Origin of the sequence: Streptomyces sp. NPDC052721 (assembly GCF_040678315.1) — a bacterium.
In the GTDB taxonomy this organism is placed as follows: domain Bacteria; phylum Actinomycetota; class Actinomycetes; order Streptomycetales; family Streptomycetaceae; genus Streptomyces.
In genome coordinates this window covers 56,770-103,138 of the sequence record NZ_JBFATL010000032.1, presented here as the reverse complement: position 1 = coordinate 103,138, position 46,369 = coordinate 56,770, and the positions used below count along the sequence as shown (strand labels likewise).

Below are 46,369 nucleotides of genomic sequence, written 5' to 3'. Positions count from 1 at the left end.
TTCAGCCGGCGCGCGGCCGTGCGGAACGTACCGTGCGGCTCCTCGGCGGTGCCCTCCGAGCGGGGGAAGAACTCGTACCACGAGCCGTACAGGGCGCGTTCACGCTCCACCAGCAACGGCATCGGATCGGACGCGGTGACCAACTCCCGCAGCGGATACCGGGCCAGCAACGCCTCGACCTCCGGGGACAGCGCCGCCTTCAGACGGTCGTGCACCGACAGGGAGTCGTCGCCGAGGGCCTGCGCGGCGGCCAGGACCAGAGCGCGCTCGGGGCCCTTGGGCACTCCGGCGGCGGCCCGCTCGTACAGCTCGGCGCCCTCCTCCAGGACCAGGCCGGTGTCGATCCCGGCCGGCACCTTCACGGACGCGGTGTGCCGCCACGTCGCCAGCGGATGGCTCCAGGCCTCCACCCGGAAGGTCCAACGGCCCGTCGTGTCCGGGGTGATCTCCGCACCCCAGCGGTCGCTGCCCGGGGACAGCTCCCGCATCGGTGTCCAGGGGCCCCTGCGGCCCCTGGGATCGCGCAGGACCACGTTCGCCCCCACGGCATCGTGCCCTTCGCGGAACACGGTGGCCGTGACCTCGAAGGTCTCCCCGGCCACCGCTTTCGCCGGGCGCCTGCCGCACTCCACGGCCGGCCGGACGTCACGTACCGGTACACGGCCGATGGCCGGGGTCCTGCGCATGTATCTCACCTCCGCCGTGCGCGGAGCCGGGCACCCGGCCCGGCTCCGCGATCCGAGAGTCGGGCCGGCGCGCGCCGGGCCCGAGGGGAACGCCTTGTACGGTGCCAGGTCAGGGGCTTGGCGCCGTGGAACGCCGCTCCGGTGGCGGCGCTCTTCTGGCCGCCCGGCGTGGCTGCGGCCGACCGTCCTGCTCGCGCAGGTAGGTGACCAGGTTCGTGCGGAGATAGCGTTCGGCGGCGTCCGCGGCCTCGCGGGCGCAGCGTTTGCCCATCAGCACGCACAGCGTGTACCCCGAGTCCTCGAAGGTGGCCCGGACCGTGCGGTCGTGGGGCGAGGCGAGCATCACGCGCTCCCACGCCCGGTAACGCCGCAACTGCCGGGCCACTTCGGCCTTGGCGGGTAGCAGCATGGCCCTCATTCACCTTCCACGCTCTCGACTGGGCGCGTTCCCGACGGTCGGGTGGCGTCCGCGCACGGGAAGGCGCGGCACCGTTACGGCGATCGAGGCTTTCACTTATGGTGCACGCGCGACGACGCAGCGTCTTGTTGGAGGTTCAACGATGGGGAGTGTCGGGTGCTCGTGTTGCACGAATGGCGTAGTGGCCTCACCGTGGAGGTGACTCAGAAGCGATCAGCGCTCACGCTATGTGTCCGGGATCCCTCCCGGACAGGGCGAGGGGAGCGAGAGCTTCGCCGGTGAGGAGCAAGCGACGATGAAGACCGCAGTGCCCTGCTACTACCACCTCGACGTGGAAGTCAGCCCGGAACGGGTGGGACAGGTCAGCCGCATCCTGGCCGCCCATCTCCGCTACTGGGACCTCGAGAACCTCGTGGACCCCGTCTGCCGCGGCGCCGAACTGCTGCTGCGGGCGATCGACGAGCACGCGACGGACAAGCACACCTCGATCGAGATGTGGTGGAACGGCCAGCACCTCATCACCGCCTTCGGTGACGACGACCCGGATCTGCGCCCCGACCAGGACCTGCGGTCCTGCCTCGCGGACATCGCAGCGATGAGCGACGGCTGGGGCTGCTGCGCCTCGGACACCGGCAGCAAGATCATCTGGTTCTCACAGCGCGCCCGCGCCGGCCAGCGGGTCCCGCTGGTGCCCACCGCCCCCGCGCCCACCCTGCGGGAAGGCCTCATGGTGCCGCGCGAGGAACCGGTGACCGTGCTGGCCGCGCCGGCGCCGGCCGGTGACGACGCCCTGGAGGGCAGCCGGTGACCGCCCGGAAGAACCGCAAAGGGGTGCCCGTGTGGAGCGGGCACCCCTACCCGTTGGGTGCCGCGTTCGACGGACAGGGCACCAACTTCGCCCTGTTCAGCGAGGTCGCCGAGCGCGTGGAGCTGATCCTGGTCGACGACGCCGGCACCGCCGCCTCCGTCCCGCTGCAGGAGGTCGACGGCTTCGTGTGGCACGCCTATCTGCCCGGCGTCGGACCCGGCCAGCGCTACGGCTACCGGGTGCACGGCCCCTGGCAGCCGTCGCTCGGCCACCGCTGCAACCCGGCCAAGCTGCTGCTCGACCCGTACGCCCGCGCCGTGGACGGCCAGATCGACAACCACGCCTCCCTGTACGAGCGCGCCCCGGACGGACCGGCCCCGGCCGACAGCGCCGGCCACTCCATGCTGGGCGTGGTCACCGACCCGTTCTTCGACTGGGGCGACGACCGCCCGCCCCGGACGCCGTACGCGGACTCGGTGATCTACGAGGCCCATGTCCGCGGCCTGACCATGACCCACCCGGACGTCCCGGAACGGCTGCGCGGCACCTACGCGGGCCTCGCCCACCCCGCCGTGACCGAGCACCTCACCTCGCTCGGCGTGACCGCGGTCGAGCTGATGCCGGTGCACCAGTTCGTCCAGGACGGCGTGCTCCAGGACCGCGGCCTGTCCAACTACTGGGGCTACAACACCATCGGCTTCTTCGCCCCGCACAACGCCTACGCCGCCTTCGGCACCCGCGGCCAGCAGGTCAACGAGTTCAAGGCCATGGTGAAGGCGCTGCACGCGGCCGGCCTCGAAGTCATCCTCGACGTGGTCTACAACCACACCGCCGAGGGCAACGAACGGGGTCCCACGCTGTCCTTCCGGGGCATCGACAACGCCTCCTACTACCGCCTGGTCGACGGCGACTGGGCGCACTACTACGACACCACCGGCACCGGCAACAGCCTGCTGATGCGGCACCCCTACGTGCTCCAGCTGATCATGGACTCGCTGCGGTACTGGGTCACCGAGATGCACGTCGACGGCTTCCGCTTCGACCTCGCGGCCACGCTGGCCCGGCAGTTCCACGAGGTGGACCGGCTCTCCGCGTTCTTCGACCTGATCCAGCAGGACCCCGTCATCAGCCGGGTCAAGCTCATCGCCGAGCCCTGGGACGTCGGCGAGGGCGGCTACCAGGTGGGGAACTTCCCGCCGCTGTGGTCGGAGTGGAACGGCAAGTACCGGGACGCCGTACGGGACTTCTGGCGGGCCGAGCCCGGCTCGCTCGGCGAGTTCGCCTCCCGGCTCACCGGCTCCTCCGACCTCTACCAGCACAGCCGGCGCCGGCCGCGCGCGAGCGTCAACTTCGTCACCGCGCACGACGGTTTCACCCTGCGCGACCTGGTGTCGTACAACGACAAGCGCAACGAGGCGAACGGCGAGGACAACCGGGACGGCGAGAGCCACAACCGGTCCTGGAACTGCGGCGTGGAGGGCGAGACCGACGACCCGGCCGTGCTCGAACTGCGGGCCCGCCAGCAGCGCAACCTGCTGGCCACGCTGCTGCTCTCGCAGGGCATCCCGATGCTCTGCCACGGCGACGAACTCGGCCGCACCCAGCGGGGCAACAACAACGCCTACTGCCAGGACAACGAGATCTCCTGGGTGGACTGGGACCTCACCGGCGAGCAGCGCGCCCTCGCCGAGTTCACCCGGCGTCTGATCGCGCTGCGCGCCGCGCACCCGGTGCTGCGCCGGCGCCGCTTCTTCCGCGGCGAGACCGCGACCCACGCCAAGCAGCCGCTGCCCGACCTGATGTGGCTGCGGCCGGACGCGCGGGAGATGACCGACCGCGACTGGCAGCGGGGGGACGCGCACACGGTCGGGGTGTTCCTCAACGGGGACGCCATCGCCGAACGCGACCCCTACGGCCGCCGCATGGTCGACGACTCCTTCCTGCTGCTCGTCAACGGCTACTGGGAGCCGGTCGTCTTCCGCCTGCCCGACGGCTCCTTCGGCGAGCGCTGGACCACCCTGATCGACACCGCCGACCCCGAGGGCGTTCCCGACGAACGCGAACGCAAGGCGGGCACGAAGGTGCGCGTGGAGGCACGCAGCCTGGTCCTGCTGTCGCGCCCGTCGGGTGCGGCCGGCTAGTGGACCGAGCCGACGGCGCCGCCCCCGGCGGGGTGCGGCGCCGTCGGCTCGTCGGACTCAACGGCTCCGGCGGGACGTCACCGTGAACTGGGCACCGTCCGGGTCGCGCAGAATCGCCTCGGTGTCCTCCTCGCGCAGCACGCTGCCGCCGTGCTTCTCCGCCGCGCGGGCGCAGCCGGGCACGTCGCCCACTGCGAAGTGGATCTGCCAGTGCGGCCGTACCGAGGGGTCCGGGGCCGCCTCCACCGCGCCCGAGTCGATGCGCGCCACGATGTCACCCTGGCTGCGCAGCACCACCTCACCGCCCTCGTACTCGACCTCGCAGCAGCCCGGCAGCCCGCTCGCCCAGTCCAGGACCTCGCCGTAGAAGATCGCGGCGTCGAAGGCGTCCCGGGTGTGCAGCCGGACGAAGGTCGGTGCCGCCTGTCGCCACACCTCCCAGTTGGTGACGAGTTCGCCCTGCCAGATCCCGAACGTGGCCCCGTCCCGGTCGGCGAGCAGCGCCGCCCGGCCCGGCGGGAAGGACAGCGGCCCGACCGCCGACGTGCCGCCGCGTTCCCGGACCCGGGACACGGCCACGTCCGCGTCGGGCACGGCGAAGTACGGCGTCCAGGCCACCGCCATCTGCCACATGGAGGCGACGGCGGCTATCCCGGCCACCGGGACCCCGTTGGCCAGGGCGATCCGGAAGTGCTCGCCGAGCTTGGCGCCGCGCCAGCGCCAGCCGAGGACGGCCGCGTAGAAGTCCTGGGTGGCCTTGAGATCGCGGCTGGTCAGGCTCACCCAGCACGGTGCGCCGAAGACGGAGTGGGTGGAGACGACTTCTTTTCTGCGCGGCTCGCCGCCGGTACGGGTGTCGTGGTTCATGGCAGTCGCGTCCTGCTCTCGGGGCCGGGCGGCCACCGGTCTGACACCAGTGTCCGACCGGAAGCGGGTGGGCTGCCTGTCGAGTACCCCGGGTGGCGGGGGTGCAGGCCCCTGCGCACGATGGAGGGATGGGAGAGATCGAGCCGGACCGGATCGCCGCGCTGCAGGCGGAGGTCGACCAGCTGAAGGAGGCCATGACCTCCCACGCGGTGATCGACCAGGCGATCGGAATGGTCGTGGCCCTCGGCCGGGTGACCCCGGACCAGGGATGGCAGGTGCTGAAGGAGGTCTCCCAGCACACCAACATCAAGCTGCGCAACATCGCGGAGCTGATCCTGATCTGGGGGCGGCGCGGCGACATCCCGGCCGAGATCAGGGCCGAGCTGGAGGACGCGCTGGACCGGTACGGCCCCACTCAGGTGCCGGGGTCCGAGGGACAGTAGCCTCCGGGAGCCGAGGAACAAGGGCTCCCGGGGTCCGGGGAACGGGGAAAACGGGGTCCGGGGAACCGTCGGGCTCAGCGGGCGCGGGCCTCCGCGAGCAGTTCGTCGCGCAGCCGGTCGAAGCAGCCGCTGAGCAGCCGGGAGACGTGCATCTGCGAGATGCCGAGCTGCTGGGCGATCCGGCTCTGTGTCATCCCGCCGAAGAACCGCAGGTAGAGGATGGTGCGTTCACGCTCCGGCAGCGCCGCGAGGCACGGCTTGACCGCGGCCCGGTCCACGACGAGGTCGTACCCCGGATCCGGTTCGCCCAGGGAGTCACCGAGGGCGTAGCCGTCCGTGCCGGCCACCTCGGCGTCCAGGGACAGCGCGGAGAAGCACTCCAGCGCCTCCATCCCGGTGCGCACCTCGTCCTCGCTGAGCCGCGTGAACGCGGCGATCTCGGCGACGGTGGGCGCACGGCCCGGCGTGGTCTGCGCCAGCTCCTTGGTGGCGGCGCGGACGCGGTTGCGCAGGTCCTGCACCCGGCGCGGCACATGCAGGGTCCACATGTGGTCGCGGAAGTGGCGCTTGATCTCCCCGGTGATGGTGGGCACCGCATACGCCTCGAACGCCCGGCCGCGGCCGGGATCGTAGTGGTCGACGGCCTTGACCAGGCCCAGCGCGGCCACCTGGTACAGGTCCTCCAGGGCCTCGCCACGGCCGCGGAACCGTACGGCGATCCGCTCGGCCATGGGCAGCCACAACCGGACGAGCTCGTCCCGCAGCGCCTGGCGCTCGGGACCGTCGGGCAGCTCGGCGAGCCGCTCGAAAGCGCCGCCGGTGTCCGGGGCGTCGTCGTGTGGATGGGGTTTCGTGCTGCCAGTGACACGCATCGCGCGCACCTCTCTCAGCAGGTGCTGGATGACAGACACCGTGGGAGGTGCGCTCGGACCATGGATAGGACACCGGGGCGTCCGGCGAGGGCCGGCTCCCACGGACGTGCCTCCTGTCCGAAGCACTGATGTGCCCATTCCCGCTGACGGACATCCCAAAACAAACAAGTACATACGGGAAGAGTCGGGCTGCTGATCCTGGACGAGCCCACGATCGGCCTGGACCCGATCGCCCGCACCGGCGTCCGGGAGCACATCAGCGCCGTACGCGCCGCCACCGGCATGACCGTCCTGGTCACCACCCACTCCATGGACGAAGCCGACCGGTACCGCGACCGGGTCGGCCTCATGCACCGCGGCCGGATCCGCGCCCTCGGCACCCGGCGGCGCTGCGCCGGAGCCTCGCCGAGCCGCAGGGCGGCGACCGCCTGCCCACCCTGGAGGACGTCTTCCGCGACGTCGCCGGCAGTGGCCTCGACGACCACTCCAGAGGAGTTTCCGCGATGTCCGAAGCACCCGCCGCACCGCGCGCCGCGCCGGCTGACGGCATGCCCGCGGACGGCACCGCCCTGCTGCTCACCCCGCCCGTGCCGGGCGCGGGCCGGCGGCCGCTGCCCGCCCGGGTGGCCGCCGTGCGTGCCGTCGAGCTCCAGAAGCTGCGCCACGACCGACCGGACCGAGCTGTACACCCGCGCGGTGCAGCCCGCCCTGTGGCTGCTGATCTTCGGCCAGACCTCACCCGGCGATACCCACCGGCGGGATCCCGTACATCGACTGTCTGGCGCCCGGCATCATCGCCCAGTCGGCGATGTTCATCGCGATCTTCTACGGCATCCAGATCATCTGGGAGCGGGACGCGGGCATCCTGAACAAGCTGCTCGTCACCCCGGCCCCGCGCTCGGCCCTGATCACCGGCAAGGCCTGAGGGCGACGCCGGGCAGCGCGGCGATCACGATCACGACGAGCGCCTGGACCAGCGACTTCACCCCGGCGGCGAAGCCTGTCGATGACCATCGCGGGGATCGTGCTCAGCCGCGACCGGCTGATGGGCTTCGGGCAGGCGATCACCATGCCGCTGTTCATCAAGTGGACGCCCTGCGGGGTCCGCTGCTCGGTACGCCCGCGCCTCTCGCCGCCGGCTTCGGGGTGCTGGCGGTGGCCGCCGCGGCGGGCATCACCGCGGCCTCCGCGCTGCTCGGCCGGCCGGCCCGCTGATCTTGCCGCGGACGTGATGTGCGGCACGCGCGCGTACCCCGCCGCGAGGCGCCGCGAACGGATTCTTCCTGCGCAGCGCTTGATCACCGATCAAAGCGGGCGAATCCCCTGGCCACAGCGCATTCCGCTCATTTGACAGTGCGCTGAGCGCACAGATAGACAGCACCTCTCGAAGGTCGAGAGGGGCACTGTGTACGAGCCGAACGTGGTCGGGGACTGGCAGGAGTACGAGGAGCATGCCGGTCTGCGGGTCCGCGTCCACCGCCTGGAGGCGGCCGAGCCGCCGCGCGGACGGGACGACGCCGCCGCCGGGCTGACGTACTTCAGCGTCCGGGTGACCGTGGAGAACCGCGGCGCGCGGCACTACGGCATCCATCTGGAGGACGGTCAGATCGACGTCCGCGTCGGCCCGGACGGCGAGGGCGCCTTCATCGACTGGCGCAACTCCCAGTTCATCGAGGGCTTCGACGTCTACCCGCTGCGCCGGGCCACCGCCGTCCTGTACGCCGCCGCGCCCGAGGCCGCCCTCACGCATGTGGACGTGCAGGTGCAACTGCGGGTGGAGGACGAGTGGACCGACCGCCGGCTGTGGGCGGGCGGCATCGGCATCGTGGAGTCGGCCGCGCCGGCCGCACCCGCCGGCACCGGACAAGGCAGCCTGGCCCACCAGGTCAGCGCGTTCCTGAGGGACCAGGCCGAGCCCGGTTCCGCCTGACGAGCGCCCCGCGCGGGCGTCGTACGACGCTCAGTGCGGAATGCCGTCGATGATCTCGCGCGCGCCCTGCCGCAGCAGCGCCACCGCGACCGAGGTGCCGAGGGTGGCCGGATCGAGCCGGCCCGCCCACTCGTGGGCGTTCAGCCGGGTCTTGCCGTCCGGCGTGAAGACACAGGCCCGCAGGGAGAGTTCGCCGCTCCGGTCCACGCGCGCGTACCCGGCGATGGGGCTGTTGCAGTGTCCCTGCAGTACGTGCAGGAACATCCGCTCGGCCGTCGCCTCCCGGTGGGTGGCCGGGTCGCTGAGCCCGCTGACCGCGTCGATCAGCTCGGTGTCGTCCTCCCGGCACTGCAGCGCGAGGATGCCCGCGCCGATCGGCGGCATCATCGTCTCCGGGGACAGCACCTCGCTGATCACGTCCGTCCGGCCGATGCGTTCCAGGCCGGACACCGCCAGCAGCAGCGCGTCCGCCTCGCCGGCGGCCAGCTTCTCCAGCCGGCGGTTGGCGTTGCCCCGGAAGGGCACGCACTCCAGATGCGGGTGGGTGGCGGCCAGTTGGGCGATGCGGCGGACCGCGGAGGTGCCGATCCGGGTACCGGCCGGCAGCTCGTCCAGGGTGAGGCCACCCGGGTGTACCAGCGCGTCCCGGATGTCGTCCCGCTTCAGGAACGCGGCGAACACCGTCCCGGCCGGCAGCGGCCGGTCGGCGGGCACGTCCTTGACGCAGTGCACCGCGAGATCCGCCTCCCCGGCCAGCAGGGCGGCGTCCACCTCCTTGGTGAACGCCCCCTTGCCCTCGACCAGGGACAGATCGCCGAGCCACTTGTCACCGGTGGTCTTCACCGGTACGACCGAGGTGGGCACGCCCGGGTGCAGCACCGCCAACTCGGCGCGGACCCGCTCCACCTGGGCCAGGGCCATGGGCGAGTCGCGGGAGACGATGCGGATCAGTTCGGGAACCGGCATGCGCACACGATAGACCCACCGGCCTCAGCCGAATTCCCCGGGCAGGTCCGCCGCCGACTCCTCCGATGTGAGATCCGGGCGCAGCCGCAGCCAGGAGGGCTGGCGCAGCATGCCGTTCCGGGTGCGGGTGCTGTAGCTGACCTCACCCACCAGCCGGGGCAGCACCCAGCGCGCGCCGGGGACGCGCGGCACGGGCTCGAAGGGGCACCGGTCGCTCGCCGTGTCCCGCAGCAGCTCCGCCAGCCCGGTGCGCTCGGCCTCGCTCCAGCCGGTGCCCACCCCGCCGACGTACCGCAGCCGGCCCTCCGGGTCGCGCTGGCCGACCAGCACCGCGCCGGGCAGTCCGGTCAGCCGCCCCTTGCCGGGCAGCCAGCCGCCGACGATCACGTCCTCGGCCCGCATGTTCCGGATCTTGATCCAGGCGCGGGAGCGCACGCCGGGTTCGTACACCGAGTCCAGCCGCTTGCACACCAGGCCCTCCAGGCCGTGTTCCCTGGTCGCCGCGAGGGCCTCGGCGCCGTGCCCGGTCACCGCTCCCGGCGTCGACCAGTACGGCCCGGCGAGCCCCAGCTCCTCCAGCCGCGCCCGCCGCCGGACGTACGGCAGCCGCACCAGGGATCCCTCCAGATACGGCACGTCGAACAGCACCAGGTGCACCGGGACCTGCGCGGCCCGGCGCGCCGCCCGCGCGGGGGCGTGCGCGAGACCCATCCGGCTCTGCAGCAGCTGGAAGTCGGCCCGGCCCCGCTCGTCCAGGGCCAGCACCTCGCCGTCCAGCACGGCGGGGGCCGTGCCGAGCGCCCCGCCGAGCGGACGGAGCTCCGGGTAGGCCCCGGTGATGTCCTCGCCCGAGCGGGCGCGCAGCAGCACACTGCCGTCACCGGGCAGGTACACCATCACCCGCTGGCCGTCCTGCTTGGTCTCGTACGCCCACCGCGCGTCCTGCGCGGCCGGCGGCAGGCTGCCGGGCGTCGCGAGCATCGGCGGAATGAGCGGCAGGGTCACGACGGTCACGGCAGAGATCTCGACCACCCCCGACGCCGTCACGCTCCTTTCCCCCCGGGTTCCCCTGAACGGTCCCGCGGCGGGGGTGGGCACGGGCGGGGCCACCGCGGGCCCGACGGCCGGTAGGGAGGGGTGGGGCGCACCGGCCGGGACGGGCCCGTGCGGGCTCGGAAGGGAGGGGGTGCTGGGGCGGCGCGGTGGGGGCGTGCCTGCCGGGAGGAACCGGTGTGCCGTACCGGGCCCGCGTGAGGCGGGCGCGGTCCCGGCTGGGGCGGGCGGTTACGGCACTGGGCCGGCCCGGTGCGGCGGGAGGGCCGTCGACGGGCGTCCCGGACAGGGGCGGCCGGGCGGGACGACGCATCCCGCTCAGCTGACCCGCTGCGGCGGCAGGGGTCCGCTGAGTCGGCCGGTTCAGCGGGCGGGCCGGCCCGTTCGGGTGGCAGGGGTCCGCTCGATCGGCCCGCTCGGACGGCGAAGGCCTGGTCAGGCGACTCGTTCGGTCGTCGGTGGAGATCACGGTCGAGGAGTCCTTGACCTCACCGGTGCTGCGCGAGGCGGTCGAGGGCCTGAACCGGACCCTGCCGGAGCTGCCGCCCGAGGTGCGCGCCGAACGCGGTCGGATGGTCCGGCTGCTGATCCTGCACACCTGCGCCGAGCGGGAGCGGGCCCTGGCCGAGGGCACCCCGTCCCCGCGCGCCACCTGGGACGAGGCGGCGACGGGCCTCGCGGACGCGATCGTGGGCCTGTGGCCGGCCCCCGTAGGCACCGCCCGCCGGATCACGAGCGGCTGGACCCGGTGGCGGGCCCGAGGCACGCCTCGCGTCAGGAGGGCCGTGGTGGTCTGACCCAGCCCAGGGAGCGTTCGACGGCCCGCTGCCAGTTGTCGTACTCCGCCTCCCGCCGCTCGGGGTCCATGGCGGGCAGCCACTGGGCGGCCTTGTGCCAGTTGCGGCGCAGCACTTCCAGGTCCGACCAGTAGCCGGCGGCGAGCCCGGCCGCGTAGGCGGCGCCGAGAGAGACCGTCTCGGCGACCATCGGCCGTACCACGGGTACGTCGAGCACGTCGGCCACGAACTGCATGAGCAGGTTGTCGGAGGTCATGCCCCCGTCCACCTTGAGCTGCTGGAGGGCGACCGAGGAGTCGGCGTTCATGGCGTCGACGACTTCCCGGGTCTGCCATCCGGTGGCCTCCAGGACGGCCCGCGCCAGGTGTCCCTTGGTGATGTACGAGGTGAGCCCGACGATCACCCCGCGCGCGTCGCTGCGCCAGCGCGGCGCGAACAGTCCCGAGAAGGCGGGGACGATGTAGCAGCCGCCGTTGTCCTCGACCGTCCGGGCGAGGGTCTCGATCTCCGGCGCGCTGCTGATCAGCCCCAGGCGGTCACGGAACCACTGGACGAGCGCGCCCGTGACGGCGATCGACCCTTCCAGGGCGTAGGCCGGCTGCTGCTCCCCGATCTTGTAGGCGACCGTCGTGAGGAGCCCGTGCCGGGACCGCACCAGGTCCGCCCCGGTGTTGAGCAGCAGGAAACTGCCCGTTCCGTAGGTGCACTTGGCCTCGCCCGGGGAGAAGCAGGTCTGGCCGAAGAGGGCGGCCTGCTGGTCGCCGAGCGCGGCCGTGATGGAGACGCCCGGCAGCAGCGAGCGGGCCTCGCCGTACGGCTCGGCGGACGACCTGATCTCGGGCAGCATCGAGCGGGGCACCCCGAAGAAGTCCAGCAGCTCGTCGTCCCAGGCGAGCTTGCGGATGTTCATCAGCATCGTGCGGCTGGCGTTGGTGGCGTCGGTGATGTGCAGACCGCCGTCGGTGCCGCCGGTGAGATTCCAGATCAGCCAGCTCTCGATCGTGCCGAACAGCACCTCGCCGTCCCGGGCACGCTGTTCGACCCCTTTGACGTGGTCGAACAGCCACCGGATGCGCAGCGCGGAGAAGTAGGTCGACGGCGGCAGGCCGCACCGGTCGAGGAAGAACGCCTCCCCGGGGTCTTCCGCGAGGGCGTCGACGAGCGGCGCCGTGCGGGTGTCCTGCCAGACGATCGCCCGGCCGAGCGGCGCGCCGGTCCGCCGGTCCCAGAGCACCGTCGTCTCCCGCTGGTTGGCCAGGCCGATCGCCGCGACCTGCCCTTGGTCGACACCGGTGTCCGACAGGGCGTCGGGCACCACGCGACGCAGGTTCTGCCAGATCTCGACGGCGTCGTGCTCGACCCATCCGGGCTTCGGGAAGTGCTGCTGATGCTCCTTCTGCGCGACCGCGACCAGCCGCCCACGGTGGTCGAACAGGATGCAGCGGGTCGAGTTGGTGCCCTGATCGATGGACATTACGTACCGTTCAGGCATGATCGGGTCTGCCTTCCGACGGATCGAGGGGCGGCTGTCCTGGCCTACCAGCGGGCGGCTCCGAGGTCCCTGGAGATCGCCCGCGCGGCTTCCCGGATGAGGCTGACCAGGTGCGGGCGGGGCCGGCCCTGGCTGTCGCAGATCCGCTCGACCGGACCGGACAGCCCGATGGCGCCGACGACGAGACCGCCGTGCCCCCGGATCGGCGCCGCGAGCCCGGCCTCCCCCATGCTCATCTCCTGGATCTCGGCGGCCCAGCCCAGCTCCCTGACCTCGGTGAGCGCCCGGGCGAGCCGCTCGGGATCGACCAGCGTGTGCCGGGTGTACGCCTCCAGCCCCGGCGGCCGGACCGGCTCGACGGTCGCGGTCCCGTAGGCCAGCAGGACCTTGCCGAGCGAGGAGGCGTGCAGGGGCAGCAGCGCGCCCACGTCCAGGGTCTGGAAGGTGTCGTCCGGCCGGAACACGTGGTGGACGATGAGGACGCTGCCCTCCAGGGGGGTGCCGAGGCGCACCGCCTCCCCGCTGCGGGCGGCCAGGGCGTCGGCCCAGTTGAGGGAGCGCGAGCGTAGTTCGTTGACGTCCAGGTAGCTGGTGCCGAGGTGCAGCAGGGCGGCTCCCAGCTGGTACTTCCCGGTGGTCGCGTCCTGCTCCACGAAGTCCACGTGCTGGAGGGTGCGCAGAATGCCGTGGGCGGTGCCCTTCGCCAGCCCGAGCGACGCCGCCACCTCGCCGAGGCCGAGCCGGCGGGGGCCGCCGGCGAGGAGGCGCAGGATCGCCGCCGCCCGTTCGATCGACTGGACTGGGCCGGCCATGAAGCGAGCCTATTACCGCTGCGGACGCTTCGCCGTGCGGGCGGGACGCGGGTCGCGGGCCCGCGCGTTCGGTAATGCCGACCGCTGTTCATTGACCAGCCCGATTTGTCTCCATAGCTTGCTTGGAAGTCCGCAAAGGCGCCGACTCGCGCGCCCGGCCGGCAGCACACCATCGGGAGAGAACATGGCCGCACAGCTCAACACGCTGCTGCGGGCGGCGGCATACGAAGACGTGTGTCCGGTGCCGCCCGTCGCCGGCGCCGTCACGGCCGTACGTCGGCGCGCGGCGGCGGCCCTCGCCGACTGGAGGGTGTCTCCGGAGATCGTCGAGGACGCGCTGCTGGTGGTGTCGGAGCTGACCACGAACGCGGTCATCCACGCCCGGCCCCCGGCCGAGCTGCGGCTGTCCTGGGTGGCGAGCGACACCGGCGGCACGCTGCGCGTCGAGGTCGGCGACGCGGGGCCCGCGCGTCCGGCGGGAGAGCCCCTCGGCGGGATCGACCCGGACGAGCACGGACGGGGCGAGGCGATCGTGCACGCCCTGGCGACACGTCACGGCATACGCGTCCATCGCGGCGGGGTCACCCGGTGGGCGGAGCTCGTCGCGGTGTGAGGCGCCGGAGGCGAGGCCTGCGGTCCGGCCGGGACCAGGACCGGCTCCTGCGCGACCGTCGTCCGCAGCAGGAGGAGGGCGGCGGCGTCGTGCAGCCGGCCACCCCACGTGGGCCGGCATTTCGTCGTGGAGCGCGGTGAGCGTGCGGGCCGGCTCATCGGACAGAAGGCGGGCCACGCCCCCGGTCGGCGGACAGAACGCGCGCCCGTGATCGCTGGCCTCGGGGACCCCGTCGGGCGTTCTTCCTGTACGTCTACGAGCCCGGCGGCAACCGCGTCGAGCTGTGCAACGCGCTCATCCGGCTCGTGCCGGCCCCGGACCGGCCGCTGGTCACCTGGACCGAGGCGGAGCGGAAGAAGGGTCGGGCCTGGGGCCTGAAGACCATCGAGGCCTTCCACACCCACGGCACACCGCCCGTGGGCTGAGATCCCGCCGGCACGGCATCAGGGGGCCGCACAGGCCGTGTGCGTCCCCCTTTCGCGCACGTGGAACCGGGTCCCCCGGCGCTTCCGGAGAGGGGGACCTCCCTCCGGTGTGAACGGCCACCCCCGCTCGTGCCGTCGGCCGAGTGCGTACCCGGTGCCTGTCCACCGCGAACGGTCACCCTCGCGCCTACCGTCCAGTAATATCCGGCGGAAGGACACCAGAGGAGGTACCGTGCCCCGGTCCCCACGCTCACCCCTGCTGCTCGCCGGTCTGCTGGCGGCAGCCGGAGTGGCCCACTTCGCCGTTCCCCGGCAGTTCGACGCGATCGTGCCCCGTGCGCTGCCGGGCTCGCCCAGGGCCTGGACGTACGGCAGCGGGGCCGTCGAGCTGGCCCTCGCGGCCGGGATCGCGGCGCCCCGCACCCGCGCGCTCGCCGCGAAGGCGGCAGCCGCCTTCTTCGTCGGCGTGTTCCCGGCCAACGTCCGGATGGCCGTGGACTGGCGCGACCGGCCCGCGCCGCTCAGGGCGGCGGCCCTGGCCCGGCTGCCCCTCCAGGTGCCGCTGGTGCTGTGGGCGCGCGGCGTCGCCCGGGGCGAGGAGGGGCGGTCATGACCGAGCGCGTCGAGATCGGGGCCAAGGCCGAGGACTTCGCCCTGCCGGACGAGACCGGCACCACCCGCCGGCTCACCGAACTGCTGGCCGACGGCCCGGTCGTCCTCTTCTTCTACCCCGCCGCCCTCACCCCCGGCTGCACCGCGGAGGCCTGCCACTTCCGCGACCTCGCCGCCGAGTTCGCCGCCGTCGGCGCCCGGCCCGTCGGGATCAGCGGGGACACCGTCGACAAGCAGCAGGAGTTCGCCGGCCGGCACCGCCTCGGCATGCCGCTGCTCTCCGACGCCGACGGCACGGTCCGCGAGCGGTTCGGCGTCAAGCGCGGCTTCTCCCTGGCCCCGACCAAGCGGGTCACCTTCGTGATCGCCCAGGACCGTACCGTTCTGGAGATCGTCCGCAGCGAACTGCGCATGAACACCCACGCCGACCGGGCCCTCGCCGCCCTCCGCGCCCACCAGGGCTGAAGCGGACACCCCCGCCGCTTGATGCGCCGGGACAATCGGATCATCCTGGGGCATATGGAAGATGTCGCCGCCGTGGCGGTCATCGACGCGCACGGCACGGTGACCGGGTGGACCGAGGGCGCGCGGCTGCTCACCGGCCACCCGGCCGACGAGGTCGTGGGCAGACCGGCCGCGGACCTGCTGGCCGAGGACGTCCCCGGCGACATCCTCACCGCCCGCGCCGGCCCGGTCGCCCTGCGCCACCGCGACGGCCACCGCCTCGTGCTGCCCCTCACCGTCTGCCCGCTCGCCGGCGCCGCCGGACAGCCCGCCGGCTACGTCGTCACGGCCCTGCCCCCCGGCACCACCCTGGCCGCCCAGGCCTTCGAGCAGGCGTCCATGTCCATGTCGGTCTTCGACCTCCGCCAGCGCTACCTGCGCGTCAACGCCGCCGCCTGCCATGTGATGGGCGTCCCCGAAGAAGCGCTGCTCGGCCGGTTCTTCCCGGACACCGTCCAGGACGCCGAGCCCAGCCGTGGCTTCCTGGCCCATCTGCGTGAGGTCGCCGAGACCGGCCGGACGGTCCGCTACGAGAGCTACACCGGCGCCCCGGCCCTCAACCAGGAACACGCCTGGAGCATCGAGATGTGGCCGCTGCGCGACGCCTCCGGCGAACCGGCCGCGGTCGCGCTCGCCGCGTTCGACAGCAGCGAGCAGTACTGGGCCCGGCGCCGCCTCGCCCTGCTGAACGAGGCCGCGACCCGCATCGGCACCACCCTGGACGTGGTCGGCACCGCCGAGGAGATGATCGAGCTGCTGGTCCCGCAGTACGCGGACTTCGCCAGCGTCGACCTGCTCGACTGGGTGCTCGGCTCCGACGAACCGCCGACGCTGCCGGACGGCGGAGTCGTCCTGCGCCGCGTCGCCCACGGGTCCACCCGCCCGGGCAACCCCGCGGCGGCCCTGTACCTCGGCGAGACCGACGTCTACCAGCCGACCTCCCCGCCCGCCCGCGCGCTGTACGAGGGCCGCGCGGTGCTCAGCCAGGCCGGCGAGCCCGGGTTCGTCCAGTGGCTGGCGGAACGCAACGCGCGCTCGCCCGGGGGCCGCCCCTTCCGGCAGGGCGCCCATTCCATGATCGCGGTGCCGCTGCGGGCCCGCGGCACCACCCTGGGCGTCGCGGTCTGCGTCCGCATGGGCCACCCCGACGACTACGGCCCCGACGACGCCGTCTTCGCGGAGGAACTCGCCAGCCGCGCCGCCGTCTGCATCGACAACGCCCGCCGCTTCACCCGCGAACGGGCCACCGCCCTCACCCTCCAGCACAGCCTGCTGCCGCGCGGCCTGCCCGGACAGGCCGCGGTCGACGTCGCCCACCGCTATCTGCCGAGCGGATCCCTGGCCGGCATCGGCGGCGACTGGTTCGACGTCATCCCGCTCTCCGGCGGCCGGGTCGGCCTGGTCGTGGGCGACGTGGTCGGCCACGGCATCCAGTCCTCCGCCACCATGGGCCGGCTGCGCACGGCCGTCCGCACCCTCGCCGACGTCGATCTGCCGCCCGACGAACTCCTCACCCACCTCGACGACCTGGTCACCCACCTCGCCGCCGACGGCAGCGGGGAGGAGGTCGCCGAACTCGGCGCGACCTGCCTGTACGCCGTCTACGACCCGATCTCCCGCCGGCTCGCCCTGGCCGCCGCCGGCCACCCCGCCCCGGCCGTCGTCCTGCCCGACGGCACCGTGGAGTTCCTGCCCGTCGCCGCCGGGCCACCGCTGGGCGTCGGCGGACTGCCGTTCGAGGCGACGGAACGGGAACTGCCCGAGGGCTCGGTCGTCGCCCTCTACACCGACGGCCTGATCGAGGACCGCGACCGGGACCTGGACGGCGCCACCGAGGAGCTGCGCCGCGCCCTCACCGCACCCGCGGCCTCCCTCGAAGCCCTCGCCGACGACGTCCTGAAGGCCGTCCTGCCCGACCAGCCCGGTGACGACGTCGCCCTGCTCCTCGTGCGCACCCGGGCCCTCGGCGCCGACCGGGTCGCCACCTGGGACGTGCCGCCCGACCCCGCCCAGGTCGCCGTCCTGCGGCAGGCGGCCACCGAGCAACTGACCGCCTGGGGGCTCGCGGAGACCGGCTTCGTCACCGAACTCGTCGTCAGCGAACTCGTCACCAACGCCATCCGCTACGGCGAACCGCCCATCCAGCTCCGTCTGATCCGCGACCGCGCCCTCATCTGCGAGGTCTCCGACGCCAGTTCCACCTCCCCGCACCTGCGCCGGGCGCACGCCTACGACGAGGGCGGCCGGGGCCTGCTGCTCGTCGCCCAGCTCACCCAGCGCTGGGGCAGCCGGCAGACCGGCGGGGGCAAGACCATCTGGGCCGAACAGCCGCTGCCCGGGGACTGATCACTGGAACGGACAGCCCGGGTTCGGCGCGTCCTCCGAGAACGGGGAGCCGTGCGGCAGTACGTACAGCACATCGAGGACGAGCGGCGTGTCCCCCAGGTTGCGGCCGATGTGGACGTGGTCACTTCCGGACGGCTCCCGGATCGTCGCGCCCGTGCGGTACACGCCGTCCGAGCCGCACGTGGCGTCGAAGTGGCTGAGGGTGCCCTGCTTCACGACGCCGTACAGCGGGCCGTCGTGGTAGTGCCAGCCGGTGCTCTGGCCGGGCGGGATCGTGATCTCCCGCAGGGTGTAGTCGGTGCCGTCGACGGTGGTCTGCGCGAGGATCCGGGCGGTCACACCAGGCCCCGCCGGGGTCGCCCCGGCGGGGCCGCAGGTCACGAGGGCGGCGGCGGTCACCACGCCGACGACGGCGGTACGGAGTGCGGTGTGCATGCGGGGGCCTCCAGGGGCGCGGGCGGACACCGCCCGAACATAGAGGCCCACAAGACGGGTCGGGGCCGGAATCCGGTGATCCGCATTCCCGCGCCCGCGTGCTGCTCCAGCGCCGTCACTCCTGAGGGCGCTGCTCCGCCGGTGTCACTCACCGGCAGCGGCGGCGACCTGGGCCAGGGTGCGCCCGCTGCGCACCGAGCGGGCCCGCCGTGGATCGGGGGTGCCGTGCCCGTCCGACCGGGCCGGCCCCTTGCGCACCAGCAGCCAGGCCTCCTCCTCGTCCGTGCCGCCGCGGAAGCGGGTGAGGGCGTACTCGCCGCGCAGCTTCGCGCCGTGCAGCCGGAAGGTGGCGTGCCCGCGCTCCAGGGACTCCGCGAAGTCCACCGGGCGCCCCCGGCGGTCGTGGCTGAGCGGCTCGTACGTCCCGCGGTCCCACACGATCACGGTGCCGCCGCCGTACTCGCCCTTCGGGATGACCCCCTCGAAGTCCTCGTACTCCAGCGGATGGTCCTCGGTCGGCACCGCCAGCCGCTTGTCCCCGGGGTCGGTGGACGGACCCTTGGGCACGGACCAGGACTTCAGGACGTCGCCGACCTGGAGCCGGAAGTCGAAGTGCATCCGCCGCGCGTCGTGGATCTGCACCACGAACCGGGGCTCCTCACCCCGCCTCCGGTCCGCCCGGCCCGACGGCTCGCGGGTCCGCTCGAAGTCGCGCTTGCCGCGGTACGTCCCCAGCCGGTCCTCCGCTGCCACTTCCCGCTCCTTCCCCACGAGGCCTGTGACCGCCGCACGCGCCCCCGGGTACCCCGCCCCCGTCCGGTCAGCCCGCGATGCCGTTCAGCTCGGCCATCGCGTCGTCCGGCAGCACCAGGCCGGCCGCGGCGAGGTTCTCCCGCAGATGCTCGGGGGAGGAGGTGCCGGGGATGAGCGCGATGTTCGGCGAGCGGCGCAGCAGCCAGGCCAGCGCCACCTGCTGCGGCGACGCCCCCAGCCGGGCGGCCACCTTCGCGAGCGTGTCCGACTGGAGCGGGGTGAACCCGCCGAGCGGGAAGTACGGCACGAAGGCGATGTTCTCCGCGGCCGTGCGCTCCAGCAGCGCGTCGTCCTGCCGGTTCGCCAGGTTGTACAGGTTCTGCACGGTCACGACGGGTGCGATCGTCCGGGCCTCGTCCAGCTGCGTGGCGGACGCGGCGCTCAGCCCCAGATGCCGGATCAGCCCGCGCTCGCGCAGCTCCGCCAGCGCGCCGAACTGGTCGGCGACCGAGTCCTCGTTCGGGGTGTCCATGTCGCCGAGGCGCAGATTGACCACGTCCAGCGTCTCCACGCCGAGGCTGCGCAGGTTGTCGTACACCTGCGCCTTCAGGTCCTCGGGGTGCCGGGACATGATCCAGCTGCCGTCGGCTCCCCGCCGGGCCCCGACCTTGGTGACGATGCGCAGCCCGTCCGGGTAGGGGTGCAGGGCCTCCTTGATGATCTGGTTCACGACGACGGGCCCGTAGAAGTCGGCCGTGTCGATGTGGGTGATGCCCGCCTCCACCACCGCGCGCAGCACCGCCACCGCCCGGTCCCGGTCCCGCGGCGGACCGAAGACGTGCGGCCCGGCCAGCTGCATGGCGCCGTACCCGACGCGGGTCAGGGTCAGGCCGTCGGCCGGGGTGACGGTGCCACCGAGTCGTGCGGTCATGTCGTACCTCTCAGGATGTCCCGACCACCGGACCCTCCCGGTGGCCTCGTCTCCACCCTCCGCCCGCTCCGCCGGGTACGGCAGTGCCCCCGCGATCCTGGGAGTGACAGGGCCAGTCACCGCCGCCCGGCCGGCCGTACGGTGGTGGCGTGGACGGATCGAACGCGCTCGGTGAGTTTCTGCGCGCCCGCCGGGCGCTGGTACGGCCCGCGGACGTGGGACTGCCCGGCGGCGGCCTGCGCCGGGTGCCGGGGCTGCGCCGCGAGGAGGTCGCCATGCTGGCCGGCATCAGCTCCGACTACTACCTGCGGCTGGAGCAGGGCCGCGACCGCCACCCCTCCGTGCAGGTGCTGGAGGCCATCGCCCGGGTGCTGCGGCTGGACGCCGACGCCACCGCCCACCTCGTCGGGCTCGCCCAGGAGCGGCCCGCGCCCGGCGTACGCTCCGGGCGGCGGGCGCAGCAGGTCCCGGCGAACCTGCTCCAGCTCATCGACGGCTGGCCGCGCACCCCCGCCTACCTCCAGAACCGCTACACCGACTGCCTGGCCGCCAACGCCCTCGCCACCGCGCTCACCCCGAACTACGCGCCCGGCGTCAACCTGCTGCGGGCCGTGCTCCTCGACCCCGCCGAGCGCGCCCTGCGCCGGGACTGGACGGAACTCACCGCGGAAGGCGTGGCCGCGCTGCGGTCGGAGGCCGGGGCAGACCCGGACGACCCCCGGCTGCGCGACCTCGTCGGCGAGCTGTCCCTGCGCAGCGAACGCTTCCGCACCCTGTGGGCCCGCCACGAGGTCCGCCCCCGGCGCGGCCGGGTGAGCCACCTCAGGCATCCCCAGGTCGGCGACCTCGACCTGCACTCGAACAAGCTGTCCGTGGACGGCACCGACGGACTCACCCTGGTCGTCTTCCACGCCGAACCCGGCAGCCGCAGCGCCGAGCTGCTGGACATCCTCGGCAGCCTCACCGCACCCGGGCGGACGAGCGCCCACGGCGGGGAACGGAAGGGAGAGCCGGCCGAGTAGCCGTAGGCCCTGTCGTTCGGATCATCCCGGCGTCGCGGGGCCTGGCACGCACATTGTCATCGGTTCCCCCAGGCCCGGCTGCGCTCACGTGGGGGCGCCCATCGCGTTGGCCCCCTCCTCCGCCTTGCAGCCGCACGCACCAGTCCCCGCTCGGCTCGGCTCGAAGGCACCGCACCTCGCGGCCGGCCTGATCCGAACGACCGGGCCCGGCTCAGAACTCCTCGTGCGTCTTCGGATCCCCGCCGAGCCGGCGCGGGGAGCGGCGGGCGACGGCCGCCATCTGGTCCTCGTCCAGCTCGAAGCCGAAGACGTCCAGGTTGGCGCGCTGCCGGCCGGGGTCCGCCGACTTCGGCACCGGCAGCGCGCCCAGCTGCACATGCCAGCGCAGCAGCACCTGCGCGGGCGTGACCCCGTGGGCTCGCGCGACCTCGGCGACCGCCGGGTCGTCCAGCAGGGCGCTGCCCCGGCCCAGCGGGCTCCAGCTCTCGGTCACGATCCCCTTGTCCGCGTGGAAGGCACGCAGCTCCTCCTGCGGGAACAGCGGGTGCAGCTCGATCTGGTTCACCGACGGCAGCACCCCGGTCTCCTTCTCCAGCCGCGTGATGTGCTCCGGCGTGAAGTTGGAGACGCCGACCGAGCGGACCAGACCGTCCTCGCGCAGCCTGATCATCGCCTTCCACGCGTCGACGTACTTGTCCACCCGCGGGTTCGGCCAGTGGATCAGGTACAGGTCCACGTACTCCAGGCCCAGCCGCCGCCGGGACTCCTCGAAGGACTTGAGGGTCTCCTCGTACCCGTGGTGCCGGCCCGGCAGCTTGGTCGTCACCACCACCTCCTCGCGGGGCACCCCGCTGCCCGCCACGCCCCGGCCGACACCGGTCTCGTTGCGGTAGTTCGTCGCGGTGTCGACCAGCCGGTAGCCCGCCTCCAGCGCCGTGCGCACGGCTTGCTCGGCCTGCGCGTCGTCAAGGGGCCAGGTGCCGAGGCCGATGGCGGGGACCGTCGTACCGTCGTCGAGCGTGTACAGCGGAACACCGTTCACGATGAGACCTTCCCTCGATCGTCTCTCTGTGTCTGTCTCCAGCCTCACGGATAGGGTGAGCGGTGATCAACCGGGCGGGTGGGAAGAGGGCAGCGGACGGCATGGGCGGCGGCGCGGACAGGAACGGCGTGGGCGGCGGGCGGCCCACCTCACGGGACGTCGCCCGGCTCGCCGGCGTCTCGCACACCGCCGTCTCCTTCGTCTTCAACGGCCGCGCCGAGGGCAACCTCTCACCCGCCACCCAGGAACGCATCCGGCAGGCCGCCGCCCGGCTCGGCTACCGGCCCGACCCCGTCGCCCGCGGCCTGCGCCGCCGCCGTACGGCCGTGATCGGCCTGGTCACCGACGAGATCGCCACGTCCCCGTTCGCCGGGCGGCTGCTGCGCGGGGCCATGGAGACCGCCTGGGACAGCGACCACCTCGTCCTCACCGTGGACTCCGGCGGCGATCCCGCCAAGGAGGACGCGGCCGTCGCCGAACTCCTCGACCGGCGCGTGGACGGCATCATCTACGCCGCGATGTCGCTGCGCCGGGTCCGGGTCCCCGAGGGCCTGCACCGCACCCACTCCGTGCTCGCCAACTGCCTGCCCGAGGACGACTCGCTGCCCGCCGTCATCCCCGCCGAACGGGCCGGCGGCCGGACCGCCGCACGCCTGCTGCTGGAGGCCGGGCACCGCAGGGTGGCCCTGGTCGGCGGGCAGGACGACATCGCCTCGGTGGAGCGGCTGCGCGGCTTCCGGGACGCGCTGCGCGCCGAGGGCATCACTGTGCCCAGGGAGTGGGTCGTGCGCACCGGCGGCGAGATCACCGGCGGCTACGAGGGAGCCGGCCGGCTGCTCGACGGCACCGCCCCGCACGACCGGCCCACCGGGATCTTCTGCTACAACGACCGGGTCGCGGCAGGTGTGCTGCACGCCGCGGCCCGGCTCGGGATCGCCGTACCCGGCGAGGTGTCGGTGGTCGGCTACGACGACCAGGAGCACATGGCCGCCTTCCTCACCCCGGCCCTCACCACCGTCGCGCTGCCGCACCGGGCGATGGGCGAGGCCGCCGCCCGGCTGCTGCTGGACGCCATCGACACCGGACGCACCCCGCCCGCCACCGTACGGCGGCTGGCCTGTCCCGTGGTCAGCCGTGCCTCGGTGGGACCTGCTCCCACGCGCTGACCTCGGCGTCCCCCTCGACCAGCAGCTCGGCGACATCGCCCGGCCGGCGATAGACCCGCTCGGTCACCGTCGCCCGGTCCGCCACGAACAGTTCGAGCAGCGAGCAGTCGGCCAGGAGGCGCACGGAGAGGTCCGGCCCCGCCGGCACGCCCACCGTGACCGGAGCCGATCCCTCGACGCCCGCGCGGGGCCACCCGGAGCGGTCCAGGACGACGGTGCCGGCGTCCGGGTCCAGCCGGAGCGTCAGCGCCCGGTCCGCCGCCCGCAGCAGTGTGACGGTGGTGGCGCCGTACGCCGTCACCGTCAGGTCGTACGCCGGCGGAAGCGGCACCGCCCGGCCCGGCCCGGTCGCGAAGGGCCCGTCCGCGCGCAGGAGTTCCAGTTCCGGGGCCGGTACGACGCGCAGGGTGCCGTCGGGACGGGCGTCGACGACCCGGGGCGCGGTGAGCGTGCCCGCCCAGCCGGCCGCCAGCACCGCCGCCTCGTCCCGTGCCTCCCACGACCAGCCCCACATCAGGGCCCGGCCCGGCTCCTGGAGGACGGCGGGGGCGTAGAAGTCACGGCCGTGGTCGAGCCGGCCGCCGGCGCGGGGCACCAAGGTCAACTCGCCTTGCCCGCCGGCTTCGAGACCGCCCGTCAGATATCCGGTGGTCCGGGGATTTCCGTCCCACAGCGACACCACCAGGACGTGGTCGCCGCCGGACGTCTCGAACAGCTGCGGGCACTCCCAGCCGACCGCCTTGTCACCGAACGCGCCGGCGGCGACGGGGTCGTGGCCGTCGAGCAGGATGCCCGCGAACCGCCAGTCGGTCAGCTCGTCGCAGCCGTACAGCAGCACCGACGGGGTGCCGTCGGCGTGGCCCGCTCCGACCAGGGCCCAGCGGCGGCCGGCGTGCCGGAAGACGAACGGGTCGCGGAACATCACCACGTCGAGTCCCGGGGGCGGCCCCGGGACCACCGGGATGGGCAGGGGCCGCCAGGTCAGGAGCCGGTCGTCGGCCGGGTCGGCGGCACGGGCCAGGCAGATGGTGCCGAGCCCCGTGTGGGCGTGGTCGACGCCGGTGTACACCGCCGTGGGCACACCGCCGTCGTCCACCACACAGCCCGACCAGCAGCCGGCCTCGTCGGGGCCGCCGGGCGTCGGGGCGAGGGCGATCGGGTGGTGCTCCCAGTGGACCAGGTCGGGGCTGGAGACATGGCCCCAGTGGACGTCGGCGTGCACCGGAGCGGCCGGGTTGTGCTGGTAGAAGAGGTGGTGGCGGCCACGCCAGTGGAAGGGGCCGTTGGGGTCGTTGATCCAGTTGGCGGGCGGGCGGACCCGGAAGCGGGGGGCGTCCGGGTCCGGGACGGGAGCGGCGGGGCTCAACGGTTGACTCCTGCGGAGGTGATGCCCTCGCGGAGAGGGCGCTGGCCGACGACGAACACGGCGACGGCGGGGATCATGGAGAGGACGACACCCGCGAGGACCACCGAGATGGAACCGGTGCCGAGGTTGCCCTGCAGGGAGACCAGACCCAGTGGAAGGGTGTAGTTCTGGCCGGAGGTCTCCAGGATCAGCGGGCGGAAGAACTCGTTCCAGTGGTAGTTGAAGGCGAGCACGCCCACGATGGCGAGGCCCGGCCGGGCCAGCGGGGCGTACACGGACCGGAAGATCCGCCAGGGCCCGGCGCCGTCCAGCATCGCCGCCTCGCCCAGGTCCTTCGGCATGCCCAGGAAGTACTGGCGCATCAGGAAGGTGCCGAACGCGGTCGGAAACGCCGGAACGATCAGACCGAGCAGGGTGTCGGTCAGACCCATCGACTTGAGCACCAGGAACACCGGGACGATCGTGACCTGCAAGGGGACCATCATGGTCGCCAGGACCAGGCCGAACAGCGGCTTCTTGAAGCGGAAGTCGAGCCGGGCGAACGCGTAACCGGCGAGCCCCGCGGTGATCATCTGGCCGACCGCGATCAACGCGGTCACGAGGGTCGAGTTCAGCGCGAGCAGCCACACGTCGATCTGCTCGAACACGCCGTGGTAGGCGGCGGTGCTGGGATGCGCGGGAATGATCTGCGGCGGCAGGTCGAACGACTCCGCCGGAGTGCGCAGCGAGGTGGACACGGTCCACACCACCGGACCGAGGGTCAGCAGCGCGCACACCGTCAGCCCGGCGATCCGCGCCCACGGCCCGAGCGCGTACCGGGCACGGCTGAGGGTCAGGGTTGCTTGGCTCATGGGACTCACCCGGCTCACTGGTAGTGGACGAAACGCCGGCTGAGCCGGAACTGGAGGGCGGTGACCGCCATGATCAGCACGAACAGCAGCACGCCGACCGCGGACGCCTCGCCGAACCGCAGCTGCTCGAAGGCCTTCTCGTAGATGACCATCACGACCGTGCGGGTGGAGTCGCCGGGGCCGCCGTCGGTGAGGACGTACGGCTGCTCGAAGACCTGGAGCGCGTTGATGATGCCGACCACCGAGGCCACCAGCAGGGTGGGGGAGAGCAGCGGCAGCGTGATGGCGAGGTGCTTGCGCGGGCCGGTGGCGCCGTCGAGCGCGGCGGCCTCGTGGATCTCCTTGGGGATGTTGTTCAGTCCGCCCACGAACAGCAGGAACGAGAACCCGAACTGCTGCCACACGTACACGATGACCACCGTGGCCATCGCGCCGTGCTCGGAGGTCAGCCAGGGCACGGGAGCGACCCCGAACAGGCCGGTCAGCCAGTTCACCACTCCGAAGTCCTGGTTGAACAGGTACTTCATCACGACCGAGATGGACGCGGCGGACAGCACGAGCGGGAAGAAGAACGCCGAGCGGAAGACCGATCGCAGCCAGCCCGGCATCCGGCCGTTCAGCGTCAGCGCGAGCGCCAGCGCGATCACGAGCTGCGCGGCGACCGCGAAGATCATGAAGACGAGGGTGTTGCGGAAGGACACCAGCACGGTCGCATCGCCGAACACCTCCCGGTAGTTGGCCGCACCGGCGAAACCGGGGGAATCGATCACGTTCCAGTGGAAGAGGCTCAGCGCGACCGAACCGACGATCGGTACGACCGTGAAGACCACGATCCCGACCACGGTCGGCGCCAGGAACACAGCCGCCAGCAGCCGCGTCCCCCGCTCACGCGCTCCCGGGCGCACGGTCCGCACGGCCGGGCTCGCGGCACGCGGCCGTACGGGGGAGATCCGGGTGTCCGTCATACGTCACGCTCCATGGCCTTCTCCAGATCGCCCTGCATCCGGCGCAGCGCCGGCCCCACCGCGCCCGGGCTCGACAGCGCCGTCCCGGTGTGCTTCAGCAGCACCTGGGTCACCTCGGCGACCTGCGGCGGGGCCGGGATGGGCCCGGTGTCGGGGAACCGGTCGAGGGTGTCGTAGAAGACCCGCCAGTGCGCCGGGCCGGTCTCCCGGTAGCGGTCCGCGGTCAGCATCGAACGACGGGCCGGGGTCGTCTGGTTGGTGGTGAACAGCTTGCTCAGGGTGTCGCGGCGGGCCGAGTACTTGATGAACTCCCAGGCCGCGTCCTGCTTCTTCGAGGTGCGCAGCAGCGCGTAGCCGGCCGCGCCGAACTGGTGCCGCTGGGTGTGCCGGCGCGGGAAGTACTGCACGTCGAAGCCGTCGGCGCGCATTCCGGCCAGATGGAGACCGCCCGCCCAGAAGCCGCCGGCCGGCGTGACCCCGACCCGGCCGGTGGAGAACACCCCGATGAGGTTCTGGCCGTTGCCGCCCTCGGGGCGGGTGCACAGTCCGTCGTGGACCAGGCCGGCGAGATAGTCGTACGCCTCCGCCACCCGGTCGTCCGTGGCCTGCGGGGTCGTCCAGCGGAAGCCGCCCCCGCGGCCCCGCCGCCGGTCCGCCGGGTAGAAGGCGTCCCACAGCCAGGAGCCGCCCGGCGCCTTGGACTCGGCGAGCAGGTTGGTGCCGTTCGCGAACAGCCAGGGGACCACCCCGCCCCACAGCCGGTTGGTCCAGAAGTACGGCGTGAAGTGGGAGTCGCTCGCCTTCTTCATCCGGCGCAGCAGCGCGGTGAAGTCGTCCCGCGTCCAGTCGCCGGCCGGGAACTCCGCGCCGGCGCGCCGCAGCACCTGGGTGTTGAGGTACATGTCGGCGGCGTTGAACTCGATCGGCAGCTGGTAGAGGCTGCCCTCGTACATCATCGACTCCACCAGTGAGGGGTGGACGTCGCCGAAGTACTCCCGCAGTTCGGCCGCGTCCCGCCGCACCCAGCGGTCCAGGGGCACGCCCAGGTGGCGGGCGAACAACTGCACGCCCTCGGTGGCCACGTAGACCAGATCGGGCGCGGTGCCCGCCGCGATCTGCGTGAGGATCTTGGCGAAGAAGTCCGACCAGTCCACGGCCTGCACGGCGTTGATCCGGACCTTGATGTCGGGGTGCAGCCGGCGGAAGCCGTCGACCAGGGCGCGGACCCCGGCCGGGGCGAACGCGGAACCCAGGGTGGCGACGACCAGGGAGCCGTCGTCCCGGCCCGGGATGTCGGCGCCGGTGAGCCGGTGCCAGCTCGCGGCGGTGCCGGCGAGCGCGGCGGCCCCCGCGCCGTAGGCGCCGTACCGCAGCAGGGTGCGGCGGGAGAAGAGCGAGTCGGTCATCCAAGCGTGCCTAACTCGTGTTAGTCGAGGGGTGATGCCCCAGATCATGAAAAGCGCGTCACATCCGTGTCAAGGCGTGGGAACACTTGACCTTTAACGAGTTAGGTCTACAGTCCCTTGAGCCGATGACCCGTCAGGAAGGGGACGCCGAATGATGCGGGGTCCGAGCAGACGAGCCCTGTTCGCCTCCACGGCCGCCGGAGCCGGCGCGGCGCTGTTGCCCGCGGCGCCCGCCGGGGCGAAACCGCGGTCCGAGCCGGCGGCCGGATGCGCGCGGTACCGCGCCGACTACCACTTCACCGTGCCCGACCAGTGGAAGAACGACCCGCAGCGCCCGGTCTGGATCGACGGCGAGTACCACTGCTACTACCTCTACAACGCCGACTACCTGGACGGCCGCGAGGGCACCGCATGGCGGCTGGCCACCAGCACCGACCTCGTCTCCTTCACCGACCGGGGCATCGCCGTCCCCAAGGACACGACCGTCAACGGCGACGTGTGGTCGGGCTCGGCGGTGGTCGACACCCGCGGCACGGCCGGCTTCGGCCCGGGCGCGGTCGTCGCCGTCGTCACCATGTCACCCGGCGGCGGCACCGACCATCAGGAGCAGTTCCTGTACTACTCGACGGACGGCGGCCGTACGTTCACGAACCACGGCACCGATCCCGTTCTCGCCAACCCGGGCGTCCTCGACTTCCGCGACCCCAAGGTGATCCGCGACGACGACCACGACCGCTGGGTGATGGCCCTCGCCGAACGGAACAAGGTCGGCTTCTACCACTCGGCGGACCTCAGGTCCTGGACGTACGCGGGTGGTTTCGTCAAGGACGGCCTTGGCGTCCTCGAATGCCCCGACCTGTTCCGCATCACCGCCGACGACGGCACCGTGAAGTGGGTGCTGGGCGTGAGCGCGGACGGCACCGGCTCCGGGCAGCCCCACACCTACGCCTACTGGACGGGTTCGTTCGACGGCGCGGCGTTCACCGCCGACTTCGCCGACCCGCAGTGGCTCGACCACGGCTGGGACTGGTACGCGGCCGTCACCTTCGAGAAGCGCAAGCCCGACGGCACGGTGGACCCGGCCACGCGTCACGCCCTCGGCTGGCTGAACAACTGGGCCTACGCGCACACCACGCCCACCATCGACTGCGACGGCTTCAACGGCACCGACGCGATCGTCCGCGAGATCACCCTGAAGAGGGCTGCCTCCGGAGGCCACTACCTCGCCTCCCGCCCGGTTTCCACGCTCGACGCGTACGTCTCCCGGACCGTGCGCCTCGGCGACCTGACGGTCGACGGCACCCGCACGCTGGACCACACCGGCATCTCCTACGAGCTGACCACCGAGATCACCTGGTCCCAGCTCACCGGCGCCGGGGTCCAGTTGCGCCGTTCCCCGGACGGCGTCCGGCACATCGACGCCGGGGTGTACGGCGACTACGCCTTCCTCAACCGGCGCGGCACCGTCAATCCCGACACGGGCGGCACCCGGCAGGAGAGCCGCACCCCGTTCGACCGGTCCGCCGGCCGGGTGCGGCTGAGGATCCTCGTGGACCGTACGTCCGTCGAGATGTTCGTGGACGACGGCCGGTACGTGCACTCCGCCGAGGTGTTCCCCTATCTGGTCGACGACCGCCTGGCCCTGTTCAGCGTCGGCGGCACCGCTGTCTTCCGGAACACGGTGATACGGGAGTTCGCCGTGCCGGGGCAGGGAGTGTCACGATCTCCCCGGTAGCGGACACGGACGAGCACCGGAGGGCGCATGACGACGGACAGGGCGACCGCGGACGGAACGGGGCACGTCCCGGGCGTGGAGGTGAGGCCGGTCGCCGGGCACATCGGCGCCGAGATCAACGGCGTCGACCTCGCCGAGCCGCTGGACGACGCGGTGACCGCGCTCATCAGGGACGCGGTGCTGCGCTGGAAGGTGGTGTTCTTCCGCGGCCAGCGGCTGGACCACGCCGGGCACGTCGCCTTCGCGCGCCGCTTCGGCGAGCCGGTCGTCCTCCCGCGCCGCGGACCGCACTCGCCGCCCGGCTTCCCCGAGATCGAGACCACCGCCGACCGGCTGGAACTGGGCGGACGGTACGGCATGGACCACGACGAGTGGCTGGGCCGGCGCCGGCACACCCTGCTGCGCGGCTGGCACTGCGACCACGGCGCCCGGATCGACCCGCCGGCCGCGACCGTCCTGCGCGCCGAGGCCGTCCCGCCCTACGGCGGCGACACCACCTGGGCCAACCTGGCCGCCGCCTACGCCGGTCTGTCCGCCCCGGTCCGCGCCCTCGTCGACGGCCTGCGCGCCGAGCACCGGCTCGGCGTCGGCTACCAGCCCCGGCCCGGCGACGACGCCTACCTCCGCCACCTGCTGGACCACCAGGTCGCCTCCGTGCACCCGCTGGTCCGGGTGCACCCGGAGACCGGCGAGCGGGTGCTGTTCGTGAACGGCTACTACGTCGAGCAGATCGTGGACGTCTCCCGGCCGGAGAGCGCGGCGCTGCTGGAGATGCTGGTGGAGCAGGCCGTGCGTCCCGAGTACACGGTCCGCTTCCGCTGGGAGCCCGGCAGCGTCGCCTTCTGGGACAACCGGGCCACCATGCACCTGGCCCCCAGCGACCACGCGCACGTGGGCTCCCCGCGGATCATGCACCGGGTGATGCTCCACGGCGAGGTGCCGGTCGGGGTCGACGGACGGCCCTCCGAACCGATCACCGGCACGGAAGCGGGCCGCTGGTGACTCAGCCGCCGGGCCGCCACCCCAGCGCCGGACCCAGCCGCGTCGCCATGTCGGTCAGGATCTGCACGTAGTCCTCGTGCTCGAACGTGAACGGCAGCGCGAACGCCACCTCGTCGACCTCGCGGAACGCGGCGTGCGCGTGCAGCCGTTCGGCCAGCTCCGCCGAGGTGCCGACCAGATCCGGCGCGAACAGCAGCCGCGCCGGGCCCTGCGGAGACGCGGTACGGGGCAGGCGCCCGGCCGCGTAGGCCTCGTACTTGGCGCGCTGCCGCGGTGTCGCCGAGTCGGTGGGGATCACCACCAGCCCCTGGGAGACGCGGGCCGCGTCCCCGTCCGGGTGGTGGGCGCGGAACGCGCGGATGTGGGACAGCTGGATCTCCGCGAAGTCCAGTGGCGCCTGAGGGTTCTCCGCCTTGACGACGCTGCTCGTCAGGAAGTTCATGCCGTTCTCGCCGGCCCAGCGCGCCGAGCCGAGGCTGCCGCCGCCGTACCACAGCCGCCGGCCGAGTCCGGGGGAGTGGGGCTGGACGACATCGCTGAAGACCTCGATCCCCTCCACCCCGCTGAAGCCGGTGGCGGGCTTGCCGCGCACCAGGTCCAGCAGCCGCCGTACGCGCTCGTACGAGAAGTCCTCCGCGTCGGCGGTGTCCGGGTAGAGGGCGTCCTTGACCTGGTCGAAGTGCGCCGGCGGGCCCACGCTGACGCCCGGGTTCAGCCGGCCGCCGGACAGCACGTCCACCGTCGCCAGGTCCTCGGCGAGCCGCAGCGGGTTCTCCCAACCGAGCGGTGTCACCGCGGTGCCCAGCTCGATCCTGCGGGTGCGCTGCGAGGCGGCGGCCAGCACGGCGACCGGGGACGATATGCCGTACTGCAGATGCCGGTGGCGGACCCAGGCGCTGTCGAAGCCGAGCCGTTCGCCCAGCTCGATGATCTCCAGGGTGGACTCGTGGCCCCGGCCCGGGTCCGCCGGGTCGAACAGGCCGATGGTGAGGAAGCCCAGCTTGCGCAGCGGGCGAGGGGTGGACGGCACGGGCTCCTCCAGCGGTCGTACGTCGGCTCCGCACCGATTCTCGCAGGCGAGTGTGACAACCGTGTGATCAGCCGGCCGGGCCCCTGATCATGCTGTCCGGGGCAGCGGGATGACGACCTCGTCCTCGACCGGCGGGTCGAGTTCCTGCGCGCGGTTGCCGGTCGCGGCGAAGCAGCGCAGCCGGACCGCGTCCGGACCGACGTCCAGCCGCAGGAAGCACTTGAAGAAGGGCGGGCTGTAGGTGGCGGAGGACGGCGAGAACAGCTGGGTGTAGACCTTCCGCACGGGCAGCCGGAACCGGGCGGGCCGGCCGGGGCGGCGGCCGGCCCCGAGGAGGCGCGCGACCAGGCGGGTACGGCGGGTGACCCGGACGTCCGGGCCGGGTGCGCGGGCCGGCTCGATGCCGAGCCGTTCGGCGATCACGGCCGTCGCCTCCGCCTCGGTGAGGGTGAACAAGCGCCGCAGCCGGAGTCTGCGGCCGTACAGGCGGCTGTAGAAGGCGAGCGAGTCGCCGCGCAGCGGGTAGCAGCGGAACGCGTCCTCGGTGACACCGCCGACCGAGACGCGCGGGATGGTGTGCGTGGCGTGCATGAACGCCCCGCCGCCGCCCGCGACGACGTACTGGATCGTGCGGCCCTCCACGTCGACCGGATACCGCTGGTAGTTGTGGATGTCGCCGCCGATCGCGGCCACGTAGTGGTGCTCGGGAGCCCGTACGATCTCGTCCACCGTGCCGCCGCCCTCGATGGGGCAGGGGTGGTGCTCTCCGTCGACGTACAACGGCGATCCGGTGACGAGGATCTTCGGCCGGGGCCCCCGGGAGATCTCCCGCAGCCAGGCGCCCTGTTCGGCGTCGACCGTGCCCAGCAGACCGGTGTCGATGCCGACGATCCGCACCGGTCCCGCGTCGATCGCCCAGTACGGGCCCGGCTGCACGGCCTGTTGGCCCGGCTCGGAACGCAACGTCCGTGCCGCCGCCAGCCGTTGCTCGTCGGCGGGACCCGCCCGGTGCCACAGCAGGGAACGCCACCAGGCGCGGGTGAGCGGGCGGGGCCGGGGCTCCGGGCCGGGCGGCCGGGCGTCGGCGCAGAAGACACGCATGAAGGCGCCGAGGTCCTCGTACCAGTCGTGGTTGCCGGGGATCGCGTAGATCGGAGCGGGATAGTCCTGGTAGGGCCGGAAGAACTTGTCGCCGTAGTCGCCGGCGCTGCCGACGGGATAGATGACGTCGCTGGCGATCACCGCGAAGTCGGTACCCCGACCCGCCCTCAGAAACCCCGGCACGACGGCGTACTGCGAGTCGTCCCCCTCACCCGTGTCCCCGATGACCATGAAGGAGAACCGTTCCGGTACGTCCCGCCGGATCACCTTGTCCGCGGGCGCTCCCGCAGCCGCCCGGGAGGCCACCCAGCGGCTGCGGGTACGGCCGGTCGGATCGCCGAACCAGGACGCCAGCACGCCGTTGCGGGCGGCCCACAGAACGCGCGGGTTCAGCCACGACAGCTTCTCGACGTGGTCCGGCATCAGCCGCTTGTAGGTGCCGGGTTCGGCCACGCCCCAGCCGGCGCCTTGTGCGGTATCGCGTGAGGAGTCAGACACGCGGTGCACGGTAACAACGCGCCGGTCAGCGGTGGGACGCCGGGGTCTCGCTCAACGCGCCCGGGATCTGGGCCGGTTCGGGGACCACTACGCTCTGCGCCACGGCGAGTGGCGGGGAGCGTCGCCGTACTGCTTCGTCGCCGTGCCCGGCGAGGAATCCACGGACATCGGCGAGGTGGCCGCTGGTCCAGGATGTTGCTGAAGAGGGGGCGGTGCGCACGCCGGAAGGGCTCGCGCTAGGCGGCGAGGTGACCGTGGAGGAAGACCGGGTCGATGCCCAGCGTCCCGTCGTCGACGCAGAGGTGGCTGTCCGGTGGCAGGGCGGACATCAGCCGGCCGACGATGGAGCGGGCCTGGCCGTGGTCGGCGACATGGCCCAGGATGTTGCTGAGGACGAGCGCGGTCGGCCGGGTCAGGTCCAGCGTCTCGGCGGCGGTCGCGAGGATGCGGTCCGGGTCCGTGACATCGGCGTCGATGTAGGCGGTCGCGCCCTCGGGGGTGGAGTGGAGCAGCGCCCGGGCGTGGGCCAGGACCAACGGGTCGTTGTCGACGTACACGATCCGGGACTCGGGTGCGAGCCGCTGGGCGACCTCGTGGGTGTTCTCGGCGGTCGGCAGGCCGGTGCCGACGTCCAGGAACTGCCGGGTGCCCGCTTCGCGGACCAGGTGGGTGATGGTGCGGCGCAGGAAGGCACGGCTGCTGCGGGCGATGGTGACGATGCCGGGGAAGACGGCGGAGTACGCGTCGCCGGCCTGCTCGTCGACCGGGTGGTTGTCCTCGCCGCCGAGCCAGTAGTTCCAGATGCGGGCCGAGTGCGGCACCGACGTGTCGATCAGCTGATGCGTCGCCGACGCGTGCGTCGTGGCCGGATCGGTCATGAGTCGTGCCCCTCTTTTCAGCCGAGGCCTGCATTCCGCGCGCGCCCAACCTAGTCCCAAGCCCCCCTTCCCACCTCCCTGTTCGTGTTCTGGGCCGATAGGGAAAACCCTCGATTGACCCGCCGTGAGGTGACATGACTCGGTCAATGCTGTCATTCTCCCTCAGCACGCTGATCCACCCCACCCGTTCATGGATCACGGTCCCGCACAGCTCAGCTCACCCCGGGCAGCAGACCCCTCTGCCCGTCTGTCACCGGCCGCCGACCGGGCGGCCGCAGCAGGAGGAGTACGAGTGAGACCCCACAGACCCCTTCCCCACAAGAGAGCCACGGTCGGAGCCGCCCTGGTCTCCACCGCGGCCTTCCTCGCCGTCGGCCTCCAGGCGGTTCCGGCGACCGCCGCACCGGCCGCTCCCCACCCCGGCCCGCTGCGCACCGGCGGCCTGGAGGCCGAGCTGAGCCCGGCCCAGCACCAGGCGCTGATCAAGAGCGCCCGGCAGCAGACCGCCACGACCGCCCGCACCCTCGGCCTCGGTGCCCAGGAGAAGCTGGTCGTCAAGGACGTCGTCAAGGACAACGACGGCACCCTGCACACGCGGTACGAGCGCACGTACGCCGGGCTGCCCGTCCTCGGCGGCGACCTCGTCGTGCACACCCCGCCCGCATCCCGGGCCACGGGGACCGTGAGCACCACCTTCAACAGCAAGCGCACGATCAAGGTGCGTTCCACCACCGCGACCTTCACCAAGGCCGCCGCCGAGACCAAGGCCCTGAAGGCCGCGCGGGCCCTCGACGCCGAGAAGCCCACGACCGACAGCGCCCGCAAGGTGATCTGGGCCGGCAACGGCACCCCGAAGCTCGCCTGGGAGACGGTGGTCGGCGGCTTCCAGGACGACGGCACCCCCAGCCAGTTGCACGTCATCACCGACGCCACCACCGGCAAGGAGCTGTACCGGTACCAGGCGATCAAGACCGGCACCGGCAACACCCAGTACAGCGGCACCGTCACCCTGAACACCACGCTGTCGGGCTCGACGTACCAGCTGTACGACACCACGCGCGGCGGCCACAAGACGTACAACCTCAACCGGGGCACCTCCGGCACCGGCACCCTGATGACCGACGCCGACGACGTCTGGGGCGACGGGACCGGCTCCAACACCCAGACCGCCGGCGCCGACGCCGCCTACGGCGCCCAGGAGACCTGGGACTTCTACAAGAACACCTTCGGGCGCAGCGGCATCAAGAACGACGGCGTCGCCGCCTACAGCCGCGTCCACTACAGCAGCGGCTACGTCAACGCCTTCTGGGACGACAGCTGCTTCTGCATGACCTACGGCGACGGCTCGGGCAACACCCACGCCCTGACCTCGCTGGACGTGGCCGGCCACGAGATGAGCCACGGCGTCACCTCCAACACCGCCGGTCTGGAGTACAGCGGTGAGTCGGGCGGGCTGAACGAGGCGACCTCCGACATCTTCGGCACGGGCGTGGAGTTCTACGCGAACAACTCCAAGGACGTCGGCGACTACCTCATCGGCGAGAAGATCGACATCAACGGCGACGGCTCGCCGCTGCGGTACATGGACAAGCCGAGCAAGGACGGCGGTTCGGCGGACAGCTGGTACTCCGGCGTCGGCAACCTGGACGTGCACTACTCCTCGGGCCCGGCGAACCACATGTTCTACCTGCTGTCCGAGGGCAGCGGCACCAAGGTCGTCAACGGCGTGACCTACAACAGCCCGACCTCCGACGGCGTCGCCGTCACCGGCATCGGCCGCGACGCCGCCCTGAAGATCTGGTACAAGGCGCTGACGACGTACATGACGTCCAGCACCAACTACGCCGGCGCCCGCACCGCCGCCCTCAACGCCGCCGCCGCGCTGTACGGCACCAACTCCACGCAGTACGCCGGGGTGGGCAACGCCTTCGCCGGCATCAACGTCGGCAGCCACATCAACCCGCCGAGCAGCGGGGTGACGGTCACCAACCCGGGCAGCCAGTCCTCCACCGTCGGCACCGCCGTGAACCTGCAGATCCAGGCGAGCAGCACCAACAGCGGCGCGCTGACCTACAGCGCCTCCGGTCTGCCCGCCGGCCTGTCGATCAACAGCTCGACCGGTCTGATCTCGGGTACGCCCACCGCGGCGGGCACGTCCAGCACCACCGTCACGGTGAAGGACTCCACCGGCGCGACCGGCACCGCCACCTTCGGCTGGACGGTCAGCGCGACCGGCGGCGGCTGCACCCCGACCCAGCTGCTGAGCAACCCCGGCTTCGAGTCGGGCAGCACCGGCTGGACCGCGACCAGCGGCGTCATCACCACCGACAGCGGTGAGGCCTCCCACAGCGGCTCCTACAAGGCCTGGCTGGACGGGTACGGCTCCTCGCACACCGACACCCTGTCCCAGTCGGTGACCATCCCCGCGGGCTGCAAGGCGACCCTGACCTTCTACCTGCACATCGACACCGCCGAGACCACCACCAGCACCCAGTACGACAAGCTGACGGTGACCGCCGGTTCGAAGACCCTCGCCACCTACTCGAACCTGAACGCGGCCTCCGGCTACACCCAGAAGACCTTCGACCTCTCCTCGCTGGCGGGCTCGACGGTCACGCTGAAGTTCAACGGTGTGGAGGACTCCTCCCTCCAGACCAGCTTCGTCGTGGACGACACGGCCCTGACGACCGGCTGAGCCGGCACCGACGACAGCGGTCCCGCACCCGGACAGCCGGGTGCGGGACCGCTCTCGTGTCAGCTCAGCGGATCCAGCGTCAGATACGCCTGCCGCGGGCTGCCGTCGTGCACCAGGGACTCCTGGTTGCCGACGTCGTCGAAGGCGAACGCGTACGCCTTTCCGTCGGCCATCTGCGCGTGGATCTTGCGCGCGTAGTGGTTGGTCACCGTGTCCTGGTAGAAGTTCGCCGTCGTGGTGTCCGGCTGGTTGGGGTTCACCAGCAGGGTCGACCGGTTGAAACCGGCGCACAGCGTGCGGGAGATGGGCCCGCGGACGTTGTCGTTGGGGGCGTCCAGCAGCTTGTGGCAGCCGAAGATGCTGGCCGCGTCCGGCTTCTGGAAGCTGGTGACGACCGCACCGGAGGCGTTGGTGAAGTTCATGACGTTCCCGGAGACACGGCCGTAGTACTTGGTGTTCGGCTGGTCCGCGAACGGCGTGACGGTCAGGGTGGAGGTCGTGTACTTCTGCCAGACCCGGTTGACGTAGTCGTCCATCACGTTCGCCGGCAGCGCGCCGGTCTCCACGCCGTACAGCGGGGACAGCGCGCGCAGCACGGTGCCGTCGGAGCGGGTCTGGATCAGGCCCGCCCAGCCGCCCGGCTGTCCGCGCAGCGCGTTGAAGAAGCCGGTCCAGCCACCGGACTTCAGATGCCCGGTGCTGCTCACGCTGCCGTCGGCCCGCTGCACCCCGACCGCGTACGGCGCCGAGAACATGTCCACCTGGGTGCTGTTGAGCCACAGCCCGGAGTCGTTGAGCGTGTACTCCGACCAGTTGAAGAGGATGTTCCGGTTGGGGTCGGACGGGTTCTGGACGGCCGGCTGCACCAACCCGCCCGTGGTGAGCCTGAAGTCGAGCTTCCGGCCGTACGAGAAGTAGATGCGGCCGGAGAACTTGGGGATGCGGATGGTCGTGGACTGTCCGGCGGCCGGGCCGGGTATCGCCGCGTCCGGTGCGGGAGTCGGCGGATTGCCGCCCGCCGGCCAGGCGTGGAAGGCGCCGCTCGCGTCGGCCCAGCCCTGCCGTCCCGAGGACAGCTGGGTGCCGAGGTCGTAGAGGTACACCGGCTCGGAACGGCCCGAGTTGTTGGTGATCTTCAGGGGGATGGTGTCGGGGACGGCGGCGTCGGCGCGCTCCGGTGCGCCGAGGGCGAGCAGTCCGCCGAGCAGCGCCGCGGCGGCGGCCAGGGGGAGCGCGCGACGGGGAAGCGCGCGGCGGGTGGGCCTGTGAGGCACTCTCCACCTCCGTGTGGGGTCGGGGTCGTACGGACTTGGTCCGTACCGGTTTGAGAGCGCTCTCAGATTCATGCCGAGACGCGTTCATGTCAATGAGGTGAACAGGATCGGCCCGGCGACCGCTCGGGGGGCGGGCGCCGGGTCCCGGCGTCAGAACGTGCGCTTGAGCAAGTCGAGCAGGGCCGCCCAGTGCCGCTCGTCGGCCTTCCGGTCGTAAGCCGGGGTGTCCGCCTGGGTGTAGCCGTGGTGGGCGCCGGCGTACACCTCGCTGGTGTGCCGTACCCCGGCGGCGGTCAACGCCTCCTCGAAGCGCGCCACCTGCTCCGGGGGCAGCGACGGGTCCTCGTCGGCGTGCCCGAAGTACAGCTCAGCGGTGATGTTCGGGGCCTGAAGGTGCGGGCTGTCCGGGTCGTCGGTGGCGAGGCGCCCGCCGTGGAACCCGGCCCCCGCCGCGACCCGGTCCGGGTGGGCGCCCGCGGTCCACAGCACGAGCCGGGCGCCCATGCAGTAGCCGGTCAGCGCGACCGGGCCGTCGGCCGCGACCGGGCTGTCGGCCAGCCACCGCAGACAGGCGTCCGCGTCCCGCCTGACCTGGTCCGGCGTCAGTCCGGCCACGATCGGGCCGAGCCGCTCCCAGAGGGTCGGGTCGGCGCCCGGATCGATGAACTCGGGCAGTTCCAGGACCGGCGCCCGGCCCAGGCGGTAGAACACGTTCGGCACCAGCACCGTGTAGCCGGCGCCGGCGAGCCGGTCGGCCATCGACCGCAGATACGGCCGCAGACCGTAGGCGTCCTGGTAGAAGAGGACGGCCGGACGGGGGCGGCCGTCGGCCGGGTGGACGAGATACGCGTCGGCGACGCCGTCCTCGGTGGGGATGTCGACGGCGGTCGCCCGGACATCGGTCATGGTGAGAAGGCCCTCCCTCGGGGATGGCGCCGGGCGGCGGATGCCCGCCCGGCGCCGCGGCTACGGCCATGCTGCCACGCAAGATCCAGTCCGGCGCACCCGGCCGGTGCCCCGGCGCTCACCCGGTCCCACCCGATGCCCTCGGCGCTCACTCGAAACGGCTGGTGTCCCCGGCGCCCCGCCGGACGATCTCCGCCTCGCCACCGGAGAAGTCGACGACCGTCGTCGGCTCGGTGCCGCAGTCACCCGAGTCGACGACGGCGTCCACCACATGGTCGAGCCGGTCCTTGATCTCCCAGCCCTGGGTCAGCGGCTCCTGCTCGTCCGGCAGCAGCAGTGTGCTGGACAGCAGCGGCTCACCCAGCTCCGCCAGCAGCGCCTGGGTGACCACGTGGTCGGGGATGCGCACGCCCACGGTCTTCTTCTTCGGGTGCTGGAGCATGCGCGGCACCTCGCGGGTGGCCGGCAGGATGAACGTGTAGCTGCCCGGCGTCGACGCCTTCACGGCCCGGAACACGTCGTTGTCCACCCGGACGAACTGGCCGAGCTGCGCGAAGTCCCGGCACATCAGGGTGAAGTGGTGCCGGTTGTCCAGCCGGCGGATGGAGCGGATCCGGTCCATGCCGTCCCGGCTGCCCAGCCGGCAGCCGAGCGCGTAACAGGAGTCGGTCGGGTATGCGATGAGTGCCCCCGAGCGGACCGCGTCGGCGACCTGGCCGATGCTGCGCGGCTGCGGGTTCTCGGGGTGCACGTCGAAGTACTTCGCCATCTGCCGAGCTTATGCCGTCGTGGGGCGTGGGGCGCCTCGGCGCTCGCCGATGCCGTGCCCGCGCCGCACCGGGCCCCGGACCGGCTCGTCACCCGCGACCACGCCCTTCCCAAGCCGCCCGAGGGACACCTCAACCTGCTGCGCCACGTCGCCGGGCACGAGGGCGTCACGGTCCGCGAGGCCGCCGCGGGCTCCATTCCGCTGCCCACGGAACCGTAGCCCCCTACGGCGTCGGCGCCCGTACGCGCCGTCGCCGGTCCCGGAGGGGCGTATGCCGTCGTGGGCGTTCTCCTGTGTCACCCGTGGATCACTGCGCCGTGCCCGCGCCGCCGGCGTCTTCCGTGTCGCCCACGGCGCCGGCCACCGCCGCCGCCCGGCGGCGCGAACTGCACGCGTCCACCGCCCAGTTGCAGTGGGTGACCAACGCCTACGGTGGGAATCTGGGAATCAGCCGGAATTCGTCGGCGTACTTCCCGGATTCCAGGGCATCCGACCTCTGAGCCGCCCAGGGCCTTCCCCCCGCCCGGGGCGCGGCGTCTCCGCCGGCGGCCACCCCCCCCAGGCCGCCGGCGGAACGGGCCGATGACTGACCGAGCTGGTCCTATCTGGCCGCGGGTGCGGCCGGCAGGTCGAACACGTGTCGCGGAGAGATGATTTCCGTGATCGCCCGGCCGAACAGTGTGCTGGGTTCCTCGTCGTCGTGGTTGATGTCGGTGTTGAGGAGGACGACGAGGGTCGTGCGCGTCGTCGGAAAGTAGATGGTCAGCGACTCGTAGCCGGGCAGGGAGCCGTTGTGGCCGAGCCAGCCCTGTACGTCGAAGATGCCCAGCCCGTAGCCGGCGCCCGGGATCGGGGTCGCCGGGGTGATGAGGCGCTGCTTCTGCGTGGCGGGGCTGATCAGGCGTCTGCCGTCGGGCAGTTCGCCGGTGGCGACCGTGGGCGCCCAGACGCGCAGGTCGTCCAGTGTGGAGATCATCGCCCCGGCGGCCCAGCCCCAGGACGGGTTCCAGCCGGCCGTGTCGGCGACCTTCCCGTTCGCGGTCTGGTCGGTGTAGCCCTGCGCGTGCGGGGTGGGGAACTCGCTGCCCCGCGGGAAGAGCGTGTGCTTCATGCCGGCCGGGCCGAGGATGTGCTGCTGGACGTAGTCCCCGAGGCGCTGACCGCTCTCCTTCTCCACGACCAGACCGAGCAGAATGAGATTCGTGTTGCTGTAGGAGAACTCCGCGCCCGGCGGGAACAGCACCGGATGCCTGAAGGCGTAGTCGAGCAACTGCCGTGGCGTGAAGGGGCGGTGGGGGTCGGAGGTGAGCGCCTTGAAGAAGTCGTCGTCCTCGGAGTAGTTGAACAGTCCGCTGCGCATGCCGGCCAGCTGGCGGAGCGTGATCCGGTCCCCGTTGGGTACGCCGTCGACGTACCTGCCGATCGTGTCGTCGAGGCCGACCTTTCCCCGGTCCACCAGTTGCAGCAGCGCTGTCACGGTGAACGTCTTCGTCTCGCTGCCGATGCGCGTGTACAGGTCCGGCGTCATCTTCCGGCCGGTCGCCTTGTCGGCGACGCCGAACGAGCGGACGTAACCGTCCCGGCCCGGTGTCCAGATGCCCACGGTCACGCCCGGCACGTTCGCCTCGCGCATCACCCGCCGTACGGTCGCGTCGAGTTGGCGTGTCACGGCGGGGGAGAGGGCGCGTACGTCCGGTTCCGAGGCCGACGGGCTGGGCGGGGCGGCGACGGACGCGTCCGGTACGGCCCCTGCCGTGAGCGGCGCGCACAGCGTTCCCGCCAGTACGGCGGCCATGGCTCCCCGGCGCAGGCGGGACGTGGGCGACATGGGCTGACTCCAAGCACGTGAGGGGCGACCGTGCGCGGGGCGGACGTCGGAGCTCGGACCTCCCCAGCATAGAAGCGCCCGACACGCGGCGCGCGCCGGACGGAACGCCCCCCTCCGGCCCCGTCCCGTCCCAGCCCAGGACACCCCCCAACCGACGGAATGCTTGTCTGACGGGTGGAAGGCCTCGTTCGGGCGATGGAATCACCCGACCCGGTGAGCGCGCGGTGTGGGGCGTACCGGTGGCGGGTCCCGGGCGTTGCCCCGGCATGAACCGCTTGGACTGGATGGACCGGATGGAGCGCATGGACCGGATGCGCCGGCTGCGCCAGATGGACCGTACCGGGGAGCCGATCTACGCCGGGCTCGTCGCGGAGTGGCGGGCGCAGGGGCGGACCGTCCCCGCCGAGCCGGACGCGCTGTGGGCCGCCCTCTCGGGCCGCACCCGCGGCGCCCGGCGTGAGGCCAAGCACCTCTGAACCGCTACCGGTACTGCCCGCACAGCGGGGCGAGCACCGCCAGCGTGCCGTTGGCCCGCTGTAGCGCCTCCTCCAGGGCGCCGGGCGCGTGCAGCGTGGCGGTGCCGTCGGGCGGCACGAGCCACTCCAGGAAGCGCGCGGGCCGGTACGGCGGTGGTACGGCGACCCAGGAGCCCTTGGTCGCGTACCGCAGCCCGGCGCCGATCCAGCCGCCCGACGGGTCCGGCGGCAGGAAGAACCCGACCCGCCCGGCCGCCGTGTCCACCAGCGTCGGACCCGGCACGGGCAGGCCGGGCCGCCACAGCAGGTCCAGGGTGAGCAGCCCCAGCCGCTCGGGGACGCTCAGCACGTCCCAGAAGCGGCCCGCCTCCAGCAGTGCGATGCCCTCGCCGTGGTCCCATTCCCGTTTGCAGGCGCGCGGGTCGGCCGACGCCGCCGCCAGCCACTCCACGCCCCGCATCCACATCCTGTTCGTCATGCACTGCTCCGGATGTCCTCGCTCGCCCGTGCATGGTTGTGGATATTTCTACGCGGCGGAAGGGGTGGCGTGGCCTGGCGTTTGAGGCGGGACGTTCGAACGCCGCGTGCCGGTGCGTCAGTCGAGACACATGCAGGCGTCACCTGTCCGGGAACGGAGCGGACCCAGCGCGCTCGATTTGAGCGTCATGGCAATTGAATCGAGCGTCTAGTCTTGAGATCGGCGTCATTTCCGTCGTATGCTCACGGCATTCCTTCCCCGTCTCTGTTGAGGTGCCCCATGGACCGCACGCGTCTGCCCGCCCTACTGGCCCGCGAGAGCGCCGAGGCCGAACGCCGCAACCCGCGCTCCCGGGCGGCGTACGCGCGCGCCGACCACCTCTTCGGCCGGGTGCCGATGACCTGGATGAACAAGACCGCCGGCGCATTTCCGCGCTATCTGGCCGGGGCGCGCGGCGCCCGGGTCACCGACGTCGACGGGCACGCGTACATCGACTTCTGCCTCGGGGACACCGGCGCGATGGCCGGCCACTCGCCCGCCGCCGTCACCGAGGCGGTGCACCGCCGGTACGCCGAACTGGGCGGGGCCACCGCCATGCTGCCCACCGAGGACGCCGAGTGGGTCGGCGCCGAACTGGCCCGGCGCTTCGGCCTGGCCCGCTGGAGCTTCTCGCTCACCGCGACCGACGCCAACCGCTGGGCGATCCGGCTCGCCCGGGCCGTCACCGGCCGGCCGAAGATCCTGGTCAACAGCTACTGCTACCACGGCAGCGTGGACGAGTCGCTGATCGTCACCGGCCCGGACGGCACCGGCGCCGCGCGCCCCGGCAACGTCGGCGCGCCCTGCGACGTGACGCTGACCAGCAGGGTCGCCGAGTTCAACGACCTCGCCGGGCTGGAGCGGGAGCTGGCCCACGGTGACGTCGCCGCCGTGCTGATGGAGCCCGCCCTCACCAACATCGGCATCGTGCTGCCCGAACCCGGCTACCTCACCGGCGTCCGCGAGCTGACCCGGCGGTACGGCGCCCTGCTCATCAACGACGAGACCCACACCTTCTCCGCCGGGCCGGGCGGCTGCACGGCCGCCTGGGACCTGGAGCCCGACCTGCTCACCATCGGCAAGGCGATCGGCGGCGGCATCCCGGCCGGCGCCTACGGCCTGTCCGCCGAACTCGCCGACCGGCTGCTGGGCCGTACCGACCTGGATCTCGTCGACATGGGCGGTGTCGGCGGTACCCTCGCGGGCAACGCGCTGTCGGTCGCGGCCACCCGCGCCACCCTGGAGCACGTGCTGACCGACGAGGCGTTCGCCCGGATGGCGACCCTCGCCGAGCGCTTCGAGGCGGGCGTCCGGGCCGGCATCGAGGCCCACCGGCTGCCCTGGTCGGTCAGCCGGCTCGGCGCCCGCACCGAGTACCGCTTCACCTCCCCGGCCCCGCGCACCGGCACCGAGTCCGCGGCGGTCTCCGACCCGGAGCTGGAGGACTTCCTGCACCTCTACCTCGCCAACCGGGGCATCCTGCTCACCCCGTTCCACAACATGGCGCTGATGTGCCCGGACACCACCGAGCGGGACGTCGACACCCACACCGAGGTGTTCGCCGCCGCGCTCGCCGAACTGGCCGCCTGAGGAAGAGAGCCGGACGAGATGAAGGACATGGACGACATCGACCGGGCCATCCTGCGCGAACTGCAGACCGACGGCCGTATCGCCTACGCCGACCTCGGCCCCAAGGTCGGGCTGTCCGCCTCGGCGGCCCGGCAGCGCCTGCAGCGGCTGCTGGACTCCAAGGCGGTCCAGGTGGTCGGCGTCACCGACCCGATGGCCATGGGCGGACAGGCCATGGCCCTCCTCGGCATCGGCGTCGACGGCGACCCCCGGACCGTCGCCGACACCCTCGCCGAGCGCCCCGAGGTCGTCTACTCGGTGCTCACCTCGGGCGGCTTCGACCTCTTCGCCGAGGTGGTCGCACCCGGCCCGAAGGAACTGCTCGACTTCGTCAACGACGTGGTGCGCCCCATCGAGGGCGTCCGGGAGATCCGGTCCTTCCCGTACTTCGGCATCCACACCCACCGCTTCCTGTGGGACGTGGGCTGACCGGCGGGAACAACGAGGTCAGGGGACCGGTGACCCGGGCGTCAGCACCAGCATGGTGACGTCGTCGCGGATCGCGTAGCGCCGCCGTGCCAGGTCCGCCCACACCGCGCCGGGCAGCTCGGCGGACGGGGTGCCGGCCAGGGCGGCCAGCCGCTCCGGCAGCGGGTAGAAGGTGCCGGAGCCGTCCCGCGCCTCCCACACGCCGTCGGAGGCCAGGAACAGCCGGTCGTCCGGAGCGAGCGTCACGGTGATCTCCTTCGGCGGATCGACCCCGAGGAGCCCGATGCCCAACGGCGGACCGGGCGCGACGGTCACCTCCCGGGCCTGTCCCCCGTGCAGCAGCACCGGCGCCGGATGACCGCAGGCCACCAGCCGGACCGCGGCCGTGTCCGCCGCGAACTCCAGCAGCAGGGCCGTCGCGAACAGCTCCCCGTGCCGGACGTCCGCCGAGTCCACCGCGAGCCGGCGGTCCAGCCGGGCGGCCACCGACTCCAGGTCCGGCTGGTCCAGGGCGGCCTCCCGGAACGCCCCCAGCAGCGACACCACCGTCGCGACCGCCGCCAGCCCGTGCCCCTGCACGTCACCCATCACCGCGCGCACGCCGCACGGCCCCTTCCGCACGTCGAAGAAGTCACCGCCCACCAGCGTCCCGTCCTGCGCGGCCCGGTAGAAGGACGCGCACCCGACCCGAGCGACCCGGTCCGGCAGCGGCGGCAGCACGGCCCGCTGCACCGCCTCGCCGATCGCCCGCTCGGTGTCCAGCTGGGCGTCGCGGTGGCTGCGTACGTAGGACACGAACACGCTCAGCGCGGCCACGAACGCGATGGTGAGCACATCCGTGTTGCCGGGGAGGTTCAGATGGGTGGCCGGGAGGTTCAGCACCACGATCGCGCCCACACCGAGGAGACCGGTCAGCAGCGGGCCGTAGGACAGGACGGCCAGCGGCGGGATGGCGCCCAGCAGGAAGCCGAGATCGCGCGCGTGCGGCGTGACCAGCGTGGCCGAGCCGACGGCCGCGAGCAGCAGCACGGGCAGCACGCGTATCCACCACGGCGGTGGCGCGCCCCGCAGCCAGCCGCGATCCTGACGGTCCCCGCGCGACGACCGGCCGCGCACCGATTCCACATCCCCAAGTTACGCCGCCGCCGGCGTACCGCGCCGCGCGGGACAACCCGCGGAATGCCGAGCGGAAACACCCCTCAGAAAAAGGGTGGACCCCGGTCGGCCGGCCCCCTAACCTGTGATCATCACGCCCGAGACGGACGGATGAGGAGGCGAGTGTCATGTGGATCACCACCGAGCAGCGCTCCCCCCTCCCCGTGCCGCGGGCGTGTCACGTCTGATCAGACCGGGAGCGCGCACACCGTACGCATCCCGGAGGATTCCTTGACCGACGTGGTCATCCGCACGCTCGACGAGAGCAGTGCTCACCTTTTCCGCACCATGCCGGACCCGCTCGCGCTGAGCGACAAGCACCGCAGCACCCACTACCGCCCCGACTGGCAGCGCATCGCCCTGCGCGACGGCCGCACCGTGGCGCGCGCCGCCTGGTGGGGCCGCCCCGAGGACCCCGAGCCGCTGGTCATCAACTGGTTCGACGTCGCCGAGGGCGAGGAGGAGGCGGGTGCCGAGCTGCTGCGGACGGCGCCCTGGAAGACACCCGAACTCGAACTCGACCTGCCCACAGGCTGGCGCGACGACCCGCTGCGGCGGGACGCGGTGGCCGTCCGGGAGAGTGCCGCGCGCCAGGCCGGCTACACACCCCTGGTGGAGCGCTTCCTCTACCGCTGGACCTCGGACCGGGGACTGCCCGAGCGGCCCGGACGGCTCCTGTACACCGCCGAACCGGACGACACCGTGTTCCTCGACCTGCTGCGCCG

The 46,369-nt window shown here is 72.5% G+C and carries 42 protein-coding genes and 5 pseudogenes (1 of these 47 cut by a window edge); 22 read left to right on the top strand and 25 right to left on the bottom strand.

The genetic code is table 11. From position 1 onward, the window contains the following. Nucleotides 1–686, bottom strand: a 686-nt coding sequence (locus AB0L21_RS27430; protein ID WP_365787016.1) for a maltotransferase domain-containing protein, incomplete at its 3' end; no start/stop codon positions are given. A 109-nt stretch (nucleotides 687–795) separates the two neighbouring features. Further along, complete coding sequence (locus tag AB0L21_RS27425; RefSeq protein WP_030641557.1) at nucleotides 796–1,095, bottom strand: DUF5133 domain-containing protein; 300 nt, start codon at nucleotides 1,093–1,095, stop codon at nucleotides 796–798. 304 nt (nucleotides 1,096–1,399) lie between these two features. Here AB0L21_RS27425 and AB0L21_RS27420 point away from each other — a divergent pair, with 304 nt between their 5' ends. Both AB0L21_RS27420 and glgX read left to right on the top strand, forming a co-directional pair. Beyond that, on the top strand, nucleotides 1,400–1,912 hold the full coding sequence (locus AB0L21_RS27420) for a pep a2 (protein ID WP_365710161.1): 513 nt from the start codon (nucleotides 1,400–1,402) through the stop codon (nucleotides 1,910–1,912). Continuing rightward, nucleotides 1,909–4,053, top strand: a complete 2,145-nt coding sequence (gene glgX, locus AB0L21_RS27415; protein WP_365787014.1) for a glycogen debranching protein GlgX — start codon at nucleotides 1,909–1,911, stop codon at nucleotides 4,051–4,053. The genes AB0L21_RS27420 and glgX overlap by 4 nt, the downstream gene beginning before the upstream one ends. A 57-nt stretch (nucleotides 4,054–4,110) precedes the next feature. Here the strand turns inward: glgX and AB0L21_RS27410 are convergent, their stop codons facing one another. Further along, a complete protein-coding gene (locus AB0L21_RS27410) occupies nucleotides 4,111–4,920 on the bottom strand; it encodes a VOC family protein (protein WP_365710158.1) in 810 nt (269 codons plus the stop codon). A 128-nt stretch (nucleotides 4,921–5,048) separates the two neighbouring features. Between AB0L21_RS27410 and AB0L21_RS27405 the strand changes: the two genes are divergently transcribed. Beyond that, nucleotides 5,049–5,363, top strand: a complete 315-nt coding sequence (locus AB0L21_RS27405) for an ANTAR domain-containing protein (RefSeq protein ID WP_103816627.1) — start codon at nucleotides 5,049–5,051, stop codon at nucleotides 5,361–5,363. A gap of 74 nt (nucleotides 5,364–5,437) precedes the next feature. Here the strand turns inward: AB0L21_RS27405 and AB0L21_RS27400 are convergent, their stop codons facing one another. Further along, the gene (locus AB0L21_RS27400; protein WP_365710155.1) at nucleotides 5,438–6,235 is read right to left on the bottom strand and encodes an RNA polymerase sigma factor SigF; all 798 of its coding nucleotides are present in this window, start codon (nucleotides 6,233–6,235) and stop codon (nucleotides 5,438–5,440) included. Nucleotides 6,236–6,424: 189 nt separating this feature from the next. Between AB0L21_RS27400 and AB0L21_RS27395 the strand changes: the two are divergent. The 3 genes and pseudogenes from AB0L21_RS27395 to AB0L21_RS27385 form a co-directional block, all read left to right on the top strand. Next, nucleotides 6,425–6,779: pseudogene (locus AB0L21_RS27395) on the top strand (ABC transporter ATP-binding protein); the annotation flags it as partial. After that, nucleotides 6,739–7,450 (top strand): annotated as a pseudogene (locus AB0L21_RS27390) (ABC transporter permease). The pseudogenes AB0L21_RS27395 and AB0L21_RS27390, both read left to right, overlap by 41 nt. A 190-nt stretch (nucleotides 7,451–7,640) precedes the next feature. After that, nucleotides 7,641–8,165, top strand: a complete 525-nt coding sequence (locus tag AB0L21_RS27385; protein WP_365710153.1) for a hypothetical protein — start codon at nucleotides 7,641–7,643, stop codon at nucleotides 8,163–8,165. Nucleotides 8,166–8,195: 30 nt separating this feature from the next. On the opposite strand, the gene hemC is transcribed toward AB0L21_RS27385, so the two are convergent. Continuing rightward, a complete protein-coding gene (hemC, locus tag AB0L21_RS27380) occupies nucleotides 8,196–9,137 on the bottom strand; it encodes a hydroxymethylbilane synthase (protein WP_365710151.1) in 942 nt (313 codons plus the stop codon). Between the two features lie 18 nt (nucleotides 9,138–9,155). Continuing rightward, nucleotides 9,156–10,136 (bottom strand): ATP-dependent DNA ligase, encoded by a 981-nt coding sequence (locus AB0L21_RS27375; RefSeq protein ID WP_365787030.1) that lies wholly within the window; start codon nucleotides 10,134–10,136, stop codon nucleotides 9,156–9,158. A gap of 509 nt (nucleotides 10,137–10,645) precedes the next feature. Between AB0L21_RS27375 and AB0L21_RS27370 the strand changes: the two are divergent. Further along, a pseudogene (locus AB0L21_RS27370) lies at nucleotides 10,646–10,981 on the top strand (hypothetical protein); the annotation flags it as partial. Here AB0L21_RS27370 and glpK read toward each other — a convergent pair. Beyond that, entirely contained in the window at nucleotides 10,959–12,473 is a 1,515-nt protein-coding gene (gene glpK / locus AB0L21_RS27365) for a glycerol kinase GlpK (protein WP_365710149.1), read from the bottom strand. The pseudogene AB0L21_RS27370 and the gene glpK sit on opposite strands and share 23 nt — an antisense overlap. Nucleotides 12,474–12,517: 44 nt before the next feature. After that, entirely contained in the window at nucleotides 12,518–13,285 is a 768-nt protein-coding gene (locus tag AB0L21_RS27360) for an IclR family transcriptional regulator (protein WP_365710147.1), read from the bottom strand. A 184-nt stretch (nucleotides 13,286–13,469) separates the two neighbouring features. Here AB0L21_RS27360 and AB0L21_RS27355 point away from each other — a divergent pair, with 184 nt between their 5' ends. The 5 genes and pseudogenes from AB0L21_RS27355 to AB0L21_RS27335 all read left to right on the top strand — a co-directional run bounded on the left by AB0L21_RS27355 (nucleotide 13,470) and on the right by AB0L21_RS27335 (nucleotide 17,785). Beyond that, nucleotides 13,470–13,898 carry an ATP-binding protein gene (locus AB0L21_RS27355; RefSeq protein WP_365787012.1) on the top strand — a complete coding sequence of 143 codons (429 nt, stop codon included), beginning with the start codon at nucleotides 13,470–13,472 and terminating at the stop codon, nucleotides 13,896–13,898. Nucleotides 13,899–14,137: 239 nt separating this feature from the next. Continuing rightward, a pseudogene (locus tag AB0L21_RS27350) lies at nucleotides 14,138–14,323 on the top strand (catechol 2,3-dioxygenase); the annotation flags it as partial. A 232-nt stretch (nucleotides 14,324–14,555) separates the two neighbouring features. Continuing rightward, entirely contained in the window at nucleotides 14,556–14,936 is a 381-nt protein-coding gene (locus AB0L21_RS27345) for a hypothetical protein (RefSeq protein ID WP_365710143.1), read from the top strand. After that, nucleotides 14,933–15,400 carry a peroxiredoxin gene (locus tag AB0L21_RS27340; protein ID WP_365710141.1) on the top strand — a complete coding sequence of 156 codons (468 nt, stop codon included), beginning with the start codon at nucleotides 14,933–14,935 and terminating at the stop codon, nucleotides 15,398–15,400. The genes AB0L21_RS27345 and AB0L21_RS27340 overlap by 4 nt, the downstream gene beginning before the upstream one ends. A 54-nt stretch (nucleotides 15,401–15,454) precedes the next feature. Further along, complete coding sequence (locus tag AB0L21_RS27335) at nucleotides 15,455–17,785, top strand: SpoIIE family protein phosphatase (RefSeq protein ID WP_365787010.1); 2,331 nt, start codon at nucleotides 15,455–15,457, stop codon at nucleotides 17,783–17,785. On the opposite strand, the gene AB0L21_RS27330 is transcribed toward AB0L21_RS27335, so the two are convergent. The 3 genes from AB0L21_RS27330 to AB0L21_RS27320 all read right to left on the bottom strand — a co-directional run bounded on the left by AB0L21_RS27330 (nucleotide 17,786) and on the right by AB0L21_RS27320 (nucleotide 19,904). Beyond that, nucleotides 17,786–18,220, bottom strand: a complete 435-nt coding sequence (locus AB0L21_RS27330) for a cupin domain-containing protein (RefSeq protein WP_365787008.1) — start codon at nucleotides 18,218–18,220, stop codon at nucleotides 17,786–17,788. Between the two features lie 144 nt (nucleotides 18,221–18,364). After that, complete coding sequence (locus AB0L21_RS27325) at nucleotides 18,365–18,973, bottom strand: DNA polymerase ligase N-terminal domain-containing protein (RefSeq protein ID WP_365710136.1); 609 nt, start codon at nucleotides 18,971–18,973, stop codon at nucleotides 18,365–18,367. Between the two features lie 67 nt (nucleotides 18,974–19,040). After that, nucleotides 19,041–19,904 carry an oxidoreductase gene (locus AB0L21_RS27320; protein ID WP_365710134.1) on the bottom strand — a complete coding sequence of 288 codons (864 nt, stop codon included), beginning with the start codon at nucleotides 19,902–19,904 and terminating at the stop codon, nucleotides 19,041–19,043. A gap of 149 nt (nucleotides 19,905–20,053) precedes the next feature. Between AB0L21_RS27320 and AB0L21_RS27315 the strand changes: the two genes are divergently transcribed. Continuing rightward, nucleotides 20,054–20,926: a helix-turn-helix transcriptional regulator gene (locus tag AB0L21_RS27315; protein ID WP_365787006.1), complete on the top strand. Its 873-nt coding sequence runs from the start codon at nucleotides 20,054–20,056 to the stop codon at nucleotides 20,924–20,926. A 211-nt stretch (nucleotides 20,927–21,137) separates the two neighbouring features. Here AB0L21_RS27315 and AB0L21_RS27310 read toward each other — a convergent pair whose 3' ends face one another. Continuing rightward, the gene (locus tag AB0L21_RS27310) at nucleotides 21,138–21,968 is read right to left on the bottom strand and encodes an aldo/keto reductase (RefSeq protein WP_365787004.1); all 831 of its coding nucleotides are present in this window, start codon (nucleotides 21,966–21,968) and stop codon (nucleotides 21,138–21,140) included. Nucleotides 21,969–22,069: 101 nt separating this feature from the next. Here AB0L21_RS27310 and AB0L21_RS27305 point away from each other — a divergent pair, with 101 nt between their 5' ends. Continuing rightward, nucleotides 22,070–23,134 carry a LacI family DNA-binding transcriptional regulator gene (locus AB0L21_RS27305; RefSeq protein WP_365787028.1) on the top strand — a complete coding sequence of 355 codons (1,065 nt, stop codon included), beginning with the start codon at nucleotides 22,070–22,072 and terminating at the stop codon, nucleotides 23,132–23,134. Here AB0L21_RS27305 and AB0L21_RS27300 read toward each other — a convergent pair. Genes AB0L21_RS27300 through AB0L21_RS27285 form a run of 4 tightly spaced genes read right to left on the bottom strand, consistent with a single transcriptional unit; the run spans nucleotide 23,097 to nucleotide 27,722 of the window. Then, nucleotides 23,097–24,500, bottom strand: a complete 1,404-nt coding sequence (locus tag AB0L21_RS27300) for a glycoside hydrolase family 32 protein (protein WP_365787002.1) — start codon at nucleotides 24,498–24,500, stop codon at nucleotides 23,097–23,099. The two genes, AB0L21_RS27305 and AB0L21_RS27300, sit on opposite strands and share 38 nt — an antisense overlap. Further along, entirely contained in the window at nucleotides 24,497–25,351 is an 855-nt protein-coding gene (locus tag AB0L21_RS27295) for a carbohydrate ABC transporter permease (RefSeq protein ID WP_365710126.1), read from the bottom strand. Before AB0L21_RS27295 ends, AB0L21_RS27300 begins: the two co-directional genes overlap by 4 nt. A 14-nt stretch (nucleotides 25,352–25,365) precedes the next feature. Further along, entirely contained in the window at nucleotides 25,366–26,316 is a 951-nt protein-coding gene (locus AB0L21_RS27290) for a sugar ABC transporter permease (protein ID WP_365787000.1), read from the bottom strand. After that, entirely contained in the window at nucleotides 26,313–27,722 is a 1,410-nt protein-coding gene (locus tag AB0L21_RS27285; RefSeq protein ID WP_365786998.1) for an extracellular solute-binding protein, read from the bottom strand. The genes AB0L21_RS27290 and AB0L21_RS27285 overlap by 4 nt, the downstream gene beginning before the upstream one ends. 154 nt (nucleotides 27,723–27,876) lie before the next feature. On the opposite strand from AB0L21_RS27285, the gene AB0L21_RS27280 reads away from it, so the two are divergent. Beyond that, nucleotides 27,877–29,457, top strand: a complete 1,581-nt coding sequence (locus AB0L21_RS27280) for a glycoside hydrolase family 32 protein (RefSeq protein WP_365787026.1) — start codon at nucleotides 27,877–27,879, stop codon at nucleotides 29,455–29,457. Nucleotides 29,458–29,484: 27 nt separating this feature from the next. Continuing rightward, complete coding sequence (locus AB0L21_RS27275; protein ID WP_365786995.1) at nucleotides 29,485–30,459, top strand: TauD/TfdA family dioxygenase; 975 nt, start codon at nucleotides 29,485–29,487, stop codon at nucleotides 30,457–30,459. A gap of 1 nt (nucleotide 30,460) precedes the next feature. On the opposite strand, the gene AB0L21_RS27270 is transcribed toward AB0L21_RS27275, so the two are convergent. The 3 genes and pseudogenes from AB0L21_RS27270 to AB0L21_RS27260 all read right to left on the bottom strand — a co-directional run. Further along, the gene (locus AB0L21_RS27270) at nucleotides 30,461–31,489 is read right to left on the bottom strand and encodes an LLM class flavin-dependent oxidoreductase (protein WP_365710120.1); all 1,029 of its coding nucleotides are present in this window, start codon (nucleotides 31,487–31,489) and stop codon (nucleotides 30,461–30,463) included. A gap of 87 nt (nucleotides 31,490–31,576) precedes the next feature. Further along, nucleotides 31,577–33,088: a metallophosphoesterase gene (locus tag AB0L21_RS27265; RefSeq protein ID WP_365786993.1), complete on the bottom strand. Its 1,512-nt coding sequence runs from the start codon at nucleotides 33,086–33,088 to the stop codon at nucleotides 31,577–31,579. Between the two features lie 260 nt (nucleotides 33,089–33,348). Then, a pseudogene (locus AB0L21_RS27260) lies at nucleotides 33,349–33,966 on the bottom strand (SAM-dependent methyltransferase); the annotation flags it as partial. 292 nt (nucleotides 33,967–34,258) lie between these two features. Between AB0L21_RS27260 and AB0L21_RS27255 the strand changes: the two are divergent. After that, a complete protein-coding gene (locus AB0L21_RS27255) occupies nucleotides 34,259–36,661 on the top strand; it encodes a M4 family metallopeptidase (RefSeq protein ID WP_365786991.1) in 2,403 nt (800 codons plus the stop codon). A gap of 59 nt (nucleotides 36,662–36,720) precedes the next feature. Here AB0L21_RS27255 and AB0L21_RS27250 read toward each other — a convergent pair whose 3' ends face one another. From AB0L21_RS27250 to AB0L21_RS27240, 3 genes are all read right to left on the bottom strand, one after another. Continuing rightward, nucleotides 36,721–37,935 (bottom strand): glycoside hydrolase family 64 protein, encoded by a 1,215-nt coding sequence (locus AB0L21_RS27250; protein WP_365786989.1) that lies wholly within the window; start codon nucleotides 37,933–37,935, stop codon nucleotides 36,721–36,723. 150 nt (nucleotides 37,936–38,085) lie between these two features. Next, complete coding sequence (locus AB0L21_RS27245) at nucleotides 38,086–38,841, bottom strand: dienelactone hydrolase family protein (RefSeq protein ID WP_365710112.1); 756 nt, start codon at nucleotides 38,839–38,841, stop codon at nucleotides 38,086–38,088. Nucleotides 38,842–38,989: 148 nt separating this feature from the next. Further along, nucleotides 38,990–39,610 (bottom strand): L-threonylcarbamoyladenylate synthase, encoded by a 621-nt coding sequence (locus AB0L21_RS27240; protein WP_365710110.1) that lies wholly within the window; start codon nucleotides 39,608–39,610, stop codon nucleotides 38,990–38,992. Between the two features lie 54 nt (nucleotides 39,611–39,664). On the opposite strand from AB0L21_RS27240, the gene AB0L21_RS27235 reads away from it, so the two are divergent. Next, nucleotides 39,665–39,829 carry a hypothetical protein gene (locus AB0L21_RS27235; RefSeq protein ID WP_365786987.1) on the top strand — a complete coding sequence of 55 codons (165 nt, stop codon included), beginning with the start codon at nucleotides 39,665–39,667 and terminating at the stop codon, nucleotides 39,827–39,829. 382 nt (nucleotides 39,830–40,211) lie between these two features. On the opposite strand, the gene AB0L21_RS27230 is transcribed toward AB0L21_RS27235, so the two are convergent. After that, nucleotides 40,212–41,438 (bottom strand): serine hydrolase domain-containing protein, encoded by a 1,227-nt coding sequence (locus AB0L21_RS27230; protein WP_365786985.1) that lies wholly within the window; start codon nucleotides 41,436–41,438, stop codon nucleotides 40,212–40,214. A 266-nt stretch (nucleotides 41,439–41,704) separates the two neighbouring features. On the opposite strand from AB0L21_RS27230, the gene AB0L21_RS27225 reads away from it, so the two are divergent. Beyond that, nucleotides 41,705–41,914: a hypothetical protein gene (locus tag AB0L21_RS27225; protein ID WP_365710105.1), complete on the top strand. Its 210-nt coding sequence runs from the start codon at nucleotides 41,705–41,707 to the stop codon at nucleotides 41,912–41,914. Nucleotides 41,915–41,918: 4 nt separating this feature from the next. Here AB0L21_RS27225 and AB0L21_RS27220 read toward each other — a convergent pair whose 3' ends face one another. Further along, nucleotides 41,919–42,392, bottom strand: coding sequence for a hypothetical protein (locus AB0L21_RS27220; RefSeq protein WP_365710103.1), 474 nt, complete (start codon nucleotides 42,390–42,392; stop codon nucleotides 41,919–41,921). A 279-nt stretch (nucleotides 42,393–42,671) separates the two neighbouring features. Here AB0L21_RS27220 and AB0L21_RS27215 point away from each other — a divergent pair, with 279 nt between their 5' ends. Together AB0L21_RS27215 and AB0L21_RS27210 are read left to right on the top strand one after the other, a co-directional pair. Further along, complete coding sequence (locus tag AB0L21_RS27215; RefSeq protein WP_365710101.1) at nucleotides 42,672–44,021, top strand: transaminase; 1,350 nt, start codon at nucleotides 42,672–42,674, stop codon at nucleotides 44,019–44,021. A 27-nt stretch (nucleotides 44,022–44,048) separates the two neighbouring features. Next, nucleotides 44,049–44,489, top strand: coding sequence for an Lrp/AsnC family transcriptional regulator (locus AB0L21_RS27210; RefSeq protein ID WP_365787024.1), 441 nt, complete (start codon nucleotides 44,049–44,051; stop codon nucleotides 44,487–44,489). 18 nt (nucleotides 44,490–44,507) lie between these two features. Here the strand turns inward: AB0L21_RS27210 and AB0L21_RS27205 are convergent, their stop codons facing one another. Beyond that, complete coding sequence (locus tag AB0L21_RS27205) at nucleotides 44,508–45,614, bottom strand: PP2C family protein-serine/threonine phosphatase (protein ID WP_365710099.1); 1,107 nt, start codon at nucleotides 45,612–45,614, stop codon at nucleotides 44,508–44,510. Between the two features lie 261 nt (nucleotides 45,615–45,875). On the opposite strand from AB0L21_RS27205, the gene AB0L21_RS27200 reads away from it, so the two are divergent. Next, nucleotides 45,876–46,369, top strand: partial view of a GNAT family N-acetyltransferase gene (locus tag AB0L21_RS27200; RefSeq protein ID WP_365710097.1) — the 5' portion only. The gene runs 415 nt beyond the window's last position; 494 of the gene's 909 nt are visible here — the first part of the coding sequence; its start codon is at nucleotides 45,876–45,878; the stop codon falls past the right edge of the window.

Bases quoted from the DNA above. Each gene is read 5' to 3' on its own strand.
- AB0L21_RS27425 (WP_030641557.1), bottom strand. From the start codon at position 1,095: ATGCTGCTACCCGCCAAGGCCGAAGTGGCCCGGCAGTTGCGGCGTTAC.
- AB0L21_RS27420 (WP_365710161.1), top strand. From the start codon at position 1,400: ATGAAGACCGCAGTGCCCTGCTACTACCACCTCGACGTGGAAGTCAGC.
- AB0L21_RS27410 (WP_365710158.1), bottom strand. From the start codon at position 4,920: ATGAACCACGACACCCGTACCGGCGGCGAGCCGCGCAGAAAAGAAGTC.
- AB0L21_RS27405 (WP_103816627.1), top strand. From the start codon at position 5,049: ATGGGAGAGATCGAGCCGGACCGGATCGCCGCGCTGCAGGCGGAGGTC.
- AB0L21_RS27400 (WP_365710155.1), bottom strand. From the start codon at position 6,235: ATGCGTGTCACTGGCAGCACGAAACCCCATCCACACGACGACGCCCCG.
- glpK (WP_365710149.1), bottom strand. From the start codon at position 12,473: ATGCCTGAACGGTACGTAATGTCCATCGATCAGGGCACCAACTCGACC.
- AB0L21_RS27360 (WP_365710147.1), bottom strand. From the start codon at position 13,285: ATGGCCGGCCCAGTCCAGTCGATCGAACGGGCGGCGGCGATCCTGCGC.
- AB0L21_RS27355 (WP_365787012.1), top strand. From the start codon at position 13,470: ATGGCCGCACAGCTCAACACGCTGCTGCGGGCGGCGGCATACGAAGAC.
- AB0L21_RS27340 (WP_365710141.1), top strand. From the start codon at position 14,933: ATGACCGAGCGCGTCGAGATCGGGGCCAAGGCCGAGGACTTCGCCCTG.
- AB0L21_RS27335 (WP_365787010.1), top strand. From the start codon at position 15,455: ATGGAAGATGTCGCCGCCGTGGCGGTCATCGACGCGCACGGCACGGTG.
- AB0L21_RS27330 (WP_365787008.1), bottom strand. From the start codon at position 18,220: ATGCACACCGCACTCCGTACCGCCGTCGTCGGCGTGGTGACCGCCGCC.
- AB0L21_RS27320 (WP_365710134.1), bottom strand. From the start codon at position 19,904: ATGACCGCACGACTCGGTGGCACCGTCACCCCGGCCGACGGCCTGACC.
- AB0L21_RS27305 (WP_365787028.1), top strand. From the start codon at position 22,070: ATGGGCGGCGGCGCGGACAGGAACGGCGTGGGCGGCGGGCGGCCCACC.
- AB0L21_RS27295 (WP_365710126.1), bottom strand. From the start codon at position 25,351: ATGAGCCAAGCAACCCTGACCCTCAGCCGTGCCCGGTACGCGCTCGGG.
- AB0L21_RS27290 (WP_365787000.1), bottom strand. From the start codon at position 26,316: ATGACGGACACCCGGATCTCCCCCGTACGGCCGCGTGCCGCGAGCCCG.
- AB0L21_RS27285 (WP_365786998.1), bottom strand. From the start codon at position 27,722: ATGACCGACTCGCTCTTCTCCCGCCGCACCCTGCTGCGGTACGGCGCC.
- AB0L21_RS27280 (WP_365787026.1), top strand. From the start codon at position 27,877: ATGCGGGGTCCGAGCAGACGAGCCCTGTTCGCCTCCACGGCCGCCGGA.
- AB0L21_RS27275 (WP_365786995.1), top strand. From the start codon at position 29,485: ATGACGACGGACAGGGCGACCGCGGACGGAACGGGGCACGTCCCGGGC.
- AB0L21_RS27245 (WP_365710112.1), bottom strand. From the start codon at position 38,841: ATGACCGATGTCCGGGCGACCGCCGTCGACATCCCCACCGAGGACGGC.
- AB0L21_RS27240 (WP_365710110.1), bottom strand. From the start codon at position 39,610: ATGGCGAAGTACTTCGACGTGCACCCCGAGAACCCGCAGCCGCGCAGC.
- AB0L21_RS27230 (WP_365786985.1), bottom strand. From the start codon at position 41,438: ATGTCGCCCACGTCCCGCCTGCGCCGGGGAGCCATGGCCGCCGTACTG.
- AB0L21_RS27225 (WP_365710105.1), top strand. From the start codon at position 41,705: ATGAACCGCTTGGACTGGATGGACCGGATGGAGCGCATGGACCGGATG.
- AB0L21_RS27220 (WP_365710103.1), bottom strand. From the start codon at position 42,392: ATGACGAACAGGATGTGGATGCGGGGCGTGGAGTGGCTGGCGGCGGCG.
- AB0L21_RS27215 (WP_365710101.1), top strand. From the start codon at position 42,672: ATGGACCGCACGCGTCTGCCCGCCCTACTGGCCCGCGAGAGCGCCGAG.
- AB0L21_RS27210 (WP_365787024.1), top strand. From the start codon at position 44,049: ATGGACGACATCGACCGGGCCATCCTGCGCGAACTGCAGACCGACGGC.